The 54,257-nt window shown below is 68.9% G+C and carries 55 protein-coding genes (2 of these 55 cut by a window edge); 23 read left to right on the top strand and 32 right to left on the bottom strand.

All coding sequences use genetic code 11. The features are described from left to right. The 7 genes from EV675_RS03825 to EV675_RS03795 all read right to left on the bottom strand — a co-directional run. A protein-coding gene (locus tag EV675_RS03825) for an alpha-hydroxy acid oxidase (RefSeq protein WP_130356075.1) crosses the window boundary here: on the bottom strand, positions 1 to 653 show its 5' portion. 547 nt of this gene lie to the left of the window's left edge; 653 of the gene's 1,200 nt are visible here — the first part of the coding sequence; the start codon lies at positions 651 to 653; its stop codon lies off the left edge, out of view. A 7-nt stretch (positions 654 to 660) separates the two neighbouring features. Next, positions 661 to 1,578 carry a TauD/TfdA dioxygenase family protein gene (locus tag EV675_RS03820; RefSeq protein ID WP_130356074.1) on the bottom strand — a complete coding sequence of 306 codons (918 nt, stop codon included), beginning with the start codon at positions 1,576 to 1,578 and terminating at the stop codon, positions 661 to 663. A gap of 109 nt (positions 1,579 to 1,687) precedes the next feature. Beyond that, the gene (locus tag EV675_RS03815; protein WP_130356073.1) at positions 1,688 to 2,596 is read right to left on the bottom strand and encodes a LysR family transcriptional regulator; all 909 of its coding nucleotides are present in this window, start codon (positions 2,594 to 2,596) and stop codon (positions 1,688 to 1,690) included. A gap of 163 nt (positions 2,597 to 2,759) precedes the next feature. Then, complete coding sequence (locus tag EV675_RS03810; protein ID WP_130356072.1) at positions 2,760 to 3,704, bottom strand: catechol 2,3-dioxygenase; 945 nt, start codon at positions 3,702 to 3,704, stop codon at positions 2,760 to 2,762. A gap of 22 nt (positions 3,705 to 3,726) precedes the next feature. Further along, positions 3,727 to 4,083: a 2Fe-2S iron-sulfur cluster-binding protein gene (locus tag EV675_RS03805; RefSeq protein ID WP_130356071.1), complete on the bottom strand. Its 357-nt coding sequence runs from the start codon at positions 4,081 to 4,083 to the stop codon at positions 3,727 to 3,729. Positions 4,084 to 4,102: 19 nt separating this feature from the next. Beyond that, the gene (locus EV675_RS03800) at positions 4,103 to 5,656 is read right to left on the bottom strand and encodes a sulfatase-like hydrolase/transferase (protein ID WP_130356070.1); all 1,554 of its coding nucleotides are present in this window, start codon (positions 5,654 to 5,656) and stop codon (positions 4,103 to 4,105) included. Between the two features lie 18 nt (positions 5,657 to 5,674). Next, the gene (locus EV675_RS03795) at positions 5,675 to 6,649 is read right to left on the bottom strand and encodes a Bug family tripartite tricarboxylate transporter substrate binding protein (RefSeq protein WP_165404412.1); all 975 of its coding nucleotides are present in this window, start codon (positions 6,647 to 6,649) and stop codon (positions 5,675 to 5,677) included. 253 nt (positions 6,650 to 6,902) lie between these two features. Between EV675_RS03795 and EV675_RS03790 the strand changes: the two genes are divergently transcribed. The 5 genes from EV675_RS03790 to EV675_RS03770 are packed head-to-tail and all read left to right on the top strand — an operon-like array spanning position 6,903 to position 11,456. After that, complete coding sequence (locus tag EV675_RS03790) at positions 6,903 to 8,135, top strand: dienelactone hydrolase family protein (RefSeq protein WP_130356068.1); 1,233 nt, start codon at positions 6,903 to 6,905, stop codon at positions 8,133 to 8,135. A gap of 24 nt (positions 8,136 to 8,159) precedes the next feature. Beyond that, on the top strand, positions 8,160 to 9,494 hold the full coding sequence (locus EV675_RS03785; protein ID WP_130356067.1) for an aromatic ring-hydroxylating dioxygenase subunit alpha: 1,335 nt from the start codon (positions 8,160 to 8,162) through the stop codon (positions 9,492 to 9,494). Beyond that, on the top strand, positions 9,491 to 10,006 hold the full coding sequence (locus EV675_RS03780; protein ID WP_130356066.1) for an aromatic-ring-hydroxylating dioxygenase subunit beta: 516 nt from the start codon (positions 9,491 to 9,493) through the stop codon (positions 10,004 to 10,006). The genes EV675_RS03785 and EV675_RS03780 overlap by 4 nt, the downstream gene beginning before the upstream one ends. Further along, on the top strand, positions 10,006 to 10,608 hold the full coding sequence (locus EV675_RS03775; protein ID WP_130356065.1) for a cysteine hydrolase family protein: 603 nt from the start codon (positions 10,006 to 10,008) through the stop codon (positions 10,606 to 10,608). Before EV675_RS03780 ends, EV675_RS03775 begins: the two co-directional genes overlap by 1 nt. 14 nt (positions 10,609 to 10,622) lie before the next feature. Then, complete coding sequence (locus tag EV675_RS03770; RefSeq protein WP_130356064.1) at positions 10,623 to 11,456, top strand: SDR family oxidoreductase; 834 nt, start codon at positions 10,623 to 10,625, stop codon at positions 11,454 to 11,456. A 16-nt stretch (positions 11,457 to 11,472) separates the two neighbouring features. Here EV675_RS03770 and EV675_RS03765 read toward each other — a convergent pair whose 3' ends face one another. The 3 genes from EV675_RS03765 to EV675_RS03755 form a co-directional block, all read right to left on the bottom strand. After that, positions 11,473 to 12,474 (bottom strand): AraC family transcriptional regulator, encoded by a 1,002-nt coding sequence (locus tag EV675_RS03765; RefSeq protein WP_130356063.1) that lies wholly within the window; start codon positions 12,472 to 12,474, stop codon positions 11,473 to 11,475. Positions 12,475 to 12,517: 43 nt separating this feature from the next. Beyond that, entirely contained in the window at positions 12,518 to 13,513 is a 996-nt protein-coding gene (locus EV675_RS03760) for a Bug family tripartite tricarboxylate transporter substrate binding protein (RefSeq protein ID WP_130356062.1), read from the bottom strand. 63 nt (positions 13,514 to 13,576) lie between these two features. Further along, on the bottom strand, positions 13,577 to 15,169 hold the full coding sequence (locus EV675_RS03755) for a sulfatase family protein (RefSeq protein WP_130356061.1): 1,593 nt from the start codon (positions 15,167 to 15,169) through the stop codon (positions 13,577 to 13,579). 208 nt (positions 15,170 to 15,377) lie between these two features. Between EV675_RS03755 and EV675_RS03750 the strand changes: the two genes are divergently transcribed. The 11 genes from EV675_RS03750 to EV675_RS03700 all read left to right on the top strand — a co-directional run bounded on the left by EV675_RS03750 (position 15,378) and on the right by EV675_RS03700 (position 25,433). Next, positions 15,378 to 16,499, top strand: coding sequence for a cupin domain-containing protein (locus tag EV675_RS03750; protein WP_130356060.1), 1,122 nt, complete (start codon positions 15,378 to 15,380; stop codon positions 16,497 to 16,499). A 90-nt stretch (positions 16,500 to 16,589) separates the two neighbouring features. Further along, positions 16,590 to 17,501: a fumarylacetoacetate hydrolase family protein gene (locus EV675_RS03745; RefSeq protein WP_130356059.1), complete on the top strand. Its 912-nt coding sequence runs from the start codon at positions 16,590 to 16,592 to the stop codon at positions 17,499 to 17,501. A 65-nt stretch (positions 17,502 to 17,566) separates the two neighbouring features. Further along, complete coding sequence (locus tag EV675_RS03740) at positions 17,567 to 18,733, top strand: ABC transporter substrate-binding protein (protein ID WP_130356058.1); 1,167 nt, start codon at positions 17,567 to 17,569, stop codon at positions 18,731 to 18,733. Between the two features lies 1 nt (position 18,734). Then, on the top strand, positions 18,735 to 19,640 hold the full coding sequence (locus EV675_RS03735) for a branched-chain amino acid ABC transporter permease (RefSeq protein WP_130356057.1): 906 nt from the start codon (positions 18,735 to 18,737) through the stop codon (positions 19,638 to 19,640). Between the two features lie 5 nt (positions 19,641 to 19,645). Beyond that, positions 19,646 to 20,662 carry a branched-chain amino acid ABC transporter permease gene (locus tag EV675_RS03730; RefSeq protein ID WP_130356056.1) on the top strand — a complete coding sequence of 339 codons (1,017 nt, stop codon included), beginning with the start codon at positions 19,646 to 19,648 and terminating at the stop codon, positions 20,660 to 20,662. Further along, on the top strand, positions 20,655 to 21,422 hold the full coding sequence (locus EV675_RS03725; protein WP_242621324.1) for an ABC transporter ATP-binding protein: 768 nt from the start codon (positions 20,655 to 20,657) through the stop codon (positions 21,420 to 21,422). The genes EV675_RS03730 and EV675_RS03725 overlap by 8 nt, the downstream gene beginning before the upstream one ends. Then, positions 21,416 to 22,114 carry an ABC transporter ATP-binding protein gene (locus tag EV675_RS03720; protein WP_130356055.1) on the top strand — a complete coding sequence of 233 codons (699 nt, stop codon included), beginning with the start codon at positions 21,416 to 21,418 and terminating at the stop codon, positions 22,112 to 22,114. Before EV675_RS03725 ends, EV675_RS03720 begins: the two co-directional genes overlap by 7 nt. A gap of 20 nt (positions 22,115 to 22,134) precedes the next feature. Beyond that, on the top strand, positions 22,135 to 23,187 hold the full coding sequence (locus EV675_RS03715; RefSeq protein ID WP_130356054.1) for a carbon-nitrogen hydrolase family protein: 1,053 nt from the start codon (positions 22,135 to 22,137) through the stop codon (positions 23,185 to 23,187). Between the two features lie 46 nt (positions 23,188 to 23,233). Further along, positions 23,234 to 24,013 (top strand): GntR family transcriptional regulator, encoded by a 780-nt coding sequence (locus tag EV675_RS03710; RefSeq protein WP_130356053.1) that lies wholly within the window; start codon positions 23,234 to 23,236, stop codon positions 24,011 to 24,013. Beyond that, complete coding sequence (locus tag EV675_RS03705; protein ID WP_130356052.1) at positions 23,994 to 24,875, top strand: alpha/beta hydrolase; 882 nt, start codon at positions 23,994 to 23,996, stop codon at positions 24,873 to 24,875. Before EV675_RS03710 ends, EV675_RS03705 begins: the two co-directional genes overlap by 20 nt. Before the next feature lie 63 nt (positions 24,876 to 24,938). Beyond that, a complete protein-coding gene (locus tag EV675_RS03700; RefSeq protein ID WP_130356051.1) occupies positions 24,939 to 25,433 on the top strand; it encodes a MarR family winged helix-turn-helix transcriptional regulator in 495 nt (164 codons plus the stop codon). Between the two features lie 6 nt (positions 25,434 to 25,439). Here EV675_RS03700 and EV675_RS03695 read toward each other — a convergent pair whose 3' ends face one another. After that, entirely contained in the window at positions 25,440 to 26,843 is a 1,404-nt protein-coding gene (locus tag EV675_RS03695; protein WP_130356050.1) for an MFS transporter, read from the bottom strand. Positions 26,844 to 26,903: 60 nt separating this feature from the next. After that, positions 26,904 to 28,022: an FAD-dependent oxidoreductase gene (locus tag EV675_RS03690; protein ID WP_130356049.1), complete on the bottom strand. Its 1,119-nt coding sequence runs from the start codon at positions 28,020 to 28,022 to the stop codon at positions 26,904 to 26,906. Positions 28,023 to 28,242: 220 nt separating this feature from the next. Here EV675_RS03690 and EV675_RS03685 point away from each other — a divergent pair, with 220 nt between their 5' ends. Then, positions 28,243 to 29,115, top strand: coding sequence for an alpha/beta hydrolase (locus EV675_RS03685; protein WP_130356048.1), 873 nt, complete (start codon positions 28,243 to 28,245; stop codon positions 29,113 to 29,115). Then, entirely contained in the window at positions 29,112 to 30,056 is a 945-nt protein-coding gene (locus tag EV675_RS03680; protein WP_130356047.1) for a VOC family protein, read from the top strand. Before EV675_RS03685 ends, EV675_RS03680 begins: the two co-directional genes overlap by 4 nt. On the opposite strand, the gene EV675_RS03675 is transcribed toward EV675_RS03680, so the two are convergent. From EV675_RS03675 to EV675_RS03620, 12 genes are all read right to left on the bottom strand, one after another. Beyond that, positions 30,053 to 30,910, bottom strand: a complete 858-nt coding sequence (locus EV675_RS03675) for a cytochrome b561 domain-containing protein (RefSeq protein ID WP_242621323.1) — start codon at positions 30,908 to 30,910, stop codon at positions 30,053 to 30,055. The two genes, EV675_RS03680 and EV675_RS03675, sit on opposite strands and share 4 nt — an antisense overlap. Next, positions 30,900 to 32,348, bottom strand: coding sequence for a sulfatase family protein (locus EV675_RS03670; protein ID WP_130356046.1), 1,449 nt, complete (start codon positions 32,346 to 32,348; stop codon positions 30,900 to 30,902). The genes EV675_RS03675 and EV675_RS03670 overlap by 11 nt, the downstream gene beginning before the upstream one ends. Beyond that, positions 32,349 to 33,329: a Bug family tripartite tricarboxylate transporter substrate binding protein gene (locus EV675_RS03665; RefSeq protein ID WP_242621322.1), complete on the bottom strand. Its 981-nt coding sequence runs from the start codon at positions 33,327 to 33,329 to the stop codon at positions 32,349 to 32,351. Between the two features lie 20 nt (positions 33,330 to 33,349). After that, positions 33,350 to 34,792: an aldehyde dehydrogenase family protein gene (locus tag EV675_RS03660; protein ID WP_130356045.1), complete on the bottom strand. Its 1,443-nt coding sequence runs from the start codon at positions 34,790 to 34,792 to the stop codon at positions 33,350 to 33,352. Between the two features lie 7 nt (positions 34,793 to 34,799). Beyond that, entirely contained in the window at positions 34,800 to 35,789 is a 990-nt protein-coding gene (gene araD1 / locus EV675_RS03655; protein ID WP_087836626.1) for an AraD1 family protein, read from the bottom strand. A gap of 5 nt (positions 35,790 to 35,794) precedes the next feature. Then, complete coding sequence (locus tag EV675_RS03650) at positions 35,795 to 36,967, bottom strand: L-rhamnonate dehydratase (protein WP_130356044.1); 1,173 nt, start codon at positions 36,965 to 36,967, stop codon at positions 35,795 to 35,797. Positions 36,968 to 36,987: 20 nt separating this feature from the next. Then, a complete protein-coding gene (locus EV675_RS03645; protein WP_130356043.1) occupies positions 36,988 to 38,016 on the bottom strand; it encodes a 4-hydroxythreonine-4-phosphate dehydrogenase PdxA in 1,029 nt (342 codons plus the stop codon). Positions 38,017 to 38,046: 30 nt separating this feature from the next. Continuing rightward, positions 38,047 to 38,973 (bottom strand): YncE family protein, encoded by a 927-nt coding sequence (locus EV675_RS03640; protein ID WP_130356042.1) that lies wholly within the window; start codon positions 38,971 to 38,973, stop codon positions 38,047 to 38,049. A gap of 9 nt (positions 38,974 to 38,982) precedes the next feature. Then, positions 38,983 to 39,903, bottom strand: a complete 921-nt coding sequence (locus EV675_RS03635) for an SMP-30/gluconolactonase/LRE family protein (RefSeq protein ID WP_130356041.1) — start codon at positions 39,901 to 39,903, stop codon at positions 38,983 to 38,985. Then, entirely contained in the window at positions 39,900 to 40,667 is a 768-nt protein-coding gene (locus tag EV675_RS03630) for a FadR/GntR family transcriptional regulator (protein WP_130356040.1), read from the bottom strand. Before EV675_RS03630 ends, EV675_RS03635 begins: the two co-directional genes overlap by 4 nt. A gap of 10 nt (positions 40,668 to 40,677) precedes the next feature. After that, positions 40,678 to 42,246: a sulfatase family protein gene (locus EV675_RS03625; protein ID WP_130356039.1), complete on the bottom strand. Its 1,569-nt coding sequence runs from the start codon at positions 42,244 to 42,246 to the stop codon at positions 40,678 to 40,680. Positions 42,247 to 42,365: 119 nt separating this feature from the next. Beyond that, positions 42,366 to 43,358: a Bug family tripartite tricarboxylate transporter substrate binding protein gene (locus tag EV675_RS03620; RefSeq protein WP_130356038.1), complete on the bottom strand. Its 993-nt coding sequence runs from the start codon at positions 43,356 to 43,358 to the stop codon at positions 42,366 to 42,368. Positions 43,359 to 43,672: 314 nt separating this feature from the next. Between EV675_RS03620 and EV675_RS03615 the strand changes: the two genes are divergently transcribed. From EV675_RS03615 to EV675_RS03595, 5 genes are read left to right on the top strand one after another with little or no spacing between them, the layout of a single operon-like run. Continuing rightward, positions 43,673 to 44,755: an ABC transporter substrate-binding protein gene (locus EV675_RS03615; RefSeq protein WP_130356037.1), complete on the top strand. Its 1,083-nt coding sequence runs from the start codon at positions 43,673 to 43,675 to the stop codon at positions 44,753 to 44,755. A 16-nt stretch (positions 44,756 to 44,771) separates the two neighbouring features. Then, on the top strand, positions 44,772 to 45,479 hold the full coding sequence (locus tag EV675_RS03610; RefSeq protein WP_130356036.1) for a GntR family transcriptional regulator: 708 nt from the start codon (positions 44,772 to 44,774) through the stop codon (positions 45,477 to 45,479). Between the two features lie 22 nt (positions 45,480 to 45,501). Next, a complete protein-coding gene (locus EV675_RS03605) occupies positions 45,502 to 46,701 on the top strand; it encodes an NADH:flavin oxidoreductase/NADH oxidase (protein WP_130356035.1) in 1,200 nt (399 codons plus the stop codon). Beyond that, positions 46,682 to 47,521 (top strand): ABC transporter ATP-binding protein, encoded by an 840-nt coding sequence (locus tag EV675_RS03600; protein ID WP_207221908.1) that lies wholly within the window; start codon positions 46,682 to 46,684, stop codon positions 47,519 to 47,521. Before EV675_RS03605 ends, EV675_RS03600 begins: the two co-directional genes overlap by 20 nt. Beyond that, complete coding sequence (locus EV675_RS03595) at positions 47,511 to 48,377, top strand: ABC transporter permease (RefSeq protein ID WP_130356034.1); 867 nt, start codon at positions 47,511 to 47,513, stop codon at positions 48,375 to 48,377. The genes EV675_RS03600 and EV675_RS03595 overlap by 11 nt, the downstream gene beginning before the upstream one ends. 20 nt (positions 48,378 to 48,397) lie before the next feature. Here the strand turns inward: EV675_RS03595 and EV675_RS03590 are convergent, their stop codons facing one another. From EV675_RS03590 to EV675_RS03555, 8 genes are all read right to left on the bottom strand, one after another. Next, positions 48,398 to 49,177 (bottom strand): anti-sigma factor family protein, encoded by a 780-nt coding sequence (locus EV675_RS03590; protein ID WP_130356033.1) that lies wholly within the window; start codon positions 49,175 to 49,177, stop codon positions 48,398 to 48,400. A gap of 4 nt (positions 49,178 to 49,181) precedes the next feature. Continuing rightward, the gene (locus EV675_RS03585; protein WP_130356032.1) at positions 49,182 to 49,685 is read right to left on the bottom strand and encodes a sigma-70 family RNA polymerase sigma factor; all 504 of its coding nucleotides are present in this window, start codon (positions 49,683 to 49,685) and stop codon (positions 49,182 to 49,184) included. A gap of 7 nt (positions 49,686 to 49,692) precedes the next feature. After that, positions 49,693 to 50,079, bottom strand: coding sequence for a COG4315 family predicted lipoprotein (locus EV675_RS03580; RefSeq protein ID WP_130356031.1), 387 nt, complete (start codon positions 50,077 to 50,079; stop codon positions 49,693 to 49,695). 100 nt (positions 50,080 to 50,179) lie between these two features. Next, positions 50,180 to 51,148, bottom strand: coding sequence for a Bug family tripartite tricarboxylate transporter substrate binding protein (locus EV675_RS03575; protein ID WP_130356030.1), 969 nt, complete (start codon positions 51,146 to 51,148; stop codon positions 50,180 to 50,182). 61 nt (positions 51,149 to 51,209) lie between these two features. Then, on the bottom strand, positions 51,210 to 52,271 hold the full coding sequence (locus tag EV675_RS03570) for an isocitrate/isopropylmalate dehydrogenase family protein (protein ID WP_130356029.1): 1,062 nt from the start codon (positions 52,269 to 52,271) through the stop codon (positions 51,210 to 51,212). A gap of 25 nt (positions 52,272 to 52,296) precedes the next feature. Continuing rightward, complete coding sequence (locus EV675_RS03565) at positions 52,297 to 52,710, bottom strand: cupin domain-containing protein (RefSeq protein ID WP_130356028.1); 414 nt, start codon at positions 52,708 to 52,710, stop codon at positions 52,297 to 52,299. 20 nt (positions 52,711 to 52,730) lie between these two features. Next, a complete protein-coding gene (locus EV675_RS03560) occupies positions 52,731 to 54,101 on the bottom strand; it encodes an NAD-dependent succinate-semialdehyde dehydrogenase (RefSeq protein WP_130356027.1) in 1,371 nt (456 codons plus the stop codon). A gap of 12 nt (positions 54,102 to 54,113) precedes the next feature. Then, positions 54,114 to 54,257, bottom strand: partial view of an amidohydrolase family protein gene (locus tag EV675_RS03555; protein ID WP_242621321.1) — the final stretch only. 822 nt of this gene lie beyond the right edge of the window; 144 of the gene's 966 nt are visible here — the last part of the coding sequence; its start codon lies beyond the right edge, outside the window — the gene reads right to left on this strand; its stop codon occupies positions 54,114 to 54,116.

Raw genomic sequence — 54,257 nt, 5'->3', positions numbered from 1 at the left:
AGGCCGATCAGGTTCTTGTTCACCGGCATGCCGTGGCGCAGCAGCGCCAGCGCCCACCGGGGGTGGGCCGCGACGTCGCCGAAACTGCGGTACGTAAGGCGGAAGGGGGTGCGGAAGCCGTTGCGCACGTCGCGTTCGCGCTTGCCGCCCACCGGCAGGTCGACGGTGATGACCAGGGCCTCGTAGTCGGCCGCCCGCGCGCGCTCGATCAGGGCGTGGAAGAAATCCTGGTTCTTCAGCACGTAGGCCTGGAACCACAGGCGGCCGGGCGCCTCGCGCGCGACTTCCTCGATCGACGCGGTGGCGCTGGTGGACAGCGTGTAGGGGATGCCGTGCTTCGCCGCCGCCCTGGCGATGGCCAGGTCGCCGCCGTGGCGGCCGTAGCCGACGCCGCCGGTGGGGGCGATGGCCAGCGGATAGTCGGCCGGCGCGCCCAGCACGGTGCACCGGGTCGAGACCTGGGAGACGTCCACCAGGGCGCGCGGCAGCAGGCGCACGCGTTCGAAGGCCTGGCGGTTGTCGGACAGCGTGGTTTCGCTTTCGGCGCCGCCGTCGAAGAAGTCGAACACCAGCCTGGGCAGTCGCCGGCGTGCCGCCGCCCGCAGGTCGTCGATGGACTGGGCGCGGCCGATGCCGCGATCGAACAGACCCATGGCGCGCTCAGTGCGCGGCCGCGGCGCGCGCGGGGCGGATCGCGGTCGGCAGGAAGGCCGGGTCGAAGATGCGGTCGGCCATGACCTGGCAGCGCTTGATCAGCCGGTGCTCGTGGGGCAGGTAGTCGGGCCAGGCGTTGTGCAGCGTGCCGATGTGGTCCCACATCAGCACGTCGCCCTCGGTCCATTCGTGCGTGTACTGGTACTTGGCCTGCAACTGGTGCGCGAACAGGAATTCCAGCATCTCGTCGCTGCGGTGCGCATCGAGTTCGTTGATCCGGATGGCGTAGCCGGGATTGCAGTACAGCACCTTGCGGCCGGTAATGGGGTGCGCCAGGAACACCGGATGCGTCGAAGGGGGGCGCTTGGCCCGTTGTTCAGGCGAAAGCGGCGGCCGCTCGCTGCCCGGCCGCGCCCGCATGTTCTCCCAGAATTTGTTGAAGTCGTGCACGGCGGTGGCGCCGTCCAGTTCACGCTTGACGTCGGCGGGCAGGTCTTCGTAGGCGGCGTGCATGTTGGCGAAGCTGGTCGAGCCCAGCGCGCGGCCGTCGCGGCGCGGCACCTTCAGGGCGTGCAGCACGTTCACGAAACCCACGGTCGGGTTGTAGGACATGTCGGTGTGCCAGTCCTGGCCGGCGTCGGCGATGCCGATCGGCCTGCCGTTCTCGACGATATTGGAAAGAATGCTGACCTCGGGAATACCGGGTTCGTTGGCGTCGGACACCGTCCGCTGCAGGCCGCCGAAACGGGCCGAGAAATCCCGCAGCTGCGCCGGCGTGATCGCCTGCGCCGGGAAGCGCAGGACGCCGTGCGCGCCCAGCGCCGCCAGCAGCGCGGCGAAATCCTGCTCGGCAAGCGGCCGGGAAAGGTCCAGGCCGCGCACCGTGGCCCCGAGTATCTTTCCGGTGGGGGCGATATCCGTCATCTTGAGTCCTGTCTGGCTGATCGATGGCGAAATGGTAGGCACCGACGGCCGGTTTGGACACCCCGCCGGGCGCAAACTTGTTATTTCCTGAACGAAAACAACCGGGGGGTCAGGCGCCTGGGGGCCGCAGGCTGCGGCTGATGCTGTGGATGGCCGAATACAGCGCCTGGCCCGCCGGGCTCAGGATCTTCTGCGCCGGCATGAAGGCGGAGATGGTCAGCGACGGCAGGGCCTCGGCCACCGGCACGATGGCCAGCCGGCCCGCGGCCCGGGCTTCCTCGGCCAGGTAGCGCGGCACGAAGCTGGCGATGTTGCCGTGCTCGATGATCTGGATGGCGCCGCCCACGGATTCGCAGTGCATGACGCACTGGGGCGGCGGCAGGCCGGCGTCGACGAAGGACTGCCGGATGACCATGCCCGGTCCGTCGGCGGGGCCGGTGACCAGCCAGGGCACGTCGGCCAGCGCCCGCAGCGATCTGGCCCGCGCCTTGGGATGGCCCCGCCGCACCGCCACCACCAGGTCCAGCGTGAACAGCGGGTCGTGCCGGTAGCCTTCGCCGGGGCCGCCCGCGGGCAGCGGACCGATGGCGAAGTCCAGGCCCTTCTCGCGGAACAGGTCCATGACCGTGGGGTAGGTGGCTTCCTGGAGATGGATGTAGACGTCGGGGAAGCGCAGCCGCATGGTCTCGATCGCCCGTGGCACCACCAGCGCGAATGGCGCCGCTGAAGAAGCGATGGACAGCTTGCCCGACAAGTCGCCGGCCAGTTGCCGGATGTGGGTGTGCGCGTCGGCCGCCGCGCGCACGATGAGTCGGGCATGTTCCAGCAGGGCCTGCCCGTAGGGGGTCAGTTCGATGCCGTGCGCCGACCGCGTCAGCAGCGTGGCGCCCACCGACAGTTCCAGTTGTTGCAGCGCCCGCGTGATGGCGGGCTGCGTCACGTCCAGCAGCTTGGCCGCGGCGCTGATGCCGCCTGCCTCGGCCACCGCCACGAAGGCCCGGAGTTGGTGGAGCTGCATGTTCAGGCCGGACGCGGCGTCGGCCGGGCGCCGCCCGCCTGGTCCCGGCAGTCATGCGGGCGCGCGGACGGCGCGGCGACGGGGGCGGAATCCAGGTTCATGATCGTCTCGCGGGGCAGGCGCCAGATACAGTCAGGAGGGCGAGGATACGCGCCCGCGCGACTCAGGTAAACACGCTCAGGAATTTCTCGTTGAGCTTGCGGTCGTGATAGAAGATGCCCGTGCCCAGCTCCTCGGCCGTCCACTTGATCACCGGCTTGTCCGGGTACCAGGTATAGCCGCCGGCGAACACCTCGTTGCGGTTGCCGCTCGGATCGAAGAAGTACACCGTTTCGCCGCGCGTGATGCCATGGCGCGTCGGCCCGATGTCCAGCGATACGCGCCGCTTGGAGATGATGTCGGCCGCCTTGAGCACTTCGCCCCAGTTGTCCAGCAGGAACGAAACGTGATGCAGCTTGTTCTTGACCGGTTGCTGGATGAAGGCCACGTCGTGGGCCTTGGTTGCGCAGCTCAGGAAGGCGCCTATCATCTGCTCGTCCGGCCCGGCCACCACCGCCTCGGTCAGGTTGAAGCCCAGCACCTCGGTGAAAAGCTTGAAGGTGCCTGCCAGGTCGTCGCCGTACAGCAGGCAGTGGTCGAAGCGGCGCGCGCCCATGCCGTGCATGTCGTCCGGCCACGGATCGGGGTTCAGGTAGCCCACCGCGCATCCGGGCGTCTCGCGGTGCGCGTACAGCTCCATCACGTGCCCCGTCGGAACGGTGAAGCGAAAACGCCGTCCCGTCATCGGATGCTCGCCTTCCCTGATCCAGCCCATGTCGGTCGCCAGGCCGCTGGCCTCGACATCGGCCGAGAGCTTGTCCAGCGTGGCTTCCGAGTCCACTTTCCAGCCCATGTAATCCATGCCGGCTTCATCGGCCTCGCGCAGCACCACGCTGTGGTGGTCCGCTTCGTCCCAGGCTTTCAGGAACACCCGCGCGCTGCCGTCGGCGGCGGTGTCGCGCATGACCTCCCTGAGTCCGATGGTATCGACGTAATGCCGTACCGCCGGCTCGATCTCCAGAACCCGTATGCAAACGTGTCCCGGCCGCATCACTCCTGTGATCGCCATGATGGTCTCCTTGCTGTCGTTGTCAGGTAGGGGGTGCAGGCGGCCGGGCCGCCGGCGTCAAATGACGGGTCACGCAGCGCCGCATCCTGTCCAGCGCTTCGATCTCGATGTCGCTGCGCGGCACGACGCGGCAGGCCAGCACCACGCCGGCCGCCAGCTCGTCGGCGCTGACGCAGGCGCGGCTCATCTTCGCGGCGTGGTAGTCGCCCCGTACGATCCGGCTCTTGCATACGCCGCAGCCGCCGCCGCGGCAGCCGACCGGAATGCCCTTGCGGCCGAGCGCCTCCATGCCGGCCAGCAGTGTCTGCGAGCCGCCGCAGGCATAGCGTTCGCCCGTGTCGAGGATATGGACTTCGAAGCGCTGCTCGGCCGGATGCATGGGATTCCTTGCGAGAGGTTTACCACTGGCCGATGTGTATGCCCGGCGGCAGGTTGTCGGTCATGGCTTCGATGCGGTCGAGGTCCACGGCGATGCGGCGCTTGAGCGTCAACTGGTGCGCCAGCAGCCGCGCGGACATCGATTGCCGCACCGGTTCGAAGGCGGGGTCCGCGCCCAGGTCGTGGAACTCGTCCGGGTCTTCGGCCAGGTGGAAGAGCTGCGGGCGGTAGCCGTTCCAGGCCACCAGCTTCCAGTCCGCCGTGCGCACCATCCAGCCCCGGCAGTCGGCGTCGCGGGGCCGGCCCAGCACATGCCGGGCACGCCGCGTCGCATAGTCCAGTTCGCTGAAGACGCAGTCGCGCCAGTCGTCCGCCGCTTCGCCGCGTACCAGCGGCAGCAGCGAGCGGCCTTCCACCCGATGGGCCTGCGCGGGCAGGCCGAGCGCGTCCAGGATGGTGGGCGCGACGTCCACCGCGGCGGCGAAGCGCCGGTCGCGCGTGCCGCGCGTGGCGTCGGCGGCGGCTGACGGATCGACCACGATCAGCGGTACGCGCTGGACGACGTCGTGGAACAGTTCCTTTTCGCCGAAGCCGTAGTCGCCCAGGAAATCGCCGTGATCGGAGGTGAAGACGATCAGCGTCCGGTCGGTCTGCCCGGTCTGCTCCAGGACTTCCAGCACGCGGCCCAGGTGGTCGTCGATCTGCCGGATCAGGCCCATGTAGGCCGGGCGCACGTGGCGCACCACGTCTTCCTGGTCGAAGCTGCGGCATTCGTCGTGCGAGCGGTACGCGGCCAGCACCGGGTGCTCGGCGGCCTCGGAGGCGCGGTTGCGCCGGATGGGCGCCTGCTCGGCGCGGCGGTACATGTCGTGATAGGGCGCCGGCGCGATGTAGGGCCAGTGAGGCTTGATGTAGGACAGGTGCAGCGACCAGGGCTCGTCGCGATGCCGGCGGATGAAATCGATGGCGGCGTTCGAGACGTAGGCGGTTTCCGAATGCGGCTCGGCCACGTGGGCGGCCAGGTGCGCGTGTCGCATCTGCCAGCCGCTGGCGACGGAGCCGTCCGGATGGCGGCCGGAGTTGGCATGCTGCAGCCAGGGGTCGTCGCCCGCGTAGCCGGCCGATTCCAGGTAGCGCCGATAGTCTTCCTTGCCGGTGGGCAGGTCGCCTTCGTGCCGGCAGACCACCTCGAAGCCGCCTTGCAGCAGGCTGGCGGCGGAACGGCCGGAGGCGCCGCCGCGCCAGGCCGCCGTCGCCTCGGCCGAGGGCTCGAAGTGGGTCTTGCCCGCCAGGTGGAGCGCGCGGCCGGCCTGCGACAGGTAGTCGCCCACCGTCAGCTCGCTCATGGGCATGGGGATGAAGTTCCAGGTCGCGCCATGGGAGGACGGATAGCGCCCGGTGTAGAACGACATGCGCGACGGTCCGCAGACGCCCGACTGCACGTAGGCCTGGGTGAAGGCCACGCCGCGCGCGGCCAGGGCGTCCATGTTGGGCGTGCGCAGCCAGGGGCTGCCGTAGCAGGACAGGTAGTCCGCCCGCAGCTGGTCGCACATGATGAAAAGGACGTTGCGCATCCTGGTATCCGGAAGAAGTCAGTCGATCTTGATGGCGGTCTGGCGCACCAGGTCCGTCAGCCGGGCCTGCTCGCTGGCGATCAGCGCGCCGAACTGTTCCGCAGTGGTGTTCGGGACCGGGTCGGCGCCCGCGTCGGCCAGCGCCTTGCGCGTCTCGGGATCGGCCAGGATCTGGTTCAGCGCCCGCGTGAACCCGGCCACCGCGTCCTTGGGCGTTTCCTTGCGCATGACGAAGCCGTCCCAGTTGCGCACGTCGAAGCCCTTGAAGCCCTGTTCCTCCATGGTCGGCACGTCGGGCAGGCCGGGCAGCCGGCTGTCGCGCGAGGCGATGGCCAGCGCCTTGACCTTGCCGCCCTGGACTTGCGCCGCCGCCACCGTGCTGGTCAGGAACATGAAGTTCACCCGGCCGGCCACCAGGTCGGCCAGTCCGGCCGTGAACTGGTTGTAGGGCACGTGGGTGGCCGTGACGCCGTAGCGCTGCTTGAAGAGCTCGCCCGCCAGGTGCGCCGGCGTGCCGTAGCCGCCCGAGGGGAAGCTGTAGGTATCGGGCTTGGCGCGCAGCAGTTCGATCAATCCTTTCACGTCGTGCACGGGCAGGGACGGCGTGACGACCAGCACGCTGTAGGTCCAGTCGTACTGGCCGACGGGCGCGTAGTCGCGGGCGAAGTCTTTCTTGAACGAGGACAGCAGCGCCGGTCCGACCACCACCGGGGTCAGCAGCGTCATCGCGGTATAGCCGTCGGCCGGGTAGCGGTCCAGGTCGCCCGCCGCCAGGCTGCCCGAGGCGCCGGGCTTGTTGTCGACGTAGAAGGTCTGGCCCAGCTTGACGGTCAGCTTCTGCGCGATGATGCGGCTGCTGATGTCGGGCGGCGTGCCGGCGTTGTACGGCACGATGATGCGCACCGGGCGTGCCGGCCAGGTCTCCGCCCGCGCGCCGATGGCGGCCAGGGCAAGCGTGGCGGCCAGCGCCAGTTTCCCGAACGTGAAGGTCATGGATGTCTCCTTTGCTTGAACCGTGGTCGTCTTGGGTTGGCCCGGCAAGTCGTTGAGGGGACTTTCGCAGCCCGCCGCGGGTCCGGCAAGTCGTTTTGCGTATGGGCCATAACCGGACGACATGGGGCGTGCAGCCGCCGCCCCGCAACGCGCCAGATCGTGGCGAGCTTCGGATATCCGTGGCCTGAAGCGGCGAGACCGGCCCGGGGGCCGCTGCCTATAGTTCGGCATCGGCATCGAACGAGGCGGTCCCATGAAGCACCAGACCACGATTCCCATGACCCGCCCGGACGGGTCGGCAACGTCGGCGTACTGCGCGATGCCGGCTTCCGGCCATGGCCCCGGGCTGGTGCTGTGCCACGAGATCTTCGGCGTCAACGAGACCATGCGCAAGCTGGCCGAACGCTATGCCGAAGAGGGATACGTGGTGCTGGTTCCGGACCTGTTCTCGCAGATCCGGCCGGGGGTCGATCTGGGCTACGGCGAAGAGGACCACGCGCAGGCTTTCGCGCTGCTGGAACGATTCGACGTAGACGTCGGCCTGGCCGACGTCGCGCTGGCCGCGCGGACGCTGCGGGAGTCGCCCGCGACGACGGGGCAGGTGGCGGCGGTGGGCTACTGCCTGGGCGGCCGGCTGGCCTATCTGGCCGCCGCCGGGGCGCTGGTCGATTGCGCCGCGGGTTTCTACGGCGTGGGTATCGAGGCGCACCTGGACCATCCGCCGGCGCGGCCGCTCATGCTGCATTTCGGCGACGCCGACCGTTACTGTCCGCCCGCGACGGTGGCGCGCATCGCCGCGCACCTGGCCGGATCGCCCGATGCCCGGGTGCACCGCTATCCGGACGCCGACCACGCGTTCGCCCGCGAGGGCAGCCCGCTCTACCGCAAGCCCGCCGCCCTGGTCAGCTACGAACGCACGATTGCGTTCCTGCACGAGCACATCGGGCCCCGCTATGACCTGTCGGCGCTGTGGGACCGCCATACCGAGCTGGAGTTCGAGGTGCGCGACGCGGCCGAGACCATGCGCACCATGGTGGCCGAGCCCTACGTCAACCATATCCCCACCCTGACCGGCGGCGTCGGCGCCCGGCAGCTCCATCGCTTCTACAAGCATCACTTCATTCCGTCCACGCCCAAGGATACGCGGCTCGTTCCCATTTCGCGCACCGTGGGCGCGACCCAGATCGTGGACGAGCAGCTGTTCTGCTTCACCCACGACGAAGAGATCGAATGGATGCTGCCCGGCATCGCGCCCACCGGCCGCTACGTGGAGATTCCGCTGGTCGCGGTCGTCAAGTTCCGCGGCGACAAGCTCTGCCACGAGCATATCTACTGGGACCAGGCGTCGGTGCTGGTGCAGATCGGCGTGCTGGATCCCGCGGGCCTGCCGGTGGCGGGCCGGGAAACGGCGGCCAAGCTGCTGGATGAAAGCCTGCCGTCGAACGTCTTGATGCAGTCCTGGGCGAAAAGCGAAGGGAAGGACTGACAGGAATCCTTGCGTAAGGAGATTGTGTTGTACACGAACGAACAACTGGCTGACATGGTCAAGCCGGACAAGGTGCACCGCGCGGTCTATGTGGACCCCGGCATATTCGACCTGGAGATGGAGCGCATCTATGGCCGCGTATGGGTCTACGTCGGGCACGAAAGCCAGATCCCGCAAGCCGGCGATTATCTGACGAGCCGCATCGGCCGGCAGGACGTCATCCTGGTACGGGCGGCGGATGGCAAGCCCCACGTGCTGTACAACCGCTGTCCGCACAAGGGCGCGCAGATCGTGCCGCCGGGCGCCGGGCACGTGGACCGGCATTTCCGTTGTCCCTACCACGCCTGGACGTTCAGGCTCCACGGCCCGATGCTGTCGGCGCCGCTGCGGGCCGGCTACGAAGGCACGGCCTTCGATCCCGCCGACGAGGCGTTCTGGCTGCGGCGCGTCGCCCGCGTGGCCAGTTATCGAGGCTTTGTCTTCGCCAGCCTGGCCCAGGGCGGCGACGATCTGGTGGATTTCCTGGGCGGGGCGAAGGCGGCGATCGACAATCTGTGCGACCGCTCGCCTGTGGGCGAGGTGGAGGTGGCCGGCGGCGTGTTCCGCGTCTGGCAGAACTCCAACTGGAAGATTTTCTACGAAAACCTGCACGACACCATGCATGCCGCGGTCACGCACGAGTCCTCCGTCGTCGCGGCCCGCGACGAGTACGAGGCCTCGATGGCCGGCCGGGACATGCCGTTCGTGCTGCACATCATGGCGGGCAACGGCGAGCCCTACCAGTTCTGGGAGAAGCTGGCGGTGCACGCCTTCGACCACGGGCACGGCTACATGGAAGGGATCTTCGATCCCGGCGGCGCGGACCGGGATCCGACCAGCCGTGCCCACCATGAAAGCCTGGCCGCCGCGGTGGGCGAGGCGCGGGCGCGGGAAATACTGGGCATGAACCTGCACAACACCATCATCTACGGCAGCGGGTCGCCCCATACGGTGTTCCAGCAGTTCCGCGTCATCCGGCCCGTCGCGGTCGATCGCACCCTGGTCGAGATCGTCACCTTTCGGCTCAAGGGGGCGCCCGAGGCCGTGTTCGAGCGCGCCGTGACTTACGCCAACACCATCAATTCCCCGTCGTCCAATGTGATGCCCGACGACGTGGAGCTGTACACCCGGGTGCAGAAAGGCAACCGGCTCGACGGCGGGGACTGGGTCAGCATGCACCGTTACTGTGGCACCGACCGGGACATCCCGGGCGGGAAAGTCGCCGTCAACGGCACGAGCGAGCTGCCCATACGCAACCAGTTCGTGGCCTGGAAGGCCTTGATGACCGAAGGTGGGGCAGGATGCGGGGGAGTGGCATGAACGGGATCGGAGCGGCGCAGTTGGACGAGGCGATCCGGCAGCGGCACAGGGTCGAGCAGTTCCTGTTCCTGGAGGCGCGGCTGCTGGATGCCAACGCCTGGGACGAATGGCTGCGGCTGTTCACCCCCACGGGCATGTATTGGGTCCCGCGCATGCGCGGCCAGCAGGACGCCCGTACCCAGGTTTCCCTGTTCCACGAGGACGCGCTGCTGCGCAGCGTGCGCGCGCGCCGGCTGGCCAACCACCGGAACTGGTCGCAACAGCCGCCCACGCATGGGACGAGGACGATAGGCAACGTATCGGTGATCGACCCGGGCCCCGGAACGATCGTGGTCCGTTCGTCGTTCCAGATGCTCGAATGGCGGGCCGACAGCCAGCGCGCGTTCGGCGGCAGCTATACGCACACGCTGCGCGAGGATCCCGCCGCGGACGGGTCGTTCCGGATCGAGATGAAACGGGTGGACCTGGTCAACTGCGACGCGATCCACGAGAACCTCCAGGTGTTCCTGTGATGTCTCTCGATTTCTCGCGCCCCGTCGTGCTGGCGCTGCACTACCAGAACGAAGTCCTGCATCCGGACGGCAGGTTCGCCTTCGGCGTGGCCGGCGACGGCGCCGCGCAGCCGGCGGTGGTGCGGGGCGCGCGCGGCCTGCTGGATCTGGGGCGCCGGCGGCGATGGCCGGTGGTGCACGTGCGCATCGCTTATCGCCCGGATTTTTCCGACGTGACACAGAACTGCGCCATCTTCAGGACAGTGGTGGCGCAGGCGGTCATGGCCGAGGGGAGCTGGGGGGCGCAATTCCTGGAAGCGCTTGCGCCCATGGCGGGCGAGCCGGTGGTGACGCACAACCGCATCAATGCGTTCTTCCGCTCCGGGCTGGAGACCATGCTCGATGCGATGCGGCCGTCGCTGCTGCTCGTGGGCGGGGTGGCCACCAACTCGGTGGTGGAGCACACCGTCCGCCACGCGACCGACCTGGGCTGGCATTCGGCCGTGGTCGAGGACGCCTGTGGCGCCGCCAGTCCAGCGGTGCACACGGCTGCCCTGCACAACCTGCGGCTGCTGGCCGAGGTGGGCCGGCTGGAGGAGATCCAGCGGTTGGCCGAAACATGAACAAAGGAGGCGCGATGACCGAACTGCATGGCAAGGTTGCCCTGGTCACGGGCGGAGCCAGGAGCCTGGGGGCCGGCATTGCCGGGGCGTTCCTGCGCGCCGGCGCGTCGGTGGTGGTGGCCGACATCGATGCCCAGGCGGGCGAGGCCCTGGCGGCCCGACTGCGCACGCAGGTCCGGCCTGGCCAGACGGCGGGCTTCGTGCGCACCAACCTGGCCGAGGACGCCGATCTGGACGGGCTGGTGGACAGCCTGGATCGCGAGTTCGGCCGGCTCGACTGCCTGGTCAACAACGCCTGCATCTACGACGACGCGGGACTGGCCTCGACCCGGGAGCAATGGCTGCGCTCGTTGAACGTGAACGTGGTCAGCGGGGCGCTGCTGGTCGGGCGCGCCGTGCCCCTGCTGCGCCGGGCCGAGCGTCCGGCCGTCGTGAACCTGTCCAGCGTCGCGGGCAAGGTCGGTCAGCTGGGCCGGCTGCTGTACCCCGCGTGCAAGGCTGCCATCCTGCAGGTCACCCGCAGCATGGCGGTAAACCTGGCGCCCGAGGGCATACGCGTGAATGCCGTGACGCCCGCCTGGACGTGGTCCGAGGCCCTGGTGGCCCAGGTGGCAGGAGACCGCGAACTGGCCGATCGCGTCGCGTCCACCTTCCACCCGCTGGCGCGGGTGGGAAACATCGAGGACGTGGCCGCGGCCGTGCTGTTCCTGTGCTCCGGCGCGGCGGGCTTCGTGACCGGTGCCGACCTGCCCGTGGACGGCGGTTACGCGGTGCTGGGCCCCGACCAGGGGCGCTCGCCCGCCTATTGGTTCCAGGCCGCTCGCCAACCGGAATCAGGGCTGGAGTAACGGCCGGGCGGTCCGCTCAGGGTTGTCCGCGCACGCGCCGGCGCAAGGTCTCGTTGGGGGATTCGCCGAAGCGTTCCCGGTAGGCGGCCGCGAAGCGGCCCAGGTGCGGATAGCCCCAGCGATACGCGACTTCCGAGACGCTGTCCGCCGTGCCGCCCTTGAGTTCGTCGCGGATCCGGTCCAGGCGCATGGCGCGCAGCGCGGCCATGGGGCTGACGCCATGCTGGTCCTGGTAGGCCCGGGAAAGCGTGCGCACGCTGACTCCGGCATGGCCGGCGATGTCCTGCAGCGAGACGGTTTCCTGCATACAGGACTCCATGAATTCCTGGGCGCGCCGCACGCAGCGCGGCAATACCCGGCGGGCCTCCGTGGCCGGCCGGTCGCGCAAGCCCTGGGCCTGCGTGTTCAGCAGGTGCCCGATCAATGCCTGCTGCGCGATCCGCAGCCCCATCGGGCCGCCCGGCGCGCCGGGCGCCGGCGCGAGGTGGGAACAGAAATACTCGATCAGCGTGCGCAGCCCCTGGGCGGGTGCGGCATCCAGCGGGATCTCGCGGGCGAAGTCGATCGGATCGTCGACCGGCTTGCCGGTCAGGTGTTCGTATACCTCGTACAGCAGCGCCTTGGGAATCTTGATCAGCAACTGCGTGGTCGACGTTCCCCACTCCAGTTCCAGGGACACGTTCGAGGGCATGATCAGGGTGTCGCCCGGCCGCAGGGACCATTGCCCCTCCCGGCACCGGACGCTGACTTCGCCGCGCAACGCGGATTGGACCAGCACGAAGTCGCGCGACGGCGCGGTCTCCACCGCCACGGCGCCGCCGTATTCCAGCAGGCACATCTGCAGGCCGGCAGTGACGGCGCCATACAGGCGCGCGTCCAGGTGGCGGGCGCGCGGGGTCAGCCGGTGTTCGTTCAGCACGCCGGCCACGCCCGAGCGGACCTCGTCCAGGTCCGACGAGGACAGCAGGACGTGGTTCTTCAGCACGTTTTCCGAGTGGGCGAGATAACCGCCTGCCATGTATTGCTCCCTTGCGCCGGCAACGCGCCGTTCACGTTCGAGCCTACTCCATCTTGATGCCGGCGTCGCGTATCAGTTTCGTGAAGCGTTCCTGTTCCCGGGCCATGGCCTGGGCGACCCGATCGGGGCTGCTGGGCGCGACGATCAGCCCGCGTTCGGCGAAGCGGTCGATCAGCGCGCGGTTGCGCAAGGCCTCGGCCACCTTTTCCTGCATGCGGTCCACCATGTTCCGTGGCGTGGCGGCATGGACGAACAGGGTGAAGTGCGTGGGGATCAGGAGATCGTCCGGCGCGCCCACCTCGCGCAGGGTGGGTACGTCGGGCAACAGCGGCGACCGCTGGGCGGCGCCGATGGCCAGCGCCCGCAGCCTGCCCGAACGGATGTGTTCGAGCACCGTTTCCTGGCCGGTGATGACACAGCCCAGTTCGCCGCCGAGCAGGCCCGCCACGGCGGGGGCGATGCCCCGGTAGGGAACGTCGACCATGGCGATGCCGTAGTGGCGCTTGATCAGCTCCAGGCTGAGATGGTGCACGCTGCCTATGCCCGCCGTGCCCACCGTCAGCGCGCCGGCCTTGCCGCGGGCGAACGCCAGCATCTCGTCCCAGGTCTTGTACGGCGCGTTCGCGCGGCAGACGAAGACCAGGTCGACGCTGGCGACGTCGGTGACGCCGACCAGGTCCTTGGGGTGGTAGGGAAGCTTGGCCAGCAGCGCGGGGTTGACCGTCAACGTCAGGCGATCGTACAGCAGCAGGGCGCCGCCGTTGGGCGGCGCGTTGGCCACGGCCGCGGTGCCGATCACGCCGTTGGCGCCGGGCTTGTTCTCGACGATGACGGTCGATTGCGTGGCCGCGGCCAGCCGTTCGCCCAGGCTGCGCGCGAGCACGTCGGGGCCGCTGCCGGGGGACGAGGGCACGACGATGCTGACGGGGCCGGTGGGCCATGCCTGGGCGCGGCTGCCGTTCGCGGCCAGCGAGAGGGCGCCGATCGAGGACCAGAGCAGGATGCGTCCCAGCCGGGGGAGGGTGAAGGGCCAGACCATGGTGAATCTCCGTGTGAGGTTCCTACGTGGTTGTCGGGACGGCCCACCGGTTGGCGGGGCAGTCTACGCGATACGGGTGGGCAGGGGGGAACGGCTGGCCAGGGCCATCATTTTCCGGACCAGGGCTTCCATCAGGCTTGCGCGTGTGCCGGCATGCCGCGGGTCGTGCCACAGGTTGACGCGTTCGTGCGGATCGTTCGCGAGGTCGTACAGTTCCCCCCACTCGGCGCCCAGGTAGACGCTCAGCCGCCATTGGCGGGTGATCAGCGTGCGCAGCCGGACCGGGCTGTCGAAGCCGCCGAACACGCGCTGGATCTCGTCCTCGATCAGCACGGCGTCGTGCCCCTGCCAGCCGGGATCGTCCAGCGCGGGCAGCAGGCTCATGCCCTGGATGTCGTGGTAGGGCGCCGTTCCGGTCCGGTGCAGCAAGGTCTGTGCGATATCCAGCGTGCCGTGCAGGGCGGCGCTGCGCCGTCCTCCGGGGGCCCGCGGATCGGCCCAGATGAAGGGCACGCGCACCAGCCCCTGGTAGTGCAGCGGGCCCTTGAACAACAGGCCGTGGTCGCCCATGAAATCGCCGTGGTCGCTGGTGAAGGCCACGATGGTGTCGCGGGCCTGGCCGGTGGCTTCCAGCGCCTGCAGGATCCGGCCGATGCAGTCGTCCACCAGGGTGATCATGCCGTAGCTCAGCGCGATGGCTTCCCGCGCCTCGCGGGGCGTGACGGCCACCACGCGCGGCGTGTCCAGGTTCGCCCGGCCGCCGGCGCGTTCGTCGTGCAGCCAGCGCAGATGGGGCGGCGCCTCGGCCGCCGGCGGGGCACAGGTGGGCGGGACGGCGATGCTCCGGGGGTCGTACATGCCCCAGTAGCGGCCGGGGGGCGTGAACGGATGGTGCGGGTCCGGGAACGAGCATTTCAGGAAGAAGGGCTGGGCCGCTCCGCGGGCCGCGTGCGCCTCCAGGTAGGCGGCGCCGCGTTCGGCGATGTAGCGGCTGGGGTAGCACGCTTCGGGCAGGCGCGTGCGCCAGGCCTGGGGCGCCACGTAGCGGTCATCGGCCCGGGCGTGCCGGCGGCCGCGCAGGCCGTCGGCCTCGGGCAGGCGCTGCGCCAGCCAGCGCTGGTAGTCGCCGAAGGCTTCGTCGCCGTGCTCCATGCAAAGCTCGACGTGATCGAAGCCGTAGTAGGGCAGCCGGATGCGGTGCGCCGGGTCGCGCCAGCGGCTGGCGAGTTCCTGTTCGTAGGCCGGACCGTCGCGGCGGTCGCCGGTGGCGTCGGGATGGGCCGGGACCACGGCCCGGCCCTCGTGCGGCGCGCGCTGGACCAGCGGCGGGATGTCCTGCATGTTCTGCAGATGGCTCTTGCCGATCAGCGCCGTCCGGTAGCCGCGCGCGCCCAGCATGGTGGCGAAGGTCGTGTCGTCCAGGCGCAGCGGGATGCCGTTGTGCCGGACGCCGTGCAGCGACGGCATGCGGCCGGTCATCAGCGTGCTGCGGTTGGGCATGCAGATCGGCGAGGCGACGTAGAAGCGGTCGAACACCGTTCCCCTGGCCGCGATGCCGTCGATGTGGGGCGTGCGGACCTGCCGGTTGCCGTAGCACCCGAGGTGGTCGGCCCGGTGCTGGTCCGTCATGATGAGCAGGATGTTGGGCTGTCGCATGGGGCGTCCGCGGTTTCGTCAGCGCAATGTAGAGATGCGCCTTGGGGGCGGCAATCCGAATCGGGCCACGCCTGTCCGGCCCTGGACATTTTGCGGATCGGGGGTTTGTTTCCGGGTAAACGATAGGTAGGGTCCGGTTGTGGCGGCGGCTGATCGCGATCTATTATTTCGAAAAAATAAAATCTTTTATAAAAAAGTGGAGTCCGGCATGGCGCGACACGATGCGTATCGGGAAGAGGTGATCGGCAGGGCCAACGTGGGCGATACCCCGGAACTGGTGGCCTACTACGACGAGCTGGCCAAATACGAGACCGGCGCGCTGTGGACCGTGGCCAACAAGATCGAGCCCTGGCAGCCGAAGTCCGAATCGGTGCCGGTGGTCTGGCGCTACCGCGACCTGCGCGAGCACGTGCTGCGCTCGGTGGACCTGGTCACGCCGGAGCAGGCCGGCCGCCGCGTCATCTACCTGAACAATCCCGGCCGGCGCGAGGTGTCGGCGGCCGTGGGCTGGCTGTACTCGGGCCTGCAGGTCATGCACCCGGGCGAGGTCGCCTCGGCCCACTGCCATTCCTCCAGCGCGCTGCGCTTCATCATGGAAGGGCGGGGCGCCTACACCATCGTCGACGGCCACAAGATGACCCTGGGCGCGAACGACTTCGTGCTGACGCCCAACGGCACCTGGCACGAGCATGGCGTGAGCGAGGAAGGCACGCCCTGCATCTGGCAGGACGGGCTGGACATTCCGCTGGTCAACGCCCTGGAGGCCGGCTTCTACGCGGTGCATCCGGACCTGAACCAGGCCGTGACCCACCCGGTGGACGATTCCACCGCGGCCTGGGGCGGGGTGGCGCTGCGGCCCCATGGCGAGAGTTGGAACAAACCGTATTCGCCGCTGTTCAAGTACGAGTGGGAACCTACCTACGAAGCCCTGCGGCGCTACGCCGCGACCACCGACGGCAGCCCGTACGACGGCGTGCTGATGAACTACACCAACCCGGCTACCGGCGGCCCGGTCATGGCGACCATGGGCGCCAGCATGCAGATGTTGCGCCCCGGCGAAAAGACCCGGGCCCATCGGCACACGGGCAGCTTTCTCTACCAGGTGGCCAAGGGCAAGGGCTATTCCATCATCAACGGCCGCCGCTACGACTGGCAGGAGCGCGACATCTTCTGCGTGCCGTCCTGGGCCTTCCACGAACATGCCAATGCGTCCAGCCGCGACGACGCCTGCCTGTTCTGCTTCAACGACCTGCCGGTCATGCATGCGCTCAAGCTTTACCGCGAAGAAGCGCTGGCGGAAAACGATGGCCACCAACCGCTGATCGGCTAGGCGCCCACACCGATTCGATGCTTGTCATATCCCGCGGGTCCCGCCCGCGGCGGGATTCTTGTCGCCTCGCGCGACCCTATGGAGAAAAAAATGCGTCTTGTGACCTACCGCACCACCGTTGCCGAGCAAGCCCGTCTGGGGGCGGCGGTGGACGACCGCGTGGTGGATCTGGCCCGCCTGGGGGCCGTGGCCGGCGTGCCGCTGCCCGACGACATGCTGGCCTTCATCGACCTCGGTCCGGATGCGGTGCGGTCGGCAACCGAATTGCTGCAGGCCCACGAAGGCAAATGGCCGGTGGGCACGGCGATCCCGGCCGAGAACGCGCTTCTTTTGGCGCCCATCCCGCGGCCGCGCAAGAACATCTTCGGCATCGGCCTGAACTACGTCGAGCACGTGGAGGAGTCCAGCCGTACGCTGGACACCTCGAAGGACCTGCCGACCAAGCCGGTCATCTTCTCGAAGCCGCCCACCAGCGTGATCGGCCCCGGCGAGGCCATCGAGCACAATGCGCGGATCACCCAGCAACTGGATTGGGAAGTGGAACTGGCGGTGATCATGGGCCGCCGCACGCATCGCGTGGCCGAGGCCGACGCGCTGGACTACGTGTTCGGCTACAGCGTGATGATCGACGTCAGTGCGCGCGACTGCCGCCGCGCCGGCCAGTGGATCTATTCCAAGGGCCAGGATACCTACGGCCCCTTCGGCCCCTGCATCGTCACCGCCGACGAGATCCCCGATCCGCACGTGCTGGACCTGTCGCTGACCGTCAACGGCGTGACCAAGCAGAGCTCCAACACCCGCCACATGCTGTTCAAGGTGCCGCATCTGATCGCCGACATCAGTGCGGCCATGACGATGGAGGCGGGCGACATCATCGCCACCGGCACGCCCGAGGGCGTGGGCGCCGGCCGCACGCCGCAGGAGTGGCTGTGGCCGGGCGACGTGGTCGAGGCCCAGGTCGAGAAGATCGGCTCGCTGCGCCATCCGGTGGTCGCCATCTAGGGTCCAAGCCCCCGCGTCCGCGCGGGTTCATTCCAGCTGTTGCAGTACATCCATGGGGAACAACAATGGTCAGGAACATGATCCGGGGCGGACTGTGCGCGCTCCTTTTCGCGGGCGCCGGCGCGGCGCAGGCCCAGGCGCCGGTCAAGATCGGCTTCATCACCACCCTGTCGACGCCCGCCGGCTACATCGGCGAAGACGAACGCGACGGCTTCAGCCTGGCGATCAAGCAGGGCGGCGGCAAGCTGGGCGGCGTGCCGGTCGAGCTGGTGGTCGAGGACGATGCCCTGAAGCCCGCGAACGCCAAGCAGGCCGTGGACCGCATGCTGCAATCGGGCATCAAGCTGTATACCGGCGTGAACTTCTCGAACGTGTTGGCGGCGGTGGCGCCCAGCGTGCTGCGCGACGGCGCCTACTACGTGAGCCTGAACGCGGGGCCCTCGACTTTCGCCGGCGAGAAGTGCGACAAGAACTACTTCGTCGCTTCTTTCCAGAATGACGCCTACCACTCGGCCGGCGGCGCGGCCGCCAACGAGCTGGGCTACAAGCGCGTGGTGCTGCTGGCGCCGAACTACCAGGCCGGCCGCGATGCGCTGGCCGGTTTCAAGCGCACGTACAAGGGCGAGGTGGTGGCCGAGATCTACACCAAGCTCGACCAATCGGATTTTTCGGTGGAGATGGCACGCGTGCGTTCGCTGGCGCCCGATGCGATCTACCAGTTCCATCCGGGCGGCGCGGGCATCAACTTCGCCAAGCAGTATGCGAACGCGGGGCTGACCAAGACCATCCCCATGCTGATGCCGTCCTTCTCGATGGATGGGCGCATGCTGGCCGCTTCGGGCGCGTCGGCCGAGGGTCTCTACACGGTCGGCATGTGGACCACCGAAATGGATAACCCGCAAAGCAGCGCCTTCGTGAAGGCCTTCACCGAGGCCTACGGCCGCAAGCCTACCGACTACGGCATGCAGGCCTACGACACCGCGCTCTTGATCGCCTCGGCGCTGAAGGCCGTGAACGGCGATCTGTCCAAGGGCGATGCCTTCCGTGCCGCGCTGGCCAAGGCCGACTTCCAGACGCTGCGGGGCAAGTTCCGCTTCGACACCAACCGGCATCCTGTCCAGGACTATTACCTGATGCGAATCGAACGCAGCGGCAACGGGTTCGCGCCCAAGATCGTGCGCAAGGTGGTCACCGACGGACGGGACGCCTACGTGGGCCAGTGCAAAGGCTGACATGGCGCTGCTATTCGAACAGCTGCTGAACGGCCTGCAGTTCGGCGCCATGCTCTTCATGCTGGCGTCGGGCCTGACCCTGATCTTCGGCATCATGGGGGTCATCAACCTGACCCACGGGTCGTTCTACATGGTCGGCGCCTATTGCGGAGCGTTCGCGCTGGCCCACACCAACTCCTTTGCCGCCGGCGCGGTGGCCGGCCTGGCGGGCGCCGCGCTGTACGGATTGCTGGTGGAGTTCACGGTGATCCGGCGCCTGTACAAGCGCGACCACTTGTACCAGGTGCTGGCGACCTTCGGGCTGATCCTGTTCACCAACGAGGCGGTCAGCATGATCTTCGGGCGCCAGCCGCCCATGGTCGAGATCCCGGCCTTCCTGCAGGGCACGGTGCCGCTCGCGCCGGGCTTCCAGTATCCGCTGATGCGCCTGGCCTTCATCGTGGTGGGCGCGCTGGTGGCGCTGGGGCTGTGGTTCCTGATCAACCGGACGCGCGTCGGCATGCTGGTGCGCGCCGGCGCCGACGACCGCGAGATGGTGGACGCGCTGGGCATCGACATCCAGAAGCTCTACAGCGTGGTATTCGGGCTGGGCGCGCTGCTGTGCGGCCTGGCCGGGGTGATGGCGGCGCCGCTGCTGGCGGTGGAAATCGGCATGGGCGAACGCGTGCTGATCACGACCTTCGTGGTCATCGTGATCGGCGGCGTGGGCTCGGTGCGCGGGGCGCTGGCCGGCGCGCTGCTGGTCGGCATGGTGGACAGTCTGGGCCGCGCCTATTTCCCGCAGATCCTGGGGGCGATGCTCTCGCCCGAGGTGGCGGACATGCTGGCGGCGGGGCTGGTGTCGGCCAGCGTCTACGTGCTGATGGCGCTGGTACTTATCTTCCGACCGAAGGGACTCCTGGGATGAACCGGATGAGTGGAATCGCGGTACCCGGGCGCGGCGCGCCGGGTCTGTTCACGCAATGGAACCGCCGCGCCGTGTTCGGCTGGGTGGGCCTGTTGCTGCTGGCCCTCGTGCCGGTGGCCTCGCACGCCACCGACACGCCCTACCTGATCAACGCGATGACGCGCTTCGTCATCTACGGGCTGGCGGCGGTCAGCCTGGACCTGGTGCTGGGCTACGGCGCGCTGATCAGCTTCGGCCACGCCATGTTCTTCGGACTGGGCGGCTACGTGGTGGCCATCGTCACCTTCCATGCGGTCGAGGCCGGGCCGTTGTTCGGCTGGGCCGGCAGCACGCAGGCACTGGTCGTCTGGCCCCTCGCGCTGGCATGCTGCGCGCTGTTGGGATGGGCCGTGGGCTACCTGGCGCTGCGTACCAGCGGGGTGCAGTTCATCATGATCACGCTGGCCTTCGGCCAGATGGTGTACTTCATCCTGGTGTCGCTCCAGGTGTACGGCGGGGACGACGGCCTGATGATGTCGCAGCGCAGCCAGTTGCCGGGCATCGACCTGGCCGATCCGGTCAGCTTCTACTACTTCAGCCTGGCCGTGCTGGCGCTGTGGACGCTCTTCTGCGTGAAGCTGGTCAATTCGCGCTACGGCATGGTGCTGCAGGCGCTGCGCCAGAGCGAGCGGCGCGCGGTGAACCTGGGCGTGGCGCCCATGCCGTACCGGCTCAGCGCCTTCGTGATCTCGGCCGTGGGCACCGGCATGGCCGGCATCCTGTGGGCCAACTACGCGGAGCTGGTCACGCCCGACATGGCGGCGTGGACCAAGTCGGGCGAACTGATGGCCATCGTCATCCTGGGCGGCGTGGGCACGCTGCTGGGGCCGATCGCGGGCGCCGCCGTGTTCCTGGGCCTGGAGCAGGCCTTGTCGGCCTGGACCGAGCACTGGATGTTCATCATGGGTCCCATCCTGGTGCTGGTGGTGCTGGCCGGCAAGCATGGGCTCTTCGGCCACTGGCTAGGGAAGCGCCATGGATAGCGCGGTCATGGAAGAGGTGTTGCTGGACGTGCGGGGCCTGCGCAAGTCGTTCGGCGCGGTGGCGGCCACGCAGGACGTGGACCTGACCGTGCGCGCGGGCGAGATCCATGCGCTGATCGGTCCCAACGGCGCGGGCAAGTCCACGCTGATCACGCAGATCTGCGGCGAGATCCGGCCCGATGCGGGCCAGATCCACCTTGCCGGGCGCGACGTGACGGCGATGCCGGCCTACGAGCGGGCGCGGCGCGGCCTGGGGCGGTCGTTCCAGATCACCCAGCTGTGCCTGGAGTACACCGCCATCGAGAACGTCATGCTGTCGCTGACCGTGGGCCCGCGCACGATCTTCTCGATCTGGTCCGATCCCCGGCGCGACGCGAAGCTGGCCGGGCGCGCGCAATCGTGGCTGGAGCGCGTGGGCCTGGCCGACCGCGCCGACGTGCCGGCGGCCGACATGGCCCATGGCGAGCGGCGCCAGCTCGAATTGGCGGTGGCGCTGGCGCGCGAGCCGCGCCTGCTGCTGCTGGACGAGCCCATGGCCGGCATGGGGCCGGAGGAATCGGCGCGGATGACGCGGCTGCTGGCGGGGATGCGCGAGCGCTATGGCATCCTGCTGGTGGAGCACGACATGGACGCCGTGTTCGCGCTGGCCGACCGCATCAGCGTGCTGGTCTACGGCAAGCTCATATTCACCGGCAGCTGCGACGAGGTGCGCCAGCATCCCGAGGTGCGCAGCGCCTATCTGGGAGACGCGGCATGCTGAGCGTGGACGGCATCCGGGCGGGATACGGATCGAGCGAGGTGCTGTTCGGCCTGTCGTTCGAGGCCGGGCAGGGCGAGGTCGTATCGCTGATCGGCCGCAACGGCATGGGCAAGACCACCACCGTGCGCACGCTGATGGGGATGCTGCCCGCGCGCGCCGGCCGCGTGGCCATCCAGGGCCGCGACCTCGCCAACCAGGCGCCGCACACGGTGGCGCGGCTGGGCGTGGGCCTGGTGCCCGAGGGGCGGCGGGTGTTCGGCTCGCTCACGGTGGAGGAAAACCTGGTGGCCACGCGCCGCGCCGGCCGCGGCGCCTCGGACTGGGACCTGCCCCGCATCTACCAGCTCTTTCCCCGGCTGGGCGAACGGCGCCGCCAGTCCTCGCGCACGCTGTCGGGCGGCGAGCAGCAGATGCTGGCCATCGGCCGCGCGCTGATGACCAATCCGCTATTGCTGGTGCTGGACGAGGCCACCGAGGGCCTGGCGCCCATCATCCGCCAGGAGATCTGGCGCTGCCTGGATGTGCTCAAGCGCGAAGGGCTGACCATCGTGGTGATAGACAAGAACCTGGCCGAGATGCGCGCGCTGGTCGACCGCCACCACATCGTCGAGAAGGGGCGGGTGGTGTGGGCGGGCACGCCGGACGAACTGTCGGGCCAGCCGGAACTGGCCCAGCGCTATCTGGGACTCTGATCAAGGACGCGAGGAACATCATGTTGAATCTCCCCCGTTTCAAGGCCGCGGCCGTGCAGGCCGCCCCGGTTTTCCTGGACACCGACGCCACCGTGGACAAGGTGTGCGCGCTGATCGAGGAAGCCGCCGGCAACGGCGCCTCGCTGGTGGCCTTCCCCGAGGTGTTCGTGGCGGGCTATCCGTACTGGAACTGGATCATGACGCCCATCGAGGGCAGCCCGTGGTTCGAGAAGCTGTGCCGCAGCGCCATCGAGATCCCCGGCCCCGAGATCCGGCGCATCGCCGCCGCCGCCCAGGCCTGCAAGGTACACGTGGTGGTGGGCGTGAACGAGCGGGCCGCGCACGGCCTGGGCACGATCTACAACACCCTGGTCACCATCGGCCCCGACGGCAAGCTGCTGGGCCGCCACCGCAAGCTGGTGCCGACCTGGGCCGAGAAGCTGACCTGGGCCAATGGCGACGGTTCCTCGCTGCGCGTGCACGACACCGCCATCGGCCGGCTGGGCGCGCTGGCCTGCGGCGAGAACACCAACACGCTGGCGCGCTTTGCCCTACTGGCCCAGGGCGAACTGGTGCACGTGGCCAGCTACATCTCGCTGCCCGTGGCGCCGGCCGACTACGACATGGCCGAGGCCATACGCGTGCGCGCGGCCGCCCACAGCTTCGAGGGCAAGGTCTACACGGTGGTGTCGTGCTCGACCATCTCGGAAGAGATCGTCGAAGCCATGGCGGCCTCCCATCCGCACACGCGCGACCTGCTGCGCCGCTCGAACAGCGCGTTCTCCGCCATCCTGGGCCCGGATGGCCGCGTCATCGGCGACCCGCTGATCGACCGCGAGGGCATCGTCTACGCCGACGTGGACCTGTCGCGCTGCATCCAGCCGCGCCAGATGCACGACATCATCGGCCACTACAACCGCTTCGACGTGTTCGACCTGCGCGTGAACCGGCGCACCCAGCAGCCCGCGCAGTTCCTGGACGATCCCGATCCGCTGCCGGACGAGTCCTTCGACGCCGTACCGCCTTCCGCGAGCATGCCCGGCGGCGGCGAATTATCATCTGGGAAGTTCTGAATCTGCCGCCCCCCGCGGGGGGCGGGCCTTGCCCAGGAGAAGCGAGTTGAAACCACGAGTGAAGGCGACCCGGCAGGAGTCCGGAGTGCCTTACGATGCGCCGGACGGCGAGGTCGAGGAGATCACCCTGGCCGAGCAGGTCTACCGTTCGCTGCGGCGCGATCTCATCTCGGGGGACATCGAGCCCGGGCAGTCCCTGCGCCTGGAATTCCTGAAGCAGCGCTATGGCATCAGCTTCTCGCCCATTCGCGAGGCGCTGAATCGCCTGCAGAGCGAGCGCATGGTGGTGTCCACCGCCTCGCGCGGTTTCCGGGTCGCGCCGTTCTCGCGCGAGGAAATGTGGGATGCGGCCGAGACCCGCATCCTGATCGACTGCGAGGCCATGCGCCGTTCGCTCAAGAACGGCGACGACGTCTGGGAAACCCGCCTGGTGGCGGCCTACCACGCGCTCAACCTGGCCGCCCGGCGCGTCCACGACATGCCGGCGCCCGACGACGAGGCCAGCGAGATGCTGGAGCAGCGCCACCTGGAGTTTCATCGCGCGCTGATCGCCGCCTGTGGCTCGCGCTGGCTGATGGAGCTGTCGGTGCAGATGTACACGCAGACCGAACGCTACCGCCGCCCCACGCTGCGTGGCCGCTCGGGCTGGGGCGACGTGGGCCGCGACGTCGGCCGCGAGCACCAGGACCTGATGGACGCCGCGCTGGCGCGCGACAGCAAGCGCGCCGTCGCGCTGCTGGCCCAGCACTACCGCAAGACGGTGGCGCTGATCGAACGCTTCACCCCTTTCAAGGATGTTGCCTCGCATGACTCCCAGGAAGCCTGACCTGCTGTTCGCCGACCTGGCCCAGCGCGCCGTGCAGTACAACGCCCGCGCCTCGGTGCCCGACTTCGACGCCTGCGTGCGCGAGTACGCCGAGCTGGCCGACGTGGCGCGCCGGCGCTGCGCCGCGGTAAGCGACCTGCACTACGGCATGGGCGCGGCCGAGCGTCTGGACATCTTCCTGCCCGTGGCCGCGCGCCGGCCTGCGCCCGTGTTCGTGTTCATCCACGGCGGCTACTGGCGTTCGCAGACCAAGGAGGACGCTCCCATCATGGCGCCGGCGTTCAACGCCGCAGGCGTGGCCGTGGTGCCGGTCGAGTACACGCTGCTGCCGGAAGGCACGCTGGCCGAGACCGTGCGCGAGGTGCGCTCGGCCGTGGCCTGGATACACCACCATGCCGACCGCTACGGGTTGGACCGCGACCGCATTTACGTGGGCGGCAGTTCGGCGGGCGGGCACCTGGCCGGCATGCTGGCGGCCACCGGCTGGCAGGATAAGTACCGTGTGCCCGACGATGCGGTCAAGGGTGTGCTGGCGCTGAGCGGCCTGTTCGACCTGCGGCCGCTGTGCGACATCAACATCAACGAATGGCTGCGGCTGTATCCCGACCAGGCCGAGCGCCTGAGCCCGATGTTCTCGTTGCCGCGCCGGGGGCTGCCGGTGATCACGGCCGTGGGCGGGCTGGAGACCGACGGCTTCAAGAACCAGACAGCTGCCTACGAGGCGGCGTGCCTCGAGGCCGGCGTGGACGTCACGCGGGTGGAGGCGGCGCACTGCAACCACTTCAACCTGCTGTGCGAGTTGGCGAAGCCGGATAGTCCGCTGACGCGAACGACGCTGGAGATGATCGGGCGCGGCGCCTGACGGCCAGGGTTCCGTGGCGCGGGGGGCGCTTATATAATCAGCGGCTTCCGGGCCCGAGCCATCATGAACCAGCCACCCCCTTCGTCCCGTTCGCCGCTCGCCACGCCGGCCCAGGCCGAAGGCTACCTGCCGCATGCCCTGAGCCGGCTCATGAACGGGCTGAACGCGCGCCTGATGAAGGCCCTGCGGCCCACCGACCTGACCATCCAGCAGTTCCGCGTCATGCAGTTCCTGCGCTGGGTGGACGTGGCCTCGATCAGCGAGATCTGCAAGGGCACCGTCATCGAGCAATCGGTGGTCAGCCGCATCGTCGACCAGCTCCAGCAGCGTGGCTTCGCCTCGCGCAGCCGCAGCGCCGCCAGCGGCCGGGTGGTCGAGGTCAGGCTGACGGCGGTGGGCGTGGCGGTGTACGACGCGCTCGATCCGCAGGCGCGCAGGATCGTCGAGGTTACCGCGTCGGTGCTCGAACCGGCCGAGCAGCGGCAGTTGCATGCCTTGCTGGGCCGCTTGTTCGAACAGGTACAGAAGCTGGAACAGGAAGACGGCGACCAGGCCTGACCACCGTCAGGCGTGCAACTGCTCCAGCACCTTGCCGCGCGTCTCGATGCCCAGCCAGGCCACCGCCAGCGCCGTCAGCAGCGGCACGGCGCCCAGCACGTAGAACGCCAGGTCCATGCTGCCCTTGGCCATCAGCGCGGCCACGATCATCGGCGCGATCATGGCAGACAGCTTCACCCAGGTCCCGCCCAGGCCGCATCCCAGCGCGCGGATGCTGGTGGGATACATCTCGGGCGTATAGACGTAGGAAATGATGAAGCCGCAGGCCAGGAAGCCCCAGGCCAGCGAGCACAGCGTCGCCACGACGTAGATGCTTTGCCCCGATAGGGCACCAGCCAGCGCCAGCGTGACGGCGCACAGCAGGAAGGCGGCGACGATGACGGGCTTGCGGCCGAACCTGTCCACGGTCAGCGCCGCCACCAGCGAGCCCACCACGCCCAGCGCCGAGGCCCCCAGCGACAGGTTCAGCGCCTGTTGCAGCGGCACCTTGTAGACCGTCTGGTAGATGGTGGGCAGCCAGGTCGACAGGCCATACTGGATGAAGCCGCACGATGACCACAGCAGCGCCACGACGACGTTGCGGCTCAGATAGGCCCGGCTGAACAGGTCGCGCACGGTGCGGCGCGGATGGGAGGCGAGCATGGCGTCGTAGCGGTGCGCGTCTTCCGGTTCGGCCAGCGTCACGCGGGCGCTGGACTCGAAGCGCGCCAGCGCGGTGTCGGCATCGGCCAGCCGTCCCTTTTCGGCCAGCCAGCGGGGCGACTCGGGAATCACGCGCGGCAGCACGAACATCAGGACCACGGGTACGCCGCCCAGGTAGTACATGATCTCCCAGCCGTGGCGCGGCACCAGCCACGCGCCCAGGGCGGCCGAGGCCAGGAGGCCGATGGGGTAGATGATCTCGTACAGCAGCACGAAGCGTCCGCGGTTGTGGGCGCGGGTGATCTCGTTGATGTAGGTGGCGGCCACCGGCAGTTCGCCGCCCAGGCCTATGCCCTGTATTATCCGCAGCAGCAGGAAAACCTCGAACGAGGGCGCGAAGCCGCAGGCGATGCTGGTGATGCCGATGATGCCCGAGCTGTAGGCGATGGCGCGCACGCGGCCGTGACGCTGCGCGTACAGGGGAAAGAGAAAGGTGCCGATCAGCTGGCCGACCGCCGCCGCCGCGATCAACAGGCCGATCTGCGTCGAACTCAGGCCCCACTGCTTGATCAGCAGCGGCAGCGTGGTGGCGATCGCGATGGCGTCGAAGCCGTCGAAGAAGGTGGCCATGCCCACCAGCAGCCGCGCGCGTATCTGCATGCTGCTGGCGGTCAGTCGCTCGATGCGGGCGATGATGTGGCCGCTGGTCAAGAGCGTCGCGCGCGGGCCGTCGGCCGCGGCGCCCAGGGAAAGATCGGAAACACCCATGCGTATCCCCTGTCGGGTTGATCGTGAACGGTGGGAGGGCGGGCGGCGCGGGGCCGTGCTTCAGGTCCCGGTGGGGGAATGGTGGGCGGTGCGCATGCGCTGCTCGAGCAGCCAGTGCGAACGGCCGGCCAGGTTGAACGTGAAGGACCGCAGCCGTTCCGGCCACCGGCCCACGGCGCCGTAGAAGCGCGAGACACGCTGCGTGTGTTCGGTCAGCGGCCGTTCGCGTGCCTCCCAGCGCCGCAGCGCGCTGCCCAGGTCGGGGTCCTGGTCCACCGCGACCGCCAGGCCCAGCGCGTTCATCATCGCGCACCCGCCGCCCTGGCCCAGATTGGGGGCCTGGGCATGGGCGGCATCGCCCACCACCGCCACCCGGCCCGACGACCACGTGCGCAGGTGGATGGTCTCGAACGGATCCCAGCGCCCCAGCGTGCCGATGCGTTCGAGCAGCGGCCGCAGGTGCGGGAACGAGGCACCCCAGGCGCGCGCATCCAGCGGCAGGGCATGGCCGGCGCTGTCGTCCAGCAGCGTCGTCAGCGCCAGATACAGCCATGGCTTGCCGCAGGGCACGTACAGCAGCCGGCGCTTGCCGGACCAGTGCTCGACGATCTCGTCGGCGGAGTCGACGGCGTCGCCGTGGCGTGGCATCAGCACGCGGATGGCGCCGTCGCCCATGGCGACGCGCGATTTCAAGAGGCCCAGCGCATCGCGGATGCGCGAGTTCACGCCGTCGGCGGCGATGACCAGGTCGGCGGTGGCGCGTTCGCCGCCGGCCAGTGTCAGTTCGCCGCGCGGCGTGGCCGACACCACCTCGGAATTCATGACGATCTCGGCCCCGGCCCGCCGCGCCGCCTGGGCCACCGCTTCCAGCAACTGCTGCCGGACCACGGTGTAGACCCGGCCGTCCTGGCTGGTGTTCAGGCGGGCCAGCAGCCTGCCCTGGGCGTCGCGGGTCTCGCGCGCCGGGGCCTGGTGGCCGCCCGCCACCGCTTCGTCGTAGGCGCCGATGGCGCGCAGCACCTTCAGGCCGTTCTCGAAGATGAAGATGCCGGCGCCGGCGGTGCGCAGGCTGCCCGCCCGTTCATGCACGCGGACCGACCAGCCGCGCTGTGCCAGCGCGGCCGCCGCGGTCAGGCCCGCGAATCCGGCTCCGGAGATTTCTGCGTGACGCCTTGCCATCTGCTGACTCCTGGGGGCGAGCGGTTCTCGCCATGACGGCTAAGTTAGACTCTTTGTTTTATATATGCAATTACATTTAAATAAATTGGGACTAGGAAAAACACCAATTAATGACTAATTAATAGCGAATTCAAATTCAAATGTAGTTGCATGTATTTGGTGCGTGCGCTACCTTGTCCCCCATCGCGGCCCGCAACGGACCGCCTCTTTCGGAGCATCCATGGCGCTCGACGACCTGCCGGCACTCCCTCCCCTGCTGCACCCCGGCGCGGCCGACTATGCCCGCCGCGCGCTGGCCGCGGCCGCTGATGTCATGGGCCGGTGCCGCGTCCTGGCCGACCAGCCTTACGGCGGCGACTACTGGCAGAAAGTCGACGCCTACCTGCCCGCTGCGCCGCGCGGCCCGCTGCCGGTGCTGCTGTACTTCCACGGCGGGGCCTGGATGAACGGCTACAAGGAATGGATGGGCTATCTGGCGCCGCCGGTACTTGCCATGCCGGCCGTGTTCGTCTCCGCCTCGTACCGGCTGGCGCCGTCCGTGCGCATGGGGCAGATCGTGGACGACTGCGTGGCCGCGCTGCGCTGGGTCCACCGGCATTGCGCCGCGCTGGGCGGCGACCCCGGCCGGATCGCGGTGGGCGGACATTCGGCGGGCGGCCATCTTGCCGCGGTGCTGGCCCTGCGCCCGGACCTGTGCCGCGACGCGGGGCTGCCGGGCGATGTGATCAAGGCCTGCCTGCCGTCCAGCGCGCCGCTGGACCTGGATTTCCTGCAACGGCCCGCCACCGAGGCGGACCGCAGGATGCAGGCCGCGCTGGGCGGCGACCTGGATGACTGGAGTCCGGCGCGGCACGCCGCCGGCAATACCGTGCCCTTCCATGTGGCCTGGGGCGAACACGATTTTCCCCGTACCCGCGAACAGAACAGGGTTTTCGTCCGCGTCCTGGCCGAACAGCCCGGCGCCCGCGTGAGCTGGCAGGAGCTGCCCGGCGACCATTTCACCTCGCACGAAGCGTGCGCCGATCCCGCCGGCGAGTGGCCGCGCGCGGCCGGCCGCCTGCTTTCGACCCTCACCACAGGAAAACCACAATGAACCAGGGAGCCATCTTCCAACCCCGCCGGCTGGGGCACGTGAACCTCGTCGTGGCCGATCTGCAGCGGTCCATCGACTTCTACCGCGACGTTTGCGGCCTGAACCTGGAGTTCACCGAAAGCGGCCTGCGCGCCGCCTTCATGGGCACCGGCCATACGCCCCACGACGTGGGCATGATGGAGCGCACGAGCGAGGCGCGCCAGGGCCGCGACGGCCACACGCAGATCGCCAGGGGGGCGGCGCGGGCGGTCAACCTGAACCACATCGCCTGGGAGATGGACACCGAGGCCGAGCTGGTACGCGCCTACGAACGCGCGCGCGCCGCCGGCATTGCGGTGCCGCGCACGCTCGACCACCAGATCGCCCACAGCGTCTACCTGAAGGATCCCGACGGCAACACCAACGAGTTCTACGCCGACACCATCAAGGATTGGCGTGCCGTCCTGCATGGCGACGTGGCATTGATCACCTCGACCTGGAAGCCGGGAGGCGAGGCACCCGCGACCGACCGGCGCTGGAACGCCGAGCCCGACCGCCGGCCGGTGCCCGGCGCGGTCATGCAGCCCCTGCGGCTGTCGCACGTGGTGCTGACGACGACGTCGCTGGCGCCCATGGCGGCCTTTTATACCGAGGTGGCGGGGCTGGAGACGGTGGCGCGCACCCAGGGCGGCATCCTGCTGCGCGCCTCGGGGCATCCGACCGCCTATCAACTGGCGATCATCCAGGGCGAGGTGGCCGGCATGCACCACTACGGCTTCGACGTGGCCGGCGGCGCGGACCTGGACGCGGCCGCCGGTCGGCTCCGGTCGCTGGGATGCCTGGTGGGCGCCCCGGCGGCGCGGCGCCTGACGGCCGTCGATCCCGATGGCTTCCTGGTGGCGTTCGCGCAGGGCGGGGCGGCCGATCTGGCGATGCTGGAAGACGCGCTGGGTACGGCCTAGACGGCCGGCGGCGTCCCGCCCCGACACGCGCGATGGGCGGAGCCGCGCAGTTGCCGTATGCCCGGGCCGACCGGCGGCCGGCGATTGCCGGGGTGGCGCGGGTCGGCGCCCCAGATCGCCTGGTAGGTATCGATGCACCAGCCCCGGCATTGCAGCCACGCGAACGCGCCGGCCCAGGCCAGGCTCCAGGCGCCGATCAGCACCGGCATCCAGCGCGGCGCGTTGACGTGCAGCAGCCCGGTGGCGATCGCCACGGCCGCCACGGCCAGCGCCAGATAGCCCGCCAGCTTGTGCGCCGCTTCGAACACGACGCGCCGGCCGGTCATGTCGTAATGGTCGCCCGGTTCGTCCGGACTTCCCTTCGAGCCGCGCAGCACGCCGCCCAGCACCTGGAGGGCGGCCAGCGCGCAGGTGGCCCAGGCCGAGACGCGGTGCAGGCGGGCCAGTGCTTCGTCCGACCCCGACACCTGCCAGACCAGCGTCACCGCAGCCGCGGTCAGCAGCACGCCGCCGATCTGGAGCGCGAGATGCGCATGCCACCACCACTTGTTGTCCAGCGCCGCCGGCCACGCCTGCCGCGGCGTGACCTTGAAGAAGCGCGCGGCCAGGATGCCCAGCGGGATCATGACCGCCCAGGCCAGCACCATCGCGCGGGCATGCCAGGCCTGGATCATGTCGATGCGATGCGGCCGGCCGTCTACCATTGGCTGTTGCAGCCACGCCAGCGGGTCGGAGCCGGCCACCCAGGCCAGCACGGCCAGCGCCACCAGTGCGACCAGGGCCGCCGCGCCGGCCCCGGCCAGCACGCCGGGAGCGGGTCGCAGCGGGCCGCGTCCGAGCGGGTCATTGTTCATTGAGCAGCTTGACCTCTTCGCCCGGGATGGGGGTGTAGCTGCTGCCGCCCCGCTTCAGGATGCGCTCGGCGCCGCCGTGCTGGACGATCAGCGCTGCCTGGTCCCGCTTGGCACGCCGGTCCACGGCCTCGGGGTCGAGCAGGCCGCGCAGGTGCGTCTCGAACCCGGCCAGCAGCGGCGCGCTTTCGGGCTTGCCCGCCAGGTCGTGCAATTCCTCGGGGTCCTGTTCCAGGTCGAACAGCTCGGGCGCGTAGCCGGTGTAGTGGATGTACTTGTGGTGGCCACGGCGCAGCATGTAGGCGGCGCTGACCGAACCGGCCGCGTGGTATTCGCTCAGGATGGTGCGGTGGGCGTCGTCCGGCCCGGCGGCGATCTCCAGCAGGGACTTGCCGGGCAGCCCCGCGGGGCAGGCCAGTCCGGCCGCCTGCATGACGGTGGGATACATGTCCACGTGCGAGACCGGCGTGCGCACCTTGCGGCCGGCCTCGAAGCCGGGGCCGCTGGCCAGCATGGGGATGCCGGCGGATTCCTCGTACATGGTCGACTTGCCCCACAGCGACCGCGAGCCCAGGTTGTCGCCGTGGTCGGACAGGAAGATGACGCGGGTGTCGGCGGCCAGTCCGCTGGTCTCCAGCGCGTGCAGGATGCGTCCGACGTTGTGGTCCAGGAACGAGCACAGTCCGAAGTACGAGGCGATGGCGATGCGCCGCTGCTCGTCGCTTTCGAAATGCGAGTCGAAGCGATAGCAGTCGTTCCAGGCCTGTATCCAGGGATGCAGCGGGCCCGATGCGCGCTTGGGCAGCGGGATGGCCTGGGGGTCGTACATCGCGTAGAACTCGGGCGGCGCGATCAGCGGCGAATGGGGCGCGATGTAGGAGGTGAACAGCACCCACGGCTGGTCCTGGCGCTGCCGGCCGCGCGCCTGCAGCCACTCGACCGTCTTGTCGGTGATGTCGCGGTCGTAGCGGGTATAGCTGCTTTCGCCGGGCCCGATGCTCTTGGCCAGGTCGGCCGACTGGTGGCGGATGGGCAGCGGGTCGCGTATCAGACCGTACAGGTCGCCCACCCCGGCCTCGATGTGCATGGGGATGATCTGCTCGGTGAAGCCGCCGTCGATGTCGTCGCCGGTATAGTGCAGCTTGCCGATGGACACCGCCAGCCGGCCGGCGTCGCGCAGCGCGTGGGCCCAGCTCGGGACGCGGCCGTCGTAGGCGATGGCGTTGTCCCAGTAGCCCGTCTCGTGCACGTGGCGGCCGGTGGCGAAGGCGGCCCGCGCCGGCACGCAGATGGGCGAGCTGGAATAGGCGGCCTCGAACGAGGTGCTGCGCGCCGCCAGCCGGTCCAGGTTGGGAGTGCGGACCATGGGATGGCCGTTGTAGCCGAGCACCTTCTTGTTGTGCTCGTCGTCCATGATGATCAGCAGGTTGGAGGGTTTCATCTACTGTGCCTTGATGCCGTTGTCGTCGACGATTTTCGTCCAGCGCGCGGTTTCCGCGGTGACTTTTTCGGCCAGTTCCTTGCCGGTGCTGCCCGTGGGCGCGGCGCCCAGCGATTCGAACTGCTTTTTCACCTCGGGAGACTGCAAGGCCTTGTTCACCGCCGCCTCCAGCGTGGCGCGCACCGGCGCGGGCAGGCCGGCCGGCGCGAACAGCGCGTGCCAGTTGTCCACGTCCAGCTCGGGCAGCCCGGCTTCCGGCGCCGACGGCACGTTGGGGAATTGCGGGAAACGCTGGCCGGCGGTCACGAACAGCGGTGTCACGCGCTTGGCCTGCACCAGGCCGATGGCGGCGGCGATGCCGGCGAAGCCGATCTGGGTCTCGCCGCCCGCCACCGCGGTCAGCGCCGCGCCGCCGCTCTTGTAGGGAACATGCAGCAGTTCCGTGCCCATCTGCTTGCCCAGCAGCACGCCGGCCAGGTGCTGGGGGCCGCCCACGCCGGGCGACGAATAGCTGTACGAACCCTTGGCAGCCTGTTTCAGCTTGGCGCGCAACTGTTCGACGCTGGCGATGCCGGTGGCGGGGGACGCCACCAGCACCAGCGGCACCGAGGCGACCATGCTGATGGGGGTGAAGCTTTCGGTGGGCTTGTACTTGATGGGGTAGAAGGATGGGGCCAGCGCGATGTTGGACACCGTGCCCATCAGCAGCGTGTAGCCGTCGGGCGCGGCCGAGGCCACCGCATTGGCGCCTATGGTGCCGGTGGCGCCGGCGCGGTTCTCGACGATGATGGCCTGCCCCAGTCCCGCGGACAGTTCCTTGCCCAGCACGCGGGCCAGCACGTCGGGCGCGCTGCCGGCCTCCGAGCCGACGATGATCCTGACCGGCTGGCTGGGAAAGTTGCCCTGGGCCTGGACGGCGGGCGCGGCTAGCAGCGTGCAGGCGGCGGCCAGGGCCAGCCTGTGGCGGGTGGGGAAGTGCATGTTTGTCTCCTGGATGGTTTTCAGCTTGCGATGTAGGCGGTCTTGACCGTGGTGTAGAACTCGGCCGCATGGCGGCCCTGCTCGCGCGGGCCGTAGGACGAAGCCTTGGTCCCCCCGAAGGGCACGTGATAGTCGACGCCGGCCGTGGGCAGGTTCACCATCACCATGCCCGCCTGGGCGTGCTGCCGGAAATGCGCGGCGTACTTCAACGAGGTCGTGCAGATGCCCGAGGCCAGTCCGAACTCGGTGTCGTTGGCCAGGTGCAGGGCCTCGTCGTAATCGCGGGCGCGCAGCACGCTGGCAACGGGGCCGAAGACTTCCTCGCGGTTGATGCGCATGCCGGGCTCGGTGCCGGCCACCAGCGCGGGCGCTTGGAAATAGCCCGTGGTGTCGCGCTCCAGCGTTTCGCCGCCGGTGATGGCCTGCGCTCCCTCGCGCCGGGCGATGTCCAGGTAGGACAGGTTCTGCGCCAACTGGCGCTCGTCCACGACCGGGCCGATGTCCACGCCGGCCCGCAACGCGTGGCCGACGTTCAGCGTGGCCATGCGTGCCTGCATCGCCTTCACGAAGCGGTCATGGATGTTCTCGGTCACGATCAGCTTGCTCGACGCCGTGCAGCGCTGGCCGGTGGAAAAGTACGAACCCTGCACCGCGGTTTCCACGGCCTGCTCCAGGTTGGCGTCGTCCAGCACCACCAGCGGGTTCTTGCCGCCCATCTCGCATTGCACCTTGGCGCCGCGCGCGGCGGCCCCGGCGATGATGCGGCGGCCGGTGGCCACCGATCCGGTGAAGCTGATGGCCTGCACCTCGGGGGAGTCGACGAATGCCTGGCCCACGGCCGAGCCCGCGCCCATGACGAGGTTGAACGCGCCCTTGGGCAGCGCGGTGCGCGACAGGATCTCGGCCAGCAGCCAGGCCGAACCCGGCACCAGTTCGGCGGGTTTGAAGACCACGGTGTTGCCGTAAGCCAGCGCCGGCGCGATCTTCCACGCGGGGATGGCAATGGGGAAGTTCCACGGCGTGATCAGGCCGACCGTGCCCACGGGCTGGCGGAACACTTCGACGCCGACGTTGGGCCGCACCGAGGGCAGCAGGTCGCCGGGCGTGCGCAGCGCTTCGCCGGCGAAGAACTTGAAGATCATGGCGGCGCGCGCGACTTCGCCCATGCCCTCGGGCAGGGTCTTGCCTTCCTCGCGCGACAGCATGCGGCCGATCTCTTCCTTGCGCGCCAGCAGTTCGTTGCCGACCGCGTCCAGCACGTCGAAGCGCTGCTGGGGCGTGGACGCGGCCCAGGCCGGCCGGGCCCGCGCCGCCGCGGCGATGGCGCGGTGCGCCAGCCCGGCGTCGGCCTGGGCGTACAGGCCGATTACGTCGCTGGTGTCCGAGGGATTGACGTTGGGGCGGGCCGAGACGCCCGGCATCCATTCGCCGTCGATGTAAAGATGGTATTCGGGTGTGTTCATGTCGGTTCTACAGGGACGTGACGCCGACCACGGCCGGCGCGGGCTCGAAGCGGACGGCGTTGCGCAGGGGGCGGCCGAAGCCGTCCAGCGAAATCTCGAAGCGGTCGCCGTCCACGGTGCGGATCTGGTCGGAGAAGCTCAGCGTGGCCGTGCCGAAGTAGTGCACGTGCAGGTCGCCGGGGCGGCGGAACTGCGGGTACTTGAAGTGGTGGTGTTCCAGGTTGGCCAGGGTGTGGCTCATGTTGGCCTCGCCGGTGACGAAGGGCTTTTCCCACAGGACCTCGCCGCCGCGCACGATGCGGCTGGCGCCCCGCAGGTCGGCGGGCGGCTCGCCCAGCAGCAGTTCCGGCCCGAACGCGCAGGGCCGCAGCTTGGAATGCGCCAGCCACAGGTAGTTGAAGCGCTCGGTCAGGTGGTCCGAGAATTCGTTGCCCACGGCGAAGCCGATGCGGCGCGGCGCGCCCTGGTCGTCGATCACGTACACGCCCACCAGCTCGGGCTCCTCGCCCGCGTCCAGCGCGAAGCCGGGCACGGGGAAGTCGCACTCCGGCGCCACCAGCAGGCTGCCGTCGCCCTTGTAGAACCACTCGGGCTGCGCGCCCGCCTGGCCCGCCGCCGGCTTGCCGCCCTCGACGCCCAGCTTGAACATCTTCATGGAGTCGGTCAGGTTGGTGTCTTCCTGCAGCTTGGCGTGCATGGCATCGCGCGAGGCGGCGCTGCCCAGGTGGGTCAGGCCGGTGCCCGAGATCAGCATGCGGGCGGCGTCGGGATGGGTGACCGGCGGCAGCAGGCGCCGCTCGTCCACCAGCGACTGGTAGCGGACGCGGCGGCCCGAGTCCAGGCGCCGGACCAGCGCTTCCAGCGCCACGCCTTCGCGGGCCGCCTGCAAGGCCAGTCCGTACACGCCCTCGCGGGCGCCGCTGACTTCGATCTCGTCGTCGCCGGCCACGACGCCCACGCAAAGCTGACCGTCCTCGATGAATTGGATGACGCGCATGGTCTTTACTCGCTGATCTGGAATTGATCGAGATAATCGGTGTTCAGGGTCAGGCCCAGGCCCGGCAGCGTGTCGTCCAGCTGCAGGAAGCCGTCCTTGGCGACCGGCTCGCCCTTGAAGATGTAGTAGAAGAGCTCGTTGCCCACTTCCACGTCGAACTGCGGGAAGTATTCGCTCATGGGCGAGGCCAGCGTGCTCATGGTCAGGTGGTAGTTGTGCATCTGGCCGGCGTGCGGGATCACGGGTATCGAATGCGCCTCGCACAGCGCATTGATCTTGTGGGCCGCGGTAATGCCGCCGACGCGGTTGGTGTCGTACTGCACGACCGACACCGCCTTCTTGTCCAGCAACTGGCGAAAGCCATGCAGCGTGAATTCGTGTTCGCCGCCCGAGATGGGAATGGCGCTCAGCCGCGACAGTTCGGCATAGCCGTCCACGTCGTCGGCGATGACGGGTTCCTCCAGCCAGCGCGGCTCGAACTTCTCCAGCTTGGGCAGCATGCGGCGCGCGTAGTCCAGGTCCCAGCCCATGTAGCACTCCAGCATCAGGTCCGACTCGTAGCCGATGACCTCGCGCACGGCCTGCACCGACTTCAGGTTCTCGGCCACGCCGCGCGTGCCGTGGTTGGGGCCGTAGCCGAAGCGCATCTTGAAGGCGGTGAAGCCCTGGTCCAGGAAGGTCTGCGCCTCTTCCTGCATGGCCTTCAGGTCGCCCCGGTACAGCTTGGAGTAGTAGCAGGGGATGCGTTCCTTGGTGCGGCCGCCCAGCAGCTTGAACACCGGCTTGTTCACCGACTTGCCCAGGATGTCCCAGATCGCCAGGTCCACCGCCGAGATGGCCGCCATGGCCACGCCCTTGCGGCCCCAGGCCAGCGTGGAGCGGTACATGCGCTGCCACAGGTATTCGTAGTCCCAGGGGTCCTGGCCGACGACCAGCGGGGCCAGGTACTGATCGATGATGGCCTTGGCGATATGGGGCGCCAGCGCGACGTTGCCCAGGCCGACGATGCCGTCGTCGGTCTCGATCTCGACCACGGTCCAGCCGTGGAAGCGGAAGGTCTTCATGGAATCGCCGCGGTCGTACAGGGCGTCCATGGCGTTGGAGCAGAAGTTGGCCTGGGGCGGAACGGTCTTGCCCTTCCATTCGAAGACACGGGCGCGGACGGATTGGATTTTCATGATGGTTCGCAGAAAGGAAGTTATCGGGTGGCGGCCTGGCGCTGGGCCAGGCCCATGCGGCAGGCGATGGCGTAGGCGTTGGCGATGGCGTTGTCGTCGGCCCGGCCCTGGCCGGCGATGTCGTAGGCCGTGCCGTGGGCGGGCGTGGTGATGGGAATGGGCAGCCCGCCCTGGACCGTCACGCCCTTGGAGAATCCCAGCAGCTTGATCGCGATCTGGCCCTGGTCGTGGTACATGGTGACGACGGCGTCTACCTGGCCGTCGCGGGCCTTCAGGAAGATGGTGTCGGCGGGATACGGGCCTTCGATGGGCAGGCCTTCGGCCACCAGTTCGCGCACCGCGGGTTCGATGATCTCGACTTCTTCCCGCCCGCAGGTGCCGCCATCCCCGCCATGCGGGTTGAGCGCCGCTACCGCGACGCGCGGGGTTTCGATGCCGTTGGCCAGCAGCGAGCGGTGGATCAGGCGCGTGGCGTCCTTGATGCGGTCCTTGTCGATATAGCGCGGCACGTCCTTGATGGGGATGTGCGACGAGATGCGCGAGGTCCACAGCGAGCCCATGGTGTTGAACTCGCAGAAATAGGTCGTCACGCCCAGGTATTCGGCGAAATGATGCAGCTCGTCCTCGTGGCGCAGGCCGCCCAGCTTCATCGCGTGCTTGTTCAGCGGCGCGAAGCAGATGGCGTCGATCTCGCCGCCCGTGGCAGCGGTCATGCAGCGGTCCAGCACTTGCAGCACGGACTTTCCGCCCGCCGCCCGCGCCGTGCCCACGATCACGTCCACCGGGTCCACGGTGTCCATGGGCAGGAAGGCGGGCACGCCGCTGTCGGGACGCGCGCGGACTTGCGCGAAATCTTCCACGGGGCGGGTTTCGACCCGCACGCCGGCCACGCGCTGGCCTTGCTGCCAGAGCCAGGGGTCGCCCACCAGCACGATGTTGGCCTGGCGCGGGACGTCCGGCCGCGACAGCAGCCGGGCGACGAGTTCGGGACCGATGCCCGCCGGGTCGCCCAGGGTAAGCGCGACGACGGGACGAAGAGGGGTAGTCATGGAGTGTCAGCCATCAAGAGGGTCAAGGGTTCAGATCCGGACGATCCGGGAGACGTCGGGTTCGCGCTGCGTGGCGATGAAGCGCGTAAAGCGCAGCGATTGCAGGTCCAGCACGCCGACGCGGTCGTCGTCCTGCGAGATGTAGGCCAGCGGCCGGGTGGGGTCGAGCGACAGCGCGATGGCGCGCGCGTCCATCTTCACGTGGCCCGTTTCCTGCAACGTGGCGGGGTCGACTACCGAGACGCTGCGGTCGCCGTAGTTCGTCACCAAAAGGCGGTTGCCGGCGCGGTAGATGCGGGTCGCGTCCTCGCGCGAGGGCACGGTCAGGCGCACCTGCATCGTGTCGGTGTCGATGGCCGACAGCGTGTTGCTCCAGCGGTTGCTGACGAACAGCGTGCGCTCGTCCTCGCTCAGGCAGCAGCCCTCGGGCTTGAGGCCGGGGTGGCAGGCCACGGGCTGGGACAGCGGCTCCCAGGGGCGCAGCTTGGTCACCGTGTGGCTGAGCAGGTTCATGCTGAAGGCGGTCTGGCCGTCGCGCGTCAGAGCGAACAAATGGCTTTTCACGCCGCCCGAGGGCATGGCGCGCTTGGGCGCCGTGTCGGTGTCGGGCTGGTCCAGCACCAGCAGCATGGCCTTTTCCTCGCTCAGCGCGTAGAGCCGGTCGTGCTGGTCCATCTGCATGCCGTGGATGCGGTTGAACGGAAACAGGTCTATAGACCTTACCAGTTGGGCCGAACGAATATCGATCTGCAGGATCGCGGATCCCCCCGGGCCGACGTGGCCGGAGGTCTCGACGCCGTAGTGCCCCACGTAGACATGGCGCTGGGCCGAGTCGATCGCGAACTCATGCGGGAAATCAGGAAGAGGCAGGCTGCGCAGCCGCTCGCCCGACTCGGGGTCGTACCAGCTGATGCAGTGCGAACATTTTTCTACCAGTAAAAGGATGTCTTGGCTCATGGCGGGATCTCAGGAATGACCGTGCGTGTTCAGGCGGATGCGGTACAGCGACGTCGACGCGCAGATGTAGAGTTCGTCGCGCGCGGCGCCGCCGAAAGTCAGGTTGCCGACCTTCTCCGGGACGGGGATGCGGGCCAGGCGGGTGCCGTCGGGGTGGTAGACCTGGACGCTGTCCTCGCTGCTGGTGTAGACCCAGCCGCGTTCGTCCACCCGTATGCCGTCGGCCAGCCCCGGCTCGACCACGGCGAATACGCGGGGGCGGGCCAGCGTGCGCCCGCCGGTCACGTCGAAGGCGAGAATGTGATGGTTGCCGCCGCCGTCCTGGCGCAGCGCTGCCGAGGTGTCGGTCACGTACAGCACGCTTTCGTCGGGCGAGAACGCCAGGCCGTTGGGTTCTTCGGCAAGGTCGCTGGCGACGTCCAGCGCGCCGGTGGCCGGGTCGTAGCGGAACACGTAGTTGGCGCGCAGCTCGGACGGCGCCTGGTGGCCTTCGCGGTCGGACAGGATGCCGTAGGGCGGATCGGTGAACCAGATGCTGCCGTCGCGCTTCTCGACCAGGTCGTTGGGCGAATTCAGGCGGCGGCCCTGGTAGCGGTCGACCAGCACCTCGGGCGCGCCGGGCCGGCCGTCGCTGTCGAAGCGCGTGCGCAGGATGGCGCGCATGCCGTGCGAGCAGTGCAGCAGCGAACCGTCCGCCGAAGCCGTGTGGCCGTTGGTGAACTCGACCCGGTCGCGCCAGACCCGTCCGCCTTCGCGCTCGTCCCAGGCCAGGATGCGGTTGTTGGGGATGTCGCTCCACAACACCATGCGCCGCGCGGCCAGCCATACGGGGCCTTCGCTCCAGGTGGCGCCGGTGTACAGGCGCTCGAGCCGGCTGTCGGGCCCGAACAGGCCCGCGGCGCGCGGGTCCAGGGAAACGGGAGTGCTCATGAGTGATCGATTTCCTGTAGCGTGGTGCGGTGGACCTGGTCCAGGTGCCGCTGCATGGCGGCCACTGCCGTTTCCGGGTCGCCGCTCTTGAGCGCGGCGACGATGGCGCGGTGGTCGGTCACGCTGTGCGCGATGGCGCCCGACCGCTGCAAGGCGCGGCGCCGGTGCTCCAGCGCGTAGCCGTAGAAATCGAACACCACGTCGGCCAGCAGGCCGTTGCCGCAGGCGCGGTACAGCACTTCGTGGAATTCCTGGTCCGAGATCTGGAAGCGGACGGGGTCGTCCATCATGGTTTCCTGGTCCGCCACCAGGCGGTCCAGCCGGTTCAATTGCGCGGGCGTGATGCGGCGGCTCGCCAGGCGGATTACCTGTACTTCCACCGCGGCGCGCGCCTCGGCCACTTCTTCCAGCGAGCGGTCGCCCAGGTCGCGCAGCGTGCTGACCGAGTCCTGCACCGCCACCGTGCCCGGCCCCAGCACGCGCGTGCGCGCCCCCTGGCTGACCTCCAGCATGCGCCATGCCTGCAACATGCCGATGGCGGCCCGGACCGTCTCGCGGGACACCCCCAGCGTGGTCGCCAGCTCGCGCTCGGAAGGCAGCTCGTCGCCCGGCCGCAGCAGGCCCGAATGGATCATGTAGGCCAGCTTGTCGCTGATCTGGTCGCGGATGGTCCGGCGCGTGATGTTGGGGGTATCGCCGGGGATACGGGAAATAAGCTGCATACGGGTGATCCCTGTCACTTTGGCCACTGGTTCGGTAAGCATACCTGTCTCCTCAGGCCATCCGCGTGGGCAGCGGGCATTCGTCCGCGTGGCGCGCCATGGCGCGCACCAGTTCCAGCGTCAGTTCCGCCCGCACGGCGGCGCAGGCCGGATCGTCCCAGCGGTTGACGCGTTCGTCGGGGTCTTCGCGCAGATCGTAGAGTTCCCCCCATTCCTCGAAGGCGTGGACCGACAGCCGCCAGTCCGGCGTGACCAGCGTGCGAACCTTGGGCAGGCCGCTGCCGGGCATGGGGCGGTGGCCTTCTTCCTCGACCAGGACCGAGGCGCGCGCCGCGGCCGGCGCGGCGGCGGGGGCGAGGTCGCGTCCCTGCGTCCCATGCGGCGCGGCCAGGCCCGCGCGCGCCAGGATGGTCGGGCCGATGTCGATCGCGCTGGCGAGATCGGCGCGCCGGCCGCCCGCGCCGGCCTGGGGGTCGGCCCAGATCAGCGGCATGCGGATCACGCTGCGATAGTGCAGCGGCCCCTTGAACAGCAGGCCGTGGTCGCCCATGAAATCGCCGTGGTCGCTCAGGAACAGCACCACGGTGTCGCGCGCCAGGTCCAGGGCTTGCAGCCTGGCCAGGATGGCGCCGACCATGTCGTCGATGCAGGTGATGGCGCCGTAGTTCAGCGCGATGGCCGCGCGGGCCTCGTCCTGCGTCACGGCGATGACCCGGCTGCCGGCCGTGGAACGGCGCCCGGCAACCAGTTCCTCGTGCAGCGCGCGCTTGAGCGGCGTGTCGGCCGGCGTGGCCGGCCCGCAGGTCGCGGGTAGTTCGATGTCCTCGGGCCGGTACATGTCCCAGTAGCGGCCGGGCGGGGTGAAGGGGTGGTGCGGGTCGGGAAAGGAACAGGCCAGCAGGAAGGGCTGGCCGCCCCGTGCCGCATGGTCTTCCAGCCAGTCGATGGCGCGGTCCCGGACGAAGGCGCTGGGATACAGGTCCTCGGGCAGCGCGGTGCGCCAGGCCTGCGGCGCCGCCGTCTTGCCGCCGGGCAGGGCGTGGTCCGGGCCGCGCAGCGTGTCGGCCTCGGGGCAGCGGGCATGCAACCAGCGGTCGTAGGCGCCGCCCACTTCGTCGCCGTGCTCCAGGCACAGTTCGGCGTGATCGAAACCGTAGTACGGCAGGCGCACGGCATGGTCCGGATCCCGCCAGCGCACCACCGACTCCTGCTCGTAGGCCGGGCTGTCGCGGTCGTCCCGCCGCGCCTGCGGCCGGTCGGCGGCCTCGCCTTGGCGCCAGGACGGCTGGAAGTCCGTCATGTTCTGCAGGTGACTCTTGCCGATCAGCGCCGTGCGCCAGCCGGCCTCGCGCAGCGCGTCGGCGAAGGTGCGGCTGTCCAGCGGCAGCGGCACGCCGTTCATGCGCGCCCCGGCCGCGCCGGGCATGCGCCCGGTCATGATCGCGGCGCGGTTGGGCATGCACGCCGGCGAGGCCACGTAGCACCGCTCGAACACCGTGCCGCGCGCGGCGATGCCGTCGATGTGCGGGGTGCGCACCTGCGTGTTGCCATAGCAGCCGAGGTGGTCCGCGCGCTGCTGGTCGGTCACGAAGATCAGAAAATTAGGCCGCAGGGTAGACATTTCGATGCTCTATGACGCCGCGCGGAAGTGCGCGGTCCGATCCAGGGCACAGCGGATCCGGCTTTGCCGGTCCGCCAGTGCCGCCCCTTGAGGGGCGCGCGAAGCGCGTAGGGGTGGGTTCAATTGGCTTCTAATTTGATCGCGTCGGCCAGTTGGCGGTAGCGGCGGATGTCTTCTTCCGTCATGGCCGCCAGCGTGGCCGGCGAACCGGCCTCGGCCACCATGCCCTGCGCGGCGATGCGGTCCTTCACCGACGGATCGGCCAGCACGCGGCGCAGTTCCCGGTTCAGGCGCTCGACCACGGCCGCCGGCAGGCCGGCCGGACCGTACAGGCCGAACCAGGTGCGCGTCGAGAAGCCCGGGATGGACTCGGCCACCGTGGGCGTGCCGGGCAGCATCTTCGAGCGCGCGGCCTGCGGCACCGCCACGGCCACCAGCTTGCCGCCCTGGATGTGCGGCAGCGCGGGCGAGAGCCCGACCAGCATGACGTCGATCTGGCCGCCCAGCAGATCCTGCATCGCCGCCGGACCGCCCTTGTAGGGCACGTGCGAAAGCGGGATGCCGGCGGCCTGCATCAGTTGCTCCATGAACAGGTGGTTGGGCGAACCCACGCCCGCCGACCCGTACGTGGCCTTGCCCTGCCTGCCGCGCGCGTAGGCCACGAATTCGGCGAAGGTCTTGATCTTCAGGGTGGGGTTGGCGGCCAGCACGAACTCGTTGAAGCCCAGCAGCGAGACCGGCGTGAAATCCTGCAAGGGCCGGTAGGGCAGTTGCTTGTAGACGATGGTGTTGATCGCCATGTTGCCGTCGTGGGCGATCGCCAGCGTGTAGCCGTTGGGCTCCGCCTTGGCCAGCGTCTCCATGGCGATCAGGCCGCCCGCGCCGGGCTTGTTCTCGACCACGACCTTCTGCCCCAGCCCGCCGGACAAGGGTTCCGCCAGGATCCGGGCGAAGGCGTCGGGCGCGCTGCCGGGCACCGACGGCACCAGCAGCTTGATGGGCTGGCGCGGATAGTCCTGGGCGGCGGCGGTGCCGGCCGCGCCCAGCAGCAGGCCGGCGGCCAGCGCGGCCAGCGACCGGCGGCGCGGAATGTGGGGAAGACGGGGGCTCATGAGCGGGGAGGTCCTTGCGGGTGGAATCGGATAACTGGTCTGCTGGTACGGATAGTAGACCAGTTAAAACGCGCCCACTATCCAGGGTTAACCCGTATTCAGCCGAGAAGGCTCGTTGTCTTTCCCGGCACCAACATAGGCCGGCGCCAGCCCCTTGGTGGTGCGCCGCCTGGCTGTTGCGGCGGCTGCACGCTTCGTGTCGCGGTGCGCTTGCCATTCCCTCGAAAGCCCGGTTTTCCGGGCAATGCAGGCCATTTCCGAACGCGGGTTTCCATGCTGGCATGTGACTTGCATAACCGTGGCATCAAGGTGGTATGCCACATGTATGCACCACGTTCGCATGCCGCCTTTCCTGTCATCCACAGCCGGAAAGGATTTCGATGAAACTGTTTTCAGGTTTGAAGCTTCTCGCCGTGGGCGCTTTGTTCGCGGTGGGCTCGGCGCAAGCGGCCGAGCCGACCCGCATCAAGTTCGCCTTCAATTTCGCGCTCGATGGAAGTGCCGGACCGTATCTGCTGGCGCTCGAACGCGGTTATTTCAAAGAGCAGGGCCTCGATGTCACCATCGATCCTTCGTCGGGATCGGGCGATGCGGTAACCCGCGTGGCGTCGGGGACCTATCAGATGGCCTCGGCCGATTTCTCCACGCTCGTCGAGTTCGCCAGCCGTCAACCCGCGGTAACGCCCAAGGTTGTTTTCGTGATGTACGAGCGCGCGCCGCAGGCGATCATCAGCCTGTCGAGCGCGGGCATCAAGAAGCCGGCCGACCTGGCAGGCAAGACCGTGGGCGGCGGCAACGCCGACGGGCCGGCGCGTCTGTTCCCGGCGCTGATGCGCATCGCCGACGTCGATCCGTCCAAGATCACCTACAAGCAGATCTCGCCGCAGTTGCGCGACTCCATGCTGTTGACCGGACAGGTCGACGCGGTGATCGGCAATGACTACACGTCCTGGTTCAACCTGAAAGGGCGCGGCGCCAAGCGCGAGAACGTCGACATTCTGGAATATGCGGACTTCGGCCTGGATGTCTACAGCAACTCCATCATCGCCAGCCAGGCATTGCTGCGTGACAAGCCCGAGGCGGTCCGCAAGTTCATCGCCGCCGCGCTGAAAGGATGGCGGGATGCGATAGCCGACCCGGCGGCGGCGACGAAGGCGGTGGCCGCTCGCAACAGGTTGATCGATCCCGTGCTCGAAACCGAGCGCTTGCAGTTCCTGATCGACCACAAGGTTAGGACGCCGAATGTCCAGAAGCACGGGATCGGCTATGTCGATGCCGACCGGATGAAGAAGAACATCGCAACCATCACCGAAAGCTTCGAGCTGCCGGCCGCGCCGCCGGTGTCGCTGGTGTACGACCCGCAGTTCGCGCCGGGCGGCAAGTCGGCCGTGCAATAAAGCGGAGCATCGCTTCATGGCAATCATTTCATCCGGCGCCGGCGTGCGTCCCATCGAGGAAGCCGGCGCTGACGGAACCGAGCCGCTGCTGGAGGGCGGCAAGGGCCTGGTCGACCGGCTGCATGCGCAGTTGCACGAGATGCTGCTGACTCATGAAATCCCGCTGGGGGTGCCGATCTCGGAGCGGCAGCTGTCGATACGGCTGGGGGTGTCCCGCACCCCTTTGCGCGAGACCCTGCGGCGGCTCGAAGGCGAAGGCTTCATCCAGCGCAACAACGGCGTGCTGGAAGTGCGCCGCATCACGCTGGAGGAATTCCTCGAACTGCTCAAGATCCGGCGCCTGCTGGAGGTCGAGGCGGCCGGCGAGGCCGCGGGCCGGATCGATCCCCATACGGCCGCCGATCTCCGTGCGGCCCTGGAGCGGTTGCTGGCGGGCGAGGTCCGGGACAACCGGCAGCGCGTCGCGCTCGATCTCGAACTGCACCGCGCCATCTGCGATGCCTGCGGCAGCCGCTCCATGGCCGAACTGATCGAGCAGTTGCGCCGCCGGTCCATGCTGTTCGCCACGCCGCCGGTTCCCGGCGATTTCCGCCAAACCGTGGCCGAGCATCTCCGTTTGCTGGATGCCGTGGCCACGGGCGACAAGGATCGCGCAAGAGAGGCCATGGCCGAGCATCTCGACCACGTGCTCGACAACATTCTTTCCCGCCTGATGAAGCGTTAGGCGTTGCAGGATACCCCCCACCATGACTGAAAAAAATCTTTCCCATGAACAAGGTCCGGACACGGACGTTCCGATGTTGTTCCAGCCCCTGACGCTGCGGGGCGTGACGGCGCGCAACCGTGTCGTCGTGTCGCCGATGTCGCAGTACAGGTCGGTCGATGGCTGCCCCACCGACTGGCACCTGGTGCACCTGGGCAAGTTCGCGCTGGGCGGGGCCGGCATCGTCTTCTGCGAAGAGACCTCGGTCTCGCAGCGCTCGCGCAAGACCTACGACTGCCCGGGCATCTACACCGATGCGCAGGCCAAGGCCTGGCGCCGCATCACCGACTTCCTGCGTGAGCAGGGTACGGTCAGCGCCATCCAGCTGGGCCATGCCGGCCGCAAGGTGGCGACGCGGGCGCCGTGGGAAGGCTTCTCGCCGCTGGGCGAGGCGGACGCCGCGCAGGGCCGCCCGCCCTGGTCGGGCCTGGCCCCCAGCCCCATTCCGTTCAAGGAGGGCGCGATGGCGCCCAAGGAAATGGACCGCGACGACATCCGCGCGGTGATCCAGGCGCACGTCGATGCGGCCAAACGTTCATTGGACGCGGGCTTCGACATCTGCGAGATCCACGGCGCCCACGGCTACATCGTCCAGCAGTTCCTGTCGCCGATCACCAACCATCGCACCGACGGCTACGGCGGCGACATCGAAGGACGCATGCGCTTCGGCCTGGAGCTGATCGAAGCGGTCCGGGCGGCGTGGCCGGCCGACCGGCCGCTGTTCTTCCGCGGTTCGTGCGTCGACGGCCGCGGCGGCATCTGGAGCCTGGACGACACGGTCGTGCTGGCGGGCCGCCTGAAAGAGCGCGGCGTGGATATGTTCGACTGCTCGTCGGGCGGCATCGACGGTCCGCTGACGCTGCACGTGGTGCCGCGCGTGCCCGGCTACCACGTGCCGTTCGCGCGGCGCATCCGCGACGAGGTCGGCATGCCCACCATGGCGGTGGGTCTGATCCGCGAGGCGCAGCAGGCCGAGGGCTATCTTCGGGCGGGCGACTGCGACCTGGTGGCGTTGGCGCGCGAGATGATGTGGAACCCGAACTGGGCCGCGCACGCGGCGCGGGAACTGGGCCTGGCGCGGCCGCATGAACTGCTGCCGCGGAACTATGCATGGTGGCTGCAGAAGCGCGAAGAAACCCTTGAACTCTCCAGGACGTCCGCCCATGAACAGCCTGTCTCCTGAAGGCCGCCCCTTCGCGGAACTGTACGACGTCGCCATGCACTATGGCGGCCTCGATGGCACGCTTGCGCTCGAGAATCTGAACATGACCGTCAACCGCGGCGAGCTGGTCGCCGTGGTGGGACCGTCGGGGTGCGGGAAATCGACGCTGATGCGGTTGATGAGCGGCCTGTGGCTGCCCACCGACGGCGGCGTGATCATCGATGGCAAGGAGGTGGACCAACCCCTGTCTATCGTCGGCATGGCGTTTCAGAATCCCACGTTGCTGCCGTGGCGCACGATACTGGACAACGTCATGCTGCCCCTCGAGGTGGCGACCGGGCATCGCAGCCGTCTGCGGGCCCACAAGGCCGAGTACGTGGCCAAGGCCCAGGAACTGCTCGAGCTGGTCGGCCTGGGAGGGTTCGGCGCAAAGCTGCCGCACCAATTGTCGGGCGGCATGCAGCAGCGGGCGTCGCTATGCCGCGCGCTGATACACGAGCCGGCGCTGTTGATGCTGGACGAACCGTTCGCCGCGCTGGATATCTTCACGCGCGAGGATCTGTGGTCGGTCTTGCAGAACGTATGGATGGCCCGACGCCCGACCGTGATGCTGGTGACGCACGATCTGCGCGAAGCCGTCTATCTGGCCGACCGCGTGGTGGTCATGTCGTCGCGTCCCGGTCGGGTGATTGCCGAGCACATCGTGCCCTTCCCTCGTCCCCGCAGGCGCGAGGATACGTTCTCGCCCGAATTCAACGGCCTGGTCCACGAGTTGCGCGAAGCGATCGAAGTCGCTCGCGGCCAGCACGAAAATCCTGAAGGGGTCGAACATGCAGCGTGAGAATGCCTTGCCTGTCAACGAGGTGCGCCGAGCCGCGCGCAGCAGCCGGGCCGCCGCGCGTACCGCCGCCCTGAAACGCCGGCGCCGCCTGGAGCGCGTCCTGCCATGGCTGGTCATCCTGGGTTTCTTCCTGGTATGGGAGGCCGCCGTCCGCGCCCTGGGTGTCGCGGACTTCGTATTGCCGCCGCCTTCGGCCATCGTCCAGGGCATGATCAAGTGGTGGGAGCCGTTGCTGATCGATGCCGCGCATACGCTGCTGTCGACCACCATAGGCTTTGCCTTCGCGGTCGTGCTGGGCATCGTCACCGGCGTCGCCATCGGGGCGTCCACCCTGGTCTATCGGGGGCTTTATCCGCTGCTCGTGGCGTTCAACAGCATTCCCAAGGTCGCGTTGGTGCCGGTGCTGGTGTTGTGGTTCGGGGTCAATACCGTGCCGGCCATCATTACCGCGTTCGCCATCAGTTTCTTTCCCATCGTGGTCAACGTCGCCACCGGCATCGCCACCATCGAACCGGAACAACGCGACGTGCTGCGGGCATTGGGGGCGCGTCCGCTGGACATCGTGCGCAAGGTCGGACTGCCGCGCGCCATGCCGTATTTCTTCGCCTCGCTCAAGATCGCGATCACCGTGGCCTTCGTCGGCAGCATCACCGCGGAAACGGTGTCCTCCGAGCATGGGATCGGCCATTTGATGATGGCGGCTTCCGCCAGTTTCGACGTGCCGCTGGTATTTGCCGGGTTGATCGTGACCAGTGTCATGGGCATCGCGATGTACACCATCGCGGCCGCCATCGAAAAACGCACCACGACGTGGGCGACGCGTGGCCAGAACGATCTGGAGAATGGCGGACACTGACGGATTCGTGGCCTGACGGGTCAGCGCTTGTCCAACTGGTCGTACACGGCCGACGCCACCCGCGCCAGCTCGTCCTTGGAAACCCCGGCCGACAGCGCATAGCCGAAGGGCCCGTCTATCCAATAGAAGACATTGATGTTGCCCTCGCGTGCGAAGCGGAAGGCCGTGTCCGGATTGCCGTCGCGCTCGGTGCTGACGTACAGGGTCAGGCGCTGCCCGCCGGCGTCCTGGTACATGAACTGGGCCACCGGGCCTTCGCTGCCGGGCAGCAGCCGGCCGCCGACCAGTTCAAAGCCCAGGCCGCCCAGCTTGGGCGCCCGCACGTCCTGGCCCAGCCGGCGCGACAGCCAGGTGACGAGCTGGGTTTCCTGGTCCGCGCCGATCTCGACCGGCCGGCGCACGTCCGGGCTGTAGACCGCATGGGCGATCGCGGCCTGCTGGGGCAGGGATGGCCGGGCGTCGGCGATCGCCGGGGCCTGGTAGCGGCCGTGTCCCCACCAACCCGCCATGCCGCCCAGCAGGACCAGCATGATGCCGGCGGCTATGCGCAGGGCGGGCTGCGTCGACCGGCCACGGCGGGCGCCCGGGGGAATCGCCGCGGTTTCCAGCGCGGGCGGGATCGGTTCGTCCAACACGGGTTCGAACAGCCGTTGCAGTGCGCGCTTCTGTTCCTGCCACGCCCGCACGCGCACGGCAGCGTCCGGGTGGCCGGCAAGATGGGCCTCCACGTCGGCCCGCCGCGCGGGCGACAGCTCGCCATCGGCGTAGGCATGCAGATCGGCTTCGGTGATGGGCATCATGGTTTCACTTGATCATCCGCAGGGTTCCGGCCGCGGGCGGTTGTCCGTCCAGGATCAGGCGCAGCCGCTCCCGGCCCCGGGACAGCCGGGACATGACGGTCCCCAGCGGGATGCCCAGGGTGTCCGCGACCTCCGCGTAGCGCATTCCTTCCAGCGCGACCAGCAGCAGGACCGCCCGCTGTTCCTCCGGCAACTGCGCCAGCGCGTGCTCCAGGTCCTCGAGTTCGATGCCGTCCGCCTGCGTGGGCCGCGACGGCATATCGTCCAGGGTCTCGTTCCACGGCACCGTATTCAACCGCTGCCCCCGCAACTGGTCCACGCGCAGGTTGTGCATGATGGACAGCAGCCACGCGCCCAGGTCCCGCCCGGTGTGCCACGTGTGCAGGCGCGCCCAGGCGCGTTCCAGGGTGTCCTGCACCAGATCGTCGGCCGCCGCGCGATCGCCCGCCAGCGCGCGGGCATAGCGCCGCAGACGCGGAAGCAGGGCTGTGACCGCACGGCTGTCCATGGGCCGGTCAGGGCTTGGCGGCGTGCCAGACGTTGTTGACGCCGTCGCCGGTCTTGTCGCCCGGCTTCTGGTCCTTGACCCAGAAGTACAGGGGCTTGCCCTTGTACGCCCACTGGGCCTTGCCGTCGTCGCGGGTGATGACCGTGTAGTCGCCCTCGGCCTTGTCCGAGGCCGCGGCCATCAGCGGCGGCCAGTTGGTCGCGCACGGGCCGTTGCACACGCTCTTGCCGCTGCCGGCGACGTCCTTGTCGAACACGTAAAGCGTCATGCCGTTGCCGCCGGCCAGCACGCCGTCCTTCGCCTGGGCGGGGGCCGCCTGCGCGGCCGACGCGCCGAACAGGGCCGCCGTCGCCAGCAGCAGGGAGGGCAGAAGCGATGTTTTCCTGGCTACCATGGGATGCTCCTTGGTGGTTGATGAAGGGTGCTTGAACGGTATACGGGGGCGGGCCGTCCAGTATTCCCTTCGGCGGAAAAAATCTGCCCTGATTGTCCCCCTATTCCAGGCTGACGTTCGCCGAACGCACCGTGGCCTGCCACCGCCGGCCCTCGGTGTCCATGAAGGCCGCCATGTCCTCGGGCGTGCCGGGGCTGGGCGCCACGCCCAGTTCCTGCATGCGCCGCCTGGTGGCCGCTTCGCCCAGAACCGCATTGATCTGCTCATTCAGGGTGGCGACCACGCCGGCCGGGGTTCCCGCCGGCGCCAGCATGCCGTACCAGGCGGGCGCGTCGAAGGCGGGCAGGCCGGCCTCGGCGAAGGTGGGGACGTCGGGCAGGTCGGCCAGGCGCGACTTGCCTGTGACCGCCAGCGCGCGGACCTTGCGGCCCTTGATCTGGGGCAGCGCCGAGGGCGCGGTGTCGAACATCATTTGCAGCCGTCCGCCTATCAGGTCGGTCATGGCCGGGCTGCTGCCCTTGTAGGGAACGTGCTGCATGTCGCCCTGGATCAGGGACTTGAACAGTTCGCCCGACAGGTGCACCGAGGTCCCCGCGCCGCCGGAGCCGAAGTTGACGGTGCCGGGCTTGCCGCGGATCAGGTCGATGGCTTCCCTCAGCGTGCGCGCGGGGAACTGGTCCGCCACGATCAGCACGGTGGGCGACGTGGCGATCATGCCGACCGGCACGAAGTTCTTCTTCACGTCGTAGCCCAGGTCCTTGTACAGGTAGGGGTTGATGGACAGCGTGACCTGGCCGAACAGCAGCGTGTAGCCGTCGGCCGGTGCTCGCGCGGCGAGCTGGTTGCCGATGTTGGTGCCGGCGCCGGGCTTGTTCTCGATCACGAAGGTGGAACCAGTGCGCTCGGACAGGCGCGAGGCGACATAGCGGGCGATGTTGTCGCTGCCGCCGCCTGGCGCGAAAGGCACGATGATCGTGACGGGTTTGTCGGGATAGGCGGCATGGGCCGGCGCGGTGGCGGTACCCAGGGCCGCGGCCAGGGAAGCGGCGATAAGCGATGCGATCTTCATGGTGTCTCCAGTGTGTTCTTCGAATGAGCAAGGGTTGGGGCGGTCAGGGCCGCCCTCGTGATCAACGCGCGAGCTGCCGGGCGACGGCTTCGCCGAAAGCGCGGCATCCCAGCGTGCCGCCCAGGTCGGCCGTGCGGGTGGCGGGATCGGCCAGCACGGCGTCCACGGCCTGTTCGATGGCCGCGCCGGCGCGGGTGCAGGCCGCCAGGCCGCGATGCTCGCCCAGCCAGCTCAGCAGCATGGCCACCGACAGGATCATCGACGTCGGGTTGGCCTTGTCCTGGCCCTGGATGTCGGGCGCCGACCCGTGCTGGGCCTGCGCGCAGCAGAGCGTGTCGCCGGCCATCACGGATCCGGCCAGCCCCAGGCTGCCGGACAGCTCGCTGGCCAGGTCGGACAGGATGTCGCCATAGAAATTGGTGGCGACGATGACGTCGAAGCGCGCGGGGTCGCGCACCAGATAGGCGGTCGAGGCATCGACCAGCAGGTCGTCCAGCACGACGTCGGGGAAGTCCGCCGCGACCTTGCGCACTTCGCGCAGGAACAGGCCGTCGGTCATGTGGAAACTGTTGGCCTTATGGATGGCGGTGACGCGCCCGCGCCGCTTGCGCGCTAGCTCGAAGGCGCGGCGGGCGATGCGTTCGCTGCAATGGGCGGTGATCTTGCGCACCGAGATCGCCATGTCCGGCGAAGGCATCATCTCGCCCCAGCCCTGGTGCATGTTGCGGTCGGGATAGAAGCCTTCGGTGGCCTCGCGCATGATGACCAGGTCCATGCCGTGCGCGCCGCGGCCCAGGAACGGGCGCGAACGGGCGGGACGCACGTTCGCGTAGAGGTCGAGATCGCAGCGGAAGGCGGCCGAGATGTTGCGGCCGCCTTGTTCGGGCGCGGGGTAGTCGGCGTGGGACTGGGTGCCCAGGACGATGCCGTCGTAGCCGCGCGCCCGGTCCAGCACCGATTCGCGCAGCGTGGTGCCGTGTTTCTCCAGGCTGGCGAAGCCGACGTCTTCATAATCGAAGGCGAGGTCCAGGCCGTAGGCGCCGTCGGCCTGGCGCAGGACGTCGACGGCGGAGGCGACGATCTCGGGGCCGATGCCGTCGCCGGGAAGTACGAGGAAACGCATGATGGGTTGGCCTTGTTCGGGAAGGTTAGTGGTGTTCGGCCGACACGGGGCGGGTCTCGCCCGAGTCGGCCAGCGTGCGGGTGGCATCCAGCACCGCGTAGATCCACAGGATGCGCATGGGCTGCGTGGCCGAGAGGTTGCGGAAGCGGTGCGGCACGTTGGGTGGGATGAAGGTAGCGTCCAGCGGCTTGAGCCGGTGTTCCTGGCCGTCGATGTCGAGCACGGCGTCGCCTTCGATCAGCACCACGCTTTCCTGGCAGTTGTGGCTGTGGAAGGGGATCTGCGCGCCGGGGCCGAAGCTCGTGTAGCCGGTGATGAAGCTGTTCGAGCCGATGGCGCGGCCGACCAGCGGCGTGGTCGAGGCGCCGCCGCCGCGGTCGTAGGTGGGAAGCTTGTCCAGCTCGAGCAGCGCCGCGCCGGAGGGGGTCTTGATGGTCATGGTTGTCGTCCTGGTGAGGTTCAGGTGGCGGGGCCCACCCAGTAGGTCTTGATATTGGTGAACTCGCGGATGCCGGCCGCGCCCAGCTCGCGGCCATAGCCCGACTGCTTAATGCCGCCGAACGGCAGCCGCGCGTCGGAGGCGACGATGCCGTTGACGAATACCGCGCCCGCTTCGATGCCGCGGGCCAGTTCGCGCGCGCCTTGCACGTCTCCCGTCCACAGCGCCGCGCCCAGGCCGAACTCGGTCGCGTTGGCCAGGGCGATGGCCGCCTGTGTGTCGCGCACCCGCATGACGGCGGCCACGGGGCCGAAGGTTTCCTCGCAGCCTGCGGCCATGCCGGGCGTGACGTGGTCCAGCACGGTGGCCGGATAGAAGAACCCGGGGCCGTCGGGCATGCGGCCCCCCAGCTTCAGTTCGGCGCCCTGGGCCCGCGAGCGCTCGACCTGGTCGTGCAGCGCCGTGCGCAGATTGGCGCGCGCCATGGGGCCCAGTCCGGTGCCGGCTTGCAGCGGATCGTTCATGACCAGCGCGCCGGCATGGGCGCACAAGCGGGCCGAGAAATCGTCGGCCACGCGTTCGTCGACGATGAAGCGTTTGGCGGAAATGCAGCTCTGGCCCGTGTTCGAAAAGCGTGCCTTGGCCGCCGCGGCGGCGGCGCGCTCGACGTCGGCATCGGCCAGCACGATGAAGGGATCGGAACCGCCCAGCTCCAGCACCTGCTTCTTCATGGCGCGCCCGGCCTGCGCGGCCACCAGCTTGCCGACGGCGGTCGAGCCGGTCAGCGTGACGGCGGCGATGCGCGGATCGTCGATCAGCGCGGCCACGCGTTCCGGTTCGACGAACACATTGCCGACCAGGCCGGGGACGTCGATGGCGTCGCGGAACAGTTCCTCCAGTGCCAGCGCGCATTGCGGCACGTTGCCCGCGTGCTTGAGCACCGCGCCGTTGCCGGCGCACAGCGTGGGCGCGGCAAAGCGCACGAACTGCCAGAGCGGATAGTTCCACGGCATGATCGCAAGCACGACGCCCAGCGGATCGTAGGTGACCGCACTGTAGCTGCCGTTGGCCGGCACGGGTTCGTCGGCCAGCAGGCGTGCCGCGTGGTCCGCGTAGTGGTCGCAGGTCCAGGCGGATTTCTCGATCTCGGCCAGTGCCTCGGACAGGGGCTTGCCCATCTCCAGCGTGATCAGCCGCGCGTAGGCCGCTTTGCGCTGGCGCAGCAGCTCGCCCACGCGGCGCATGTCTTCGCAGCGCGCCGCGATGGGCAGGGTGCGCCAGCGCGCCTGGGCCCGGGCCGCGGCATCGAGCACGGCATCGACCTGCGTCGAGTCATGCAGCGGATATCGGGCGATGGTTTCGCCGGTGGCGGGGTTGGTGGAAATCAGCATGTCGGATCCTGTCTAGGAAAGCGAAGAGGCCGGTGCGCCGGGCACCGGAAATGCGTAGAGCCGGGCGGGGTTGTCCACCAGGATGCGTTGCCGGTCGGCCGGGTCCGGCAGCCAAGCGCGCAGGCGATCCAGTGCAGCCCCGGCGTTCTCGGACCG

The organism is Pigmentiphaga kullae, assembly GCF_004216695.1.
Taxonomy (GTDB): domain Bacteria; phylum Pseudomonadota; class Gammaproteobacteria; order Burkholderiales; family Burkholderiaceae_B; genus Pigmentiphaga; species Pigmentiphaga kullae.
Note: the sequence above shows the minus strand (reverse complement) of the source record. Positions and strands in the feature narration are given on the sequence as shown.

What these genes read in the sequence shown, in the direction of transcription:
- EV675_RS03575 (WP_130356030.1), bottom strand. Translation starts at nt 51,148, where the DNA reads ATGAAGATCGCATCGCTTATCGCCGCTTCCCTGGCCGCGGCCCTGGGT.
- EV675_RS03765 (WP_130356063.1), bottom strand. Translation starts at nt 12,474, where the DNA reads ATGGCAGGCGGTTATCTCGCCCACTCGGAAAACGTGCTGAAGAACCAC.
- EV675_RS03725 (WP_242621324.1), top strand. Translation starts at nt 20,655, where the DNA reads ATGGATAGCGCGGTCATGGAAGAGGTGTTGCTGGACGTGCGGGGCCTG.
- EV675_RS03790 (WP_130356068.1), top strand. Translation starts at nt 6,903, where the DNA reads ATGAAGCACCAGACCACGATTCCCATGACCCGCCCGGACGGGTCGGCA.
- EV675_RS03565 (WP_130356028.1), bottom strand. Translation starts at nt 52,710, where the DNA reads ATGACCATCAAGACCCCCTCCGGCGCGGCGCTGCTCGAGCTGGACAAG.
- EV675_RS03820 (WP_130356074.1), bottom strand. Translation starts at nt 1,578, where the DNA reads ATGACGGATATCGCCCCCACCGGAAAGATACTCGGGGCCACGGTGCGC.
- EV675_RS03805 (WP_130356071.1), bottom strand. Translation starts at nt 4,083, where the DNA reads ATGCATCCGGCCGAGCAGCGCTTCGAAGTCCATATCCTCGACACGGGC.
- EV675_RS03715 (WP_130356054.1), top strand. Translation starts at nt 22,135, where the DNA reads ATGTTGAATCTCCCCCGTTTCAAGGCCGCGGCCGTGCAGGCCGCCCCG.
- EV675_RS03775 (WP_130356065.1), top strand. Translation starts at nt 10,006, where the DNA reads ATGTCTCTCGATTTCTCGCGCCCCGTCGTGCTGGCGCTGCACTACCAG.
- EV675_RS03780 (WP_130356066.1), top strand. Translation starts at nt 9,491, where the DNA reads ATGAACGGGATCGGAGCGGCGCAGTTGGACGAGGCGATCCGGCAGCGG.
- EV675_RS03625 (WP_130356039.1), bottom strand. Translation starts at nt 42,246, where the DNA reads ATGTCTACCCTGCGGCCTAATTTTCTGATCTTCGTGACCGACCAGCAG.
- EV675_RS03705 (WP_130356052.1), top strand. Translation starts at nt 23,994, where the DNA reads ATGACTCCCAGGAAGCCTGACCTGCTGTTCGCCGACCTGGCCCAGCGC.
- EV675_RS03590 (WP_130356033.1), bottom strand. Translation starts at nt 49,177, where the DNA reads ATGATGCCCATCACCGAAGCCGATCTGCATGCCTACGCCGATGGCGAG.
- EV675_RS03745 (WP_130356059.1), top strand. Translation starts at nt 16,590, where the DNA reads ATGCGTCTTGTGACCTACCGCACCACCGTTGCCGAGCAAGCCCGTCTG.
- EV675_RS03605 (WP_130356035.1), top strand. Translation starts at nt 45,502, where the DNA reads ATGACTGAAAAAAATCTTTCCCATGAACAAGGTCCGGACACGGACGTT.
- EV675_RS03735 (WP_130356057.1), top strand. Translation starts at nt 18,735, where the DNA reads ATGGCGCTGCTATTCGAACAGCTGCTGAACGGCCTGCAGTTCGGCGCC.
- EV675_RS03690 (WP_130356049.1), bottom strand. Translation starts at nt 28,022, where the DNA reads ATGGCAAGGCGTCACGCAGAAATCTCCGGAGCCGGATTCGCGGGCCTG.
- EV675_RS03600 (WP_207221908.1), top strand. Translation starts at nt 46,682, where the DNA reads ATGAACAGCCTGTCTCCTGAAGGCCGCCCCTTCGCGGAACTGTACGAC.
- EV675_RS03635 (WP_130356041.1), bottom strand. Translation starts at nt 39,903, where the DNA reads ATGAGCACTCCCGTTTCCCTGGACCCGCGCGCCGCGGGCCTGTTCGGG.
- EV675_RS03640 (WP_130356042.1), bottom strand. Translation starts at nt 38,973, where the DNA reads ATGAGCCAAGACATCCTTTTACTGGTAGAAAAATGTTCGCACTGCATC.
- EV675_RS03815 (WP_130356073.1), bottom strand. Translation starts at nt 2,596, where the DNA reads ATGCAGCTCCACCAACTCCGGGCCTTCGTGGCGGTGGCCGAGGCAGGC.
- EV675_RS03750 (WP_130356060.1), top strand. Translation starts at nt 15,378, where the DNA reads ATGGCGCGACACGATGCGTATCGGGAAGAGGTGATCGGCAGGGCCAAC.
- EV675_RS03760 (WP_130356062.1), bottom strand. Translation starts at nt 13,513, where the DNA reads ATGGTCTGGCCCTTCACCCTCCCCCGGCTGGGACGCATCCTGCTCTGG.
- EV675_RS03680 (WP_130356047.1), top strand. Translation starts at nt 29,112, where the DNA reads ATGAACCAGGGAGCCATCTTCCAACCCCGCCGGCTGGGGCACGTGAAC.
- EV675_RS03570 (WP_130356029.1), bottom strand. Translation starts at nt 52,271, where the DNA reads ATGCGTTTCCTCGTACTTCCCGGCGACGGCATCGGCCCCGAGATCGTC.
- EV675_RS03585 (WP_130356032.1), bottom strand. Translation starts at nt 49,685, where the DNA reads ATGGACAGCCGTGCGGTCACAGCCCTGCTTCCGCGTCTGCGGCGCTAT.
- araD1 (WP_087836626.1), bottom strand. Translation starts at nt 35,789, where the DNA reads ATGCGCGTCATCCAATTCATCGAGGACGGTCAGCTTTGCGTGGGCGTC.
- EV675_RS03720 (WP_130356055.1), top strand. Translation starts at nt 21,416, where the DNA reads ATGCTGAGCGTGGACGGCATCCGGGCGGGATACGGATCGAGCGAGGTG.
- EV675_RS03620 (WP_130356038.1), bottom strand. Translation starts at nt 43,358, where the DNA reads ATGAGCCCCCGTCTTCCCCACATTCCGCGCCGCCGGTCGCTGGCCGCG.
- EV675_RS03580 (WP_130356031.1), bottom strand. Translation starts at nt 50,079, where the DNA reads ATGGTAGCCAGGAAAACATCGCTTCTGCCCTCCCTGCTGCTGGCGACG.
- EV675_RS03670 (WP_130356046.1), bottom strand. Translation starts at nt 32,348, where the DNA reads ATGAAACCCTCCAACCTGCTGATCATCATGGACGACGAGCACAACAAG.
- EV675_RS03630 (WP_130356040.1), bottom strand. Translation starts at nt 40,667, where the DNA reads ATGCTTACCGAACCAGTGGCCAAAGTGACAGGGATCACCCGTATGCAG.
- EV675_RS03740 (WP_130356058.1), top strand. Translation starts at nt 17,567, where the DNA reads ATGGTCAGGAACATGATCCGGGGCGGACTGTGCGCGCTCCTTTTCGCG.
- EV675_RS03660 (WP_130356045.1), bottom strand. Translation starts at nt 34,792, where the DNA reads ATGAACACACCCGAATACCATCTTTACATCGACGGCGAATGGATGCCG.
- EV675_RS03770 (WP_130356064.1), top strand. Translation starts at nt 10,623, where the DNA reads ATGACCGAACTGCATGGCAAGGTTGCCCTGGTCACGGGCGGAGCCAGG.
- EV675_RS03595 (WP_130356034.1), top strand. Translation starts at nt 47,511, where the DNA reads ATGCAGCGTGAGAATGCCTTGCCTGTCAACGAGGTGCGCCGAGCCGCG.
- EV675_RS03810 (WP_130356072.1), bottom strand. Translation starts at nt 3,704, where the DNA reads ATGGCGATCACAGGAGTGATGCGGCCGGGACACGTTTGCATACGGGTT.
- EV675_RS03755 (WP_130356061.1), bottom strand. Translation starts at nt 15,169, where the DNA reads ATGCGACAGCCCAACATCCTGCTCATCATGACGGACCAGCACCGGGCC.
- EV675_RS03650 (WP_130356044.1), bottom strand. Translation starts at nt 36,967, where the DNA reads ATGAAAATCCAATCCGTCCGCGCCCGTGTCTTCGAATGGAAGGGCAAG.
- EV675_RS03800 (WP_130356070.1), bottom strand. Translation starts at nt 5,656, where the DNA reads ATGCGCAACGTCCTTTTCATCATGTGCGACCAGCTGCGGGCGGACTAC.
- EV675_RS03695 (WP_130356050.1), bottom strand. Translation starts at nt 26,843, where the DNA reads ATGGGTGTTTCCGATCTTTCCCTGGGCGCCGCGGCCGACGGCCCGCGC.
- EV675_RS03700 (WP_130356051.1), top strand. Translation starts at nt 24,939, where the DNA reads ATGAACCAGCCACCCCCTTCGTCCCGTTCGCCGCTCGCCACGCCGGCC.
- EV675_RS03675 (WP_242621323.1), bottom strand. Translation starts at nt 30,910, where the DNA reads ATGAACAATGACCCGCTCGGACGCGGCCCGCTGCGACCCGCTCCCGGC.
- EV675_RS03645 (WP_130356043.1), bottom strand. Translation starts at nt 38,016, where the DNA reads ATGACTACCCCTCTTCGTCCCGTCGTCGCGCTTACCCTGGGCGACCCG.
- EV675_RS03685 (WP_130356048.1), top strand. Translation starts at nt 28,243, where the DNA reads ATGGCGCTCGACGACCTGCCGGCACTCCCTCCCCTGCTGCACCCCGGC.
- EV675_RS03560 (WP_130356027.1), bottom strand. Translation starts at nt 54,101, where the DNA reads ATGCTGATTTCCACCAACCCCGCCACCGGCGAAACCATCGCCCGATAT.
- EV675_RS03795 (WP_165404412.1), bottom strand. Translation starts at nt 6,649, where the DNA reads ATGACCTTCACGTTCGGGAAACTGGCGCTGGCCGCCACGCTTGCCCTG.
- EV675_RS03615 (WP_130356037.1), top strand. Translation starts at nt 43,673, where the DNA reads ATGCCACATGTATGCACCACGTTCGCATGCCGCCTTTCCTGTCATCCA.
- EV675_RS03665 (WP_242621322.1), bottom strand. Translation starts at nt 33,329, where the DNA reads ATGCACTTCCCCACCCGCCACAGGCTGGCCCTGGCCGCCGCCTGCACG.
- EV675_RS03610 (WP_130356036.1), top strand. Translation starts at nt 44,772, where the DNA reads ATGGCAATCATTTCATCCGGCGCCGGCGTGCGTCCCATCGAGGAAGCC.
- EV675_RS03730 (WP_130356056.1), top strand. Translation starts at nt 19,646, where the DNA reads ATGAGTGGAATCGCGGTACCCGGGCGCGGCGCGCCGGGTCTGTTCACG.